This is a genomic window from Xanthobacter sp., assembly GCF_041911315.1.
Taxonomy (GTDB): Bacteria; Pseudomonadota; Alphaproteobacteria; order Rhizobiales; family Xanthobacteraceae; genus Xanthobacter; species Xanthobacter aminoxidans.
This window is the reverse complement of sequence record NZ_JAYRPE010000079.1, coordinates 1-48,640: the sequence shown is the minus strand read 5'-3', so window position 1 is coordinate 48,640 and position 48,640 is coordinate 1. Positions and strand designations below refer to the sequence as shown.

The window sequence follows — 48,640 nt, the reverse complement described above, 5'->3', positions numbered from 1 at the left end:
GCTGCGCCCGCTTCTGGCCCAGCCGCTGCGCGTGACGTGGGAGAGCGATGCGGATGGACGCCTGCGCGCGCTGTCCCCCCTGTTCGCGGCGGCGCTCGGCAGCCGCTCGGGCACCTTCATCGGCGCGAGCTTCGCGGAGCTGGAGCGTGACGGACACCTGACCGACGCCGATGCGCTCATCGACGCCATGGCTTCAGGTGAAAGCTTCACCGAGCGCACGGCGACGGTGCCGCCGGTGGGCGTCGAATCCCCGCTCGATCTCAGCCTCGGCGGCGCGCCGCTGTTCGATGCGGAGCGCCGGCTCAAGGGCGTGCGCGGCTTCGGCATCGTTTCGGCGGCGGAAGCGCCGCTTCCCCAGCCACCGAAAGCGCCGCAGGCGAGCGCACCGGCCCCTCAGCCCCCGGTCGCCTTCGGCCGCAACGTGGTACCGCTCCGGCAGGGCAGCCTGTCGCCGCAGGAAAGCTCCGCCTTCCGCGAGATCGCCCGGACCCTCGCCGCGGCCATCGAGGACTGGCCGAGAATTCCGCCGGACACCCATCCGCCCGACCAAATGGACGCCGCATACGCCGAGCCCGAGCCCCCGCCCGCCTCCGGCGACGAGGCGGAATTGCTGGACAAGCTCCCGGTGAGCCTGCTGGTGCAGCAGGAGGGCGAACTGGTGCACGCCAACCGGGCCTTTCTCGCCCTGACCGGCTGGAGCGGACTGGATGCCCTGGCGGAGGCCGGCGGGCTTGAGCGGGTCCTCTCCCGCGAATCCGGCGCCCTCCATGTGCTGACGCCCGACGGAGCCCGCCTGCCCGTGGAAGTGCGCCTCGTCGCCGCGCCGTTCCTCGGCCGGCCGGCGCTGATCCACGTCATCCGCGCCCTCGACACCACCGACGACGACCGCGAGGCCCGCGCGAGCGCCCGCCGCGCGGCGCTCGACATGGTGCCCTGGCCGGTCTTCCTGCTGGAGATGGACGGCACCATCCGCCTCGCCAACTTCGCGGCGGCCGAGCGGCTGGGCTTTCCCGCCCATGACCTTGCCGGCGAGCCCTTCACCATCGCCGTCGCCCCGACCGACCGCGCCGACGCCGTGGCCACCCTCGACCGCGTGCGGGACGACGGGGCCTCCGCGCAGGTCGCGCTCGCTCTGCGCAATCGCGAAGGCGAGATGCTGCCGGGGCTGGCGGCCGTGACCCGCGCCGGCGCCGAGGACCAGATCCTGTGCGTCGTCATCGGTCCGGTGCCGCAGCAGCCCGAGCCGGCGCCGATGGCGGTGCCCGTCGCCGTGCCCGAACCGGAACCGGCAGTGAACCTCTTGCCGCGCCTCGCCGGCCGACTGCGTGCCGGGCTCGAAGGCCCCATGGCGATCCTGCGCGAAGCGCCCGCCGAGGCCCTGAGCGATCCGCTGCGGGACGCGCTGAAGTCCCTCAACGCCACCCTCGACGACCTCAACGCCCTCTCCCAGCCGGCTCAAACGGCGGAAGCCGTCACCTGCGACGTGTCGGCGGCGGTGCGCGCCGCCGTGGCCGCGCTTCTTCCCGCTGCCCGGCGGCGACGGCTGGCGCTGCGCCTCGACGACGCCGGAGGGGTCACGGCCCTGGCCGCCGAAGCCCCGCTCGCGGAACTCGTGGCAATGCTGGTGGAAGAGGCCGTGGCGGCCACGCCGGCCGGCGGCGCGGTGGCCGTCTCGGTCTTCGCCGAGGACGAAGGTGATGGAGGACCGCGCGCCAAGGTGCAGCTGAGCGATGCCGGCGCGGGCCTTGACGCAACGGCGGCTGCGGCGGCCCTCGATCCGCTGTCCGGCCTTTCGCCGGACGACCGCTTCGCCGCGGACGGTCGCCCGCTGCGTCTGACCCGTATGGCGGAAGCTGCACGGGCACTGGGCGGGTCACTCGAGATCGATCCGGTCGGGATGTCTCAGGCCGGTGAAGACCTAGGCCGGCGTCGCGGCATGATCGCGCGGCTCACCTTGCCCGCCTGAGCCTGCGAAGGTGTTCAACCACCAATCGGGTGGTATCCGCACAATGGAACTACTCCATTGTGCTGGCAAAAGCCTGTCTGAACGGCCCTCGACCCACCATGTCGCATATGTACGGAGTTGACGGGTCCGGCCGTCCTCTGCGAAAAATGTAATAGAAACAAGTTTTTAGAAGCCTTCCAAGTTAGCTTCGGGCCGTGCCATGATCGTTTGTTCATGCAACGTCTTTTCAGACCGGCAGGTGCTTGATGCGCTTGCGGGAACCCCATTGCGCTCCCCCAGCGAAGTTTATCGCTGCCTCGGCTGCTCGCCCCAGTGCGGACGCTGCGCCCGGACCATCCGCACGCTGATGGATCAGGTGCAGGCGCACGATTGCGGTGCCTGCGCGGACGAATGTCCCGTTGCGGGACTTACCGGAATGGTCGCCGCCGAATAAGCTTCCTAGAAGGGTGCCCGAACGCCCGGCGAACAACCGGCGGTGTGGTCGGGTACCTTGCCACCACATTAGAATTAGTCTAACGCTTAATCCAAACTAACTGTCCTTACGGCATCAGGAGCTGAGAATGAAGGGCGATCCGAAGGTTATTGAATACCTCAATCGGGGCCTGCGCTCTGAGCTGACCGCCATCAATCAGTACTGGCTCCATTACCGGATGCTCGACAATTGGGGCTACAAGGCGCTGGCCAAGAAGTGGCGCGCCGAGTCCATCGAGGAGATGGTGCACGCGGACAAGTTCACCGACCGCATCCTGTTCCTCGACGGCTTCCCGAACATGCAGGTGCTCGATCCCCTGCGAATCGGCCAGGACGTGAAGGAAATCCTCGACTGCGATCTCGCCGCCGAGCTCGATGCCCGCGCCCTCTACCAGGAAGCGGCCGCCTACTGCCAGACGGTGAAGGACTATCCGAGCCGCGACCTCTTCGAGGAGCTGATGGCGGACGAAGAAGGCCACATCGACTTCCTTGAAACCCAGCTCGACCTCGTGTCCAAGCTCGGCCTCCAGCTCTACGCCCAGCACCACATCGGCGAGCTCGACGAGGACTGATCCTCCTCCGCTCGTCCGATATCAACGCAAAGCCCGGCTCTCACGCCGGGCTTTTTGCTTTGTGAGGCCCGATAGTCTGGAGAAAGTATAAACTGGCCCCACTGCGCGCAAAGCGTTTCGGAATTAGATGATTTCCAATGTTTCCGGGCTCACGGCCTTCTTCATTGACCCTTCGTAACGCGCCGGGCTAGCCAATTCTCCATCGTCTTGTCGTGCTCGCTCCGAGCCCGCGTGTGGGGATTTCAATGGGTCGCTTTCATCTCTTGCGCAGCCTTCTCGCCGCTGGCGCACTGCTTGTCGCGGCGCAGGGCGCCAGCGCGCAGCAGGTCGTCAACGTCTACACCACCCGCGAGCCCGGGCTGGCCGCTCCCCTGTTCGAGGCCTTCACCAAGGCCACGGGCATCGAGGTGAAGAGCGTCTTCATCAAGGACGGCCTCGCCGAGCGGGTGAAGGCGGAGGGCGCCAGCTCCCCCGCAGACGTGCTGATGACCGTGGACGTGGGCAACCTGCTCGACGTGGTGGATGCCGGCGTCACCCAGCCGGTGACCTCCCCTGCCCTCTCCGCCATTCCCGCGAACCTGCGCGATCCGGCCGGCAACTGGTATGCCCTCTCCCTGCGCGCCCGCCTCGTCTATGCGGCGAAGGATGAGGTGAAGCTCTCCGCCATCACCTATGAGGATCTTGCCGACCCCAAGTGGAAGGGCAAGATCTGCATCCGCTCCGGCCAGCACCCCTACAATGTGGGGCTGGTGGCGGCCTACATCGTCCATCACGGTGAGGAGAAGGCCGAGGCCTGGCTGCGCGGCCTGAAGGCCAACCTCGCCCGCAAGCCCGCCGGCGGCGACCGCGAGGGCGCCCGCGACATCCTCGGCGGCATCTGCGATCTGGCGGTGGGCAATTCCTACTATGTGGGCCTGATGCGCTCGGGCAAGGGCGGCGCCGACCAGAAGAAGTGGGGCGACGGCATCAACGTGCTGCTCCCCACCTTCCAGGGCGGCGGCACCCATGTGAACGTCTCCGGCGCCGCCGTGGCCAAGAACGCGCCCCACAAGGACGCCGCCGTGAAGCTGCTGGAATTCGCCATCTCCCCGGAAATGCAGGCCATCTATGCCAAGCAGAACCTGGAATATCCGGTGATCGCCGCGGCCGAGGTCGATCCCATCATCGGCGCGCTGGGGCCGCTCAAGGTCGATCCCATCCCGCTGGTGGACATCGCCAAGAACCGCAAGCGCGCCAGCGAACTCATCGACAAGGTCGGCTTCGACAACTGACGGCCGATGGCTGAGACCGCATTGACCGGCGAGCCGCGCGCGACGCGGCTCCGCCTTCCCCGCCATCTCTCCCCGCTCCTTCTGGCGTCGGGATTGGTGGCTCTTTTCGTTCTGCTGCCCCTCCTCGCCCTCGCCGGCATCGCCGCGCGCGGGTCGGGCGACATGTGGCCCCACCTCATCGCCACCGTGCTGCCCGATGCGCTGGCCGAGACCGGCCTGCTGGTGCTCGGTGTCGGCGTGGTGACGCTGGTGGTGGCCGTGCCGTGCGCCTGGCTGGTGGCCACCTGCACCTTCCCCGGCCGCTCGGTGCTGGAATGGGCGCTGCTGCTGCCGCTGGCCGTGCCGGGCTACATCGTCGCCTTCTCCTATCTCGACGTCCTGCACCCCCTCGGGCCGGTGCAGGAGGCGCTGCGCGCGATGCTCGGCATCGCCAGCCCGCGCGGCCTGCGCCTGCCGGATGTGCGCTCCACCGGCGGCTGCATCCTCGTGCTGTCGGCGGTGCTCTACCCTTACGTCTACCTCTCGGCGCGGGCGAGCTTCGTGCTGCAGTCGGCGGCCGCGCTGGAAGTGGCGCGCACGCTGGGCGCCAGCCGCTGGCGCGCCTTCCTGCGCATCGGCCTGCCGCTGGCCCGCCCGGCCATCGTGGCGGGCCTGACCTTGGTGCTGCTGGAGGTGCTGGGCGATATCGGCGCCTCCGAATTCCTCGGCGTGCGCACCCTTACGGTCTCCATCTATTCCACCTGGGTGAACCGCTCGAACCTGCCGGGCGCGGCGCAGATCGCCCTCGTCATGCTCGCCCTCGTGCTGGGGCTGATCCTGCTGGAGCGCTGGGCGCGGCGCGCCCGGCGGTTCGTCGCCACCGGCTCGGCCCGGCCGCAGGCGCCGCTGCGGCTGACCGGGCTTCAGGGCCTCGCCGCCACCGCCTTCTGCGCCCTGCCGGTCATGCTCGGCTTCCTGGTGCCGTTGCTGCACCTCTCCATCTCGGCGGCGCGGCGGATGGCGGAGACCGGCTTTCCCACCCGAATCCTCGGAGAAGCCGCCACCACCGCCGCCCTCGCCGCCGGTACGGTGACCCTCGCCCTCGGCCTCGGCCTCGTGGTGGCGCTGGGGCAGCGGCTGACGCGCGCGCCGCTCGCCTCCGGCTTCGCGCGGGTGGCGAGCCTCGGCTATGCGGTGCCCGGCACCGTGCTCGCCGTCGGCCTGCTCAGCCCCCTCGCCGGCTTCGACAACATGCTGGACGCCGCGATGAAGCAGGCCTTCGGCATCTCCACCGGCCTCCTGCTGTCAGGATCGGGGGCCGCGCTGGTGGCGGCACTCGCCATCCGCTTCCTCGCCATTCCGGTCGGTGGCATCGAGGCGGGATTCGCCAAGCTTTCCCCGCATCTCGACATGGCCGCCCGCAGCCTCGGCTCGTCGCAGCCGCGCACCGTGCGCCGGGTGCTGCTGCCGCTGCTGCGGCCGGCCCTCGCCACCGCCGCCCTGCTGGTGTTCGTGGATGCCATGAAAGAGCTGCCGGCCACCCTGCTGCTGCGTCCGCTCGGTTTCGAGACACTGGCCACCCACGTCTATGGGGAGGCGGCGCGCGGCACCTATGAGGATGGAGCGCTGGCGGCGCTGGTGATTCTCCTCGTCGGGCTGGGGCCGGTGATGCTGCTGGCCCGCATGTCCTCGTCCGCCCTTGCCGCTTCGGCGGACGGCACGCGCGGCAGCGCCTCGGCCCGCGACTGACCGGCGCGCCGGCCCACCCCGAAGCCCCCAGCCATCAAAGCGACACAGAGCCCGCTAAAGTGCGGCCACGATCCAACGTGGCCTCAGGCGTCGCGCGCATCGCCCCGCCTGCTCCCTCGGAGACCTCTGTATCTTCATGCTGCGTGTCGGCCAGAACACCCGCCGGGCCGGGCTCATCGCTGCATCCGTGCTGGGCGCGGGGGCCGCGCTGCTGCTCGTCGCCATGGCGGTGCTGCCTTTCCTGGTCCCGGCCGCCGAGCTGCGGCGGGTGGCGGCGCAGGCGCTTGCCGGTTCGACGGGCCAGAAGGTGGAGATTCTCGGCGAGCCGTCGATTCGCCTTTTCCCCTCGCCGCGCGTGGTGCTCGGCAAGGTCAGCTTCCCGCTCCCCGCCGGCCAGTCGCTCGATGCCGAGAACGTGGTCACACGGCTCGACCTTCTTCAGCTCGTCGCCGGACGGGTAGCCGTGAACGACGTGATCGTCGAGCATCCGACCCTCGTCCTCACCGGCGAAGGCATGGCGCCCGCCCTCGGGATCGCGCCGGTGCTCGCCGCCACCGACCGGCCGGAGCTGCGCATCATCGACGGCACCATCGCCTGGCGCTCCAGCAGCGGCCTGACCCGCGAACTGGTGAGCGGCATCACGGCGAGCCTCGACCGGGTGCTCGACCGCGCCGGCATCGCCGTCGCCGTCCAGTTCGACTGGCGCGAGCAGCCGGTGAACGCGACACTCTTTATCGACGACATCACCGCCTTCATGGCCGGCACACCGGCGCCCATGCGCGTGACCGTGGCGACGGACGGCGCCAAGGCCCGCTTCCACGGCCGCGCCGCCCTCGGCAAGGCGCCCACCATGGACGGCGCGGTGACGGCGGACGCCGATTCGCTGCGTGACCTGTTCGACTGGGCCGGCATGGAAGCGCCCACGCGCAGCGGCTTCGGGTCCTTCTCCCTCGCCTCCCGCCTGAAGCTTGAGAAGGGCGAGGTGGCCCTGACCGAGGCGAGTGTCGATCTCGACGGCAACCGCGGCGATGGCGGCCTTCTGGTGAAGGTCTCCGGCCCGCGCCCGCTCATCCAGGGCACGTTCGCCGCCGATCACATCACGTTCGCTCCCTACGGCGCCATGCGTCTGACGGGCGGCGAGCGGCAGGGCTGGGACCGGGGCGCGGTCGATCTCTCCGCCCTCGGCGCCTGCGACCTCGACCTCAGGCTTTCAGCGGCGCGGGTGGACGTGGGCGACACCGCGCTCTCCACCGTCGCCGCCAGTGCCGTTCTGACCGCCGGCCGGCTCGTGCTCGCCATCGGCGAAGCCCATGGCTGGGGCGGTGTGCTGCGCGCGTCCCTGACCCTCGCCCCCGCTCCGCCCGACGCGGCCGCCCCCCAGGCCCGCCGCTCGGCGGGCGCGGAGCTGCGGCTTGAGGCGGAAGCGAACGACGTGGAACTCGCCCGCGCCCTCGACGACATCGGCGGCTTTCGCCGCATCGACGGCACCGGGACACTCCAACTCGACGTGACGGGGGCCGGGCGCAGCATCCAGGACATCGCCGCGAACCTTCAGGGCAGCGCGGCTCTCAGCGCGGCCAACGGCTACCTCAACGGCTTCGACGTGGCGCAGCTGCTGCAGCGTATCGAGCGGCGGCCCCTCTCCGCGGCCAGCGACTGGCGGGGCGGACGCACCGCCTTCACCGAACTCAACGGCCGCATCGCCATCAGCGACGGTGTGGGCACGGTGGAGGAGCTGGTCATGCGCGGGCCGCGCGCGCAGATCGACATGACCGGTTCGCTCTCCATCGCCCAGCGCGCGCTGGATCTCGCCGGCCACGCCGCGCTGCCGGCGACCAAGGGCGCGAAGACCGGCGCCATCGACCTGCCATTCAGCGTCCGCGGCCCCTGGGACGAACCGAGCATCATGGCCGACCCGCTGAGCCTCATTGAGCGCTCCGGCGCGGCGCTGCCCCTGCTGGAGGCGGTGAAGGCCCGTTCCGCCGCCCCCGCCGCCGAGCGGGCGATGGATGGCGGCGCGGCGGCGGCCCCGCAGCAGCCTCCGGCGAACTGACAGCGCCCGCCCCAGACTGAACGTAAGTGGAAACGAAAAAGGCCGGCGCTGTGGCACCGGCCTTAAATCCTGTTTGCCTGCGGCAGAGAAATCAGCCCTTGAGGCTGGCCTGCATGGCGGCGCCGAGGCCCTTGAAGGACAGCGGCAGGATGACCGGGCGGCGCGAACCGTCCTCGAACACGATCTCACCCTTGCCGGAGCTGGCCTTGAGCGCCGTGAGCTGATCCTGCGTCAGCTCGGTGGAGGCGACGCAATGCTGGCCGCAGCGCTTGAAGGTCAGCACCACATCCGCGACGCCGGGAACCTTCAGGGAGACGTTTGAGGGCAGCCACACGCCGGGCGGGGTGAGGACGATGAGGCGCACCGGCCCACTCTTCTCGGCCCGCACCGCGACATGGGCGAGGATATGGGCGAGGTCGGGGGTCTGCAGGGTCTGCACCGCCTCGCAGCCGCGCTTGTCGTCCTTGCCCTTGCAGCGCACGGTCCAGTCGTCGTGCACCGAATGGGTCTCGGTGGGATCGGCAGGAGCAGCAGCAGGCGCAGCGGCCGGAGCCGGTGCGGCAGCCGTCTGGGCAGCGGCGGGAAGGGCGAAGGCCGAGGCAGCAAGGACAGCAGACAGGAGCGAGAGACGGAAGGAGGGGATGAGACCGGTAAGCGCCATCTTTTACGTCCTCTCAATCGCACCCGCGCCCCGCAGCGGTGCCTCGCCGGGACATACCGACACCGGCCCCGCGAGGCAACGCAAATCGCGGCGGGACACCCCCTGACACTGGGGAAGGCGGCGCCCAAAGCACCGTCCCGCAGGGACAGTCCGACGCGACAATGGTATGGAATTACAGGATGCCGCACGCCCCGGCGTCTGGGCGTTCACCCCCGCGCCCTGTCCTCGCGCCGTGCGGCCACCGCGGCCAGCACACGCTCTGGTGTCGCGGGAGCGTCGAGCTTCACGGGACCCGCGCCCGGCAGGCCGGCGATGGCGTCGCGGATGGCCAGCCACACCGAGATGGCGAGCATCAGCGGCGGCTCGCCCACCGCCTTGGAGCGCAGCACCGTCTCCTCCGTGTTCGGCTTGTCGAGCAGGTGGACGTTGAGCACCGGCGGCACGTCGCGCGAGCCGGGAATCTTGTAGGTGGAGGGACCGCGCGTGGCGAGGCGGCCGTTGGCGTCCCACTTCAGCTCCTCGCAGGTGAGCCAGCCCATGCCCTGCACGAAGGCGCCCTCGATCTGGCCGATGTCGATGGCCGGGTTCAGCGAGCGTCCGCAATCGCCCACGATTTCGGCCCTCAGCACCCGCACCGCGCCGGAGAGCGTATCCACCGCCACCTCGGCGGCGGCGGCGCCGTAGGTGTAATAATAGAAGGGCCGCCCTTCCGACTTCGCCATGTCGAAGTGGATCTTCGGCGTCTTGTAGAAGCCGGTGGCGGAGAGCGGCACGCGCTGCTGCCACGCCATGTGCGCCGCCTCGCCGAACGAGAGGCTGCGGTTGCCAACGCTCACGCGGCCCTCGGCGAACACCACCTTTTCCGCTGGCACATCGAAATGCGCCGCGACCACCCCGGCCATGCGGCCCCGGATCTCCTTCGCCGCGATCAGCGCCGCCATGCCGTTGAGGTCGGAGCCCGAGGAGGCTGCCGTGGGGGAGGTGTTGGGCACCTTCGCGGTGCTGGTGGCGGAGACGCGCACGTGGTCGAGCGGAATGCCGAAGGCGTCCGCCACCACCTGCGCCACCTTCACGAACAGCCCCTGCCCCATCTCGGTGCCGCCATGGTTCAGATGGACCGAGCCATCCGTATAGACATGCACCAGCGCGCCCGCCTGATTCAGCGTCGTCAGGTTGAAGGAGACGCCGAACTTGATGGGCATGGTGGCGAGGCCCTTGCGGATCACCGGGCTCCGCGCGTTGAAGGCGTCGATTTCGGCGCGCCATGGGCCAAGGTTCGCCTTGGCGTCGAGGTGGGCCATGGCCTCCTCGATCAGGCTGTCCTCCACCTCCTGCCCATAGGGCGTGATGTTGCGCGGGGCCGCGCCATAATGGTTGGCGGCCCGCACGGCCTCGATGGGTTTGCCGAGGTGGCGGGCGATCTCGTCCATCACCGCCTCGATGGCGAGCATCCCCTGTGGCGCGCCGAAGCCGCGGAAGGCGGTGTTGGAGACGGTGTTGGTCCTCACCAGCACGCCGCGGAAGCGCGTCGCCGGGATGAAATAGCAATTGTCCGCATGGCAGAGCGCGCGGGAGACCACGGCGGGCGAGAGGTCCGCCACATTGCCGCAATCGGCGGCGAATTCCATATCGAGCCCGGAGATGCGGGCTTCCGCATCGAAACCCGCCTCCCAGCGGACGCGGAAGGGATGGCGCTTGCCGGTGGCTTCCATGTCCACCTCGCGCGGCAGGCGCAGCTTCACCGGCTTGCCGGCGTGATGGGCGAGCAGGGCCGCGATGGCGGCGATGATGGTGGCCTGGCTCTCCTTGCCGCCGAACGCGCCGCCCATGCGCCGCACCTCCACCGTCACCGCCGCGAATGGCAGGCCCAGCACATGGGCGACGCCGTGCTGCGCCTCGGTCGGATGTTGCGTGGAGGAATAGACCAGCATGTCCCGGTCCTCGCCGGGGATAGCGATGGCGATCTGCCCTTCCAGATAGAAATGGTCCTGCCCGCCGCATCGCACCTCGCCGGAGAGGCGCAAGGGCGCACCGGCCAGCGCGGACGCCACGTCGCCCCGCCCGACCTGCTGGTCCGGCGCGACCCGGGCGCCGGCCGCATAGGCCGCATCGAGATCGAGCAGCGCGGGCAGCGCCTCATATTCCACCCGCACCAACGCCGCGGCAGCGCGGGCGGCATCGAGGGTCGTCGCGGCCACGGCGGCGACGGGGTGGCCCACATAGTCCGCCTCGCCCGCCGCCAGCAGCGGCTCGTTGGTGCAGATGGGGGCAATGTCGTTGACGCCGGGAATGTCGCCCGCCGCCACCGCCACCACGCCGGGCAGAGCGCGGGCAGCGGAGAGGTCGATGGAGACAATACGCGCGCGGGCATGGGGGCTCAGCACCAGAGCGGCGTGGAGCAGGCCGGGCGGCTCCGGCATGTCGTCGAGATAGATGGCGCGGCCGCTCACATGGGCGTTGGCGCTCTCGTGGCGGGCGGGGACATGGACGGCGCGGGTCATAGCGCCTCCAGCTCCAGCGGCACGCCGGGGCGCGTGGTGGCGAGGTGGAGGCGGCGCACCAGATTGGCGGCGGCGGTGAGGCGATAGGCGGCGCTGGCGCGGTGGTCGGAGAGGGGCGAGAAGTCGGCGGCGAGGGCCGCCTCGATGCCTTCGGGCAGCGCATCGGCCCATGGCGCGCCGGTGAGGAGCGTTTCCAGAGCGGAAGCACGCTTCGCTCGGTCAGCCATGCCGCCGAAGGCCGCCGCGAAAGACATCATCCGTCCACCGTCCACCCGCAGGCGAAAGGCGCCGAGCAAGGTGGAGATGTCCTGATCGAACCGGCGGGAGAGCTTCCAGGCAAAGAGCTGCTCGCCCTCCGCGAGGCGCGGCAGACGAAGCGCGGCGATCACCTCGTCCGGCGCGAGCGCGGTCTTCCGATAGCCGGTGAGGAAATCCGCGACGGTCATGCGCCGCATCCCGGAGGGTCCGGCCAACTCCACCTCAGCATCCAGCGCCAGCAGCACCGGCAGCGTGTCGCCCACCGGCGAGGCGGTGCCGAGGTTGCCGCCGAAAGTCCCCATGGTGCGGATCTGCCGCGAGCCGATGCGGCGGATGAGGGCGCCGAAGGCGGGAAACGCCGCCTCCACCGTCTCCAGCGCATCCGCATAGGTGACGGCGGCGCCGAGCACCAGCACTTCGCCCTCCCACCCGATCCGCTTCAGTTCGGCGACGCGGCGGGTGGAGAGGACGAGGGGGAAGCCCTGCCGCTTCTTTGCGGGGATGAGGCCGAGATCGGTGGCGCCGGCGATCAGCGTCGCGGCGGGATAGGCGGTACGCAGCGACACCAATTCCGAAAGGGTCTGCGGCACGAGATGCAGTTCGCCCTGTGCCGCGATGCGGGTGTTGGGGACCGACGGGACCGACACAGGCCCCGCCAACGGCGGCGCGGCGCAGAGCGCGCGGGCGGAATCGACGATGGGGCGATAGCCGGTGCAGCGGCAGAGATTGCCGGCCAGCGCCTCATGGATGTCGGCATCGCTCACCGGCGCATCAGCCGTGCGGCTCTCGCTCAGCGCATAAAGCGACATGACGATGCCCGGCGTGCAGAAGCCGCACTGGGTGCCGTCGCTCTCGGCCAGCACACTCTGCACGGGATGGAGGCCGGACGGGCCGGCGAGCCCCTCCACCGTCTTCACCTCGCTGCCGTCGATCTGGGAGAGCAGCAGGATGCAGGAATTGGCGACCTGCCACCGCATCGCCCCGTTGTCCTGCCGACCGAGGGCGATGGTGCAGGCGCCGCAATCGCCTTCCGCGCAGCCTTCCTTGGTGCCGGTGAGGCGGCGGCGGGTGCGCAGGAAGTCCAGCACCGTCATGGAGGGGGCGGCATCCGCCACCTCGACCCGCTCGCCGTTCAGGACGAAGGCGATGGCCACGCTTTCAGCCTCCCGCGCTCTGGGACGAGCGGAAGGCCCAGGCCACCATGCGCCGCTCGAACACGGCGAAGATCGCGTACATGAGGATGCCCTGGATGGCGAGGGAGATGAGCCCGGCGAACACCAGCGGCATCTGGAAGTTGGAGCCCGCCTGCACCATGAGATGGCCCACCCCCGCATTGGCGCCGATGGTCTCGGACACCACCGCGCCCACGAAGGCGAGCGTGATGCCCACCTTGAGCGCCCCGAAGAGATAGGGCCCGGTGCGGGGAATGCCAACCTTGCGCATGATGTCGAGCTTGGAGGCGCCGAGCGCCCGCAGCACGTCCTCCAGTTCCGGCTCGGTGGTGGCAAGGCCGGTGGCCACGTTCACCACGATGGGGAAGAAGGAGATGAGGAAGGCGGTGAGGATGGCCGGCACCTCGCCGATGCCGAACCACATGATGAGGATGGGCACCACCGCCACCTTGGGCACGGAATTGAACCCGATCATCACCGGATAGAGCCCGCGATAAATCGTGCGCGACCAGCCCACCACCACGCCGAGCGCGATGCCGAACACCACCGCGATGGCGAAGCCCGCCATGGTGGTCCAGAGCGTGACGAAGGAGTTCTTCAACAGCGGCCACCAGTATTTCACCATGGCGGCGAAAATCTCGGTGGGCGCCGGCAGGATGAAAGTATCGATCTTGAAAAGCCGGCAGGCGGCCTCCCAGATCACGAACAATGCGACGGTGAAATAGACAGGGGCGAGGTTCTCAACGGAGAGCTTTTTCATCATCTCACGCCGCCTGCCGCACTTCGGCGATCTTGTTGCGCAGCTCGTGGACCAGACCGGTGAACTCGGCCCGGTAGCAGACATCGAGGTCGCGCGGCCGGGGGAACGGCACCTGCCGCGTCTCCACGATGCGGCCGGGGCGCGCGCTCATCACGTGGATGGTATCGGCTAGGAAGGCCGCCTCGCGCAGATCATGGGTAACGAGGATGACGGTGAAACCGAACTCCTGCCAGAGGTCGCGCAGCACGCACCACAATTCCTCGCGGGTGAAGGCGTCCAGCGCGGCGAAGGGCTCGTCCAGCATCAGCAGCGCCGGCTGGTGGATGAGGGAGCGGCAGAGCGAGGCGCGCTGCTGCATGCCGCCGGACATCTCCCAGGGAAAGCGGTCGGCGAAGGCGCCGAGGCCCACCACATTGAGCAGCGCCATGGCCTTGTCCTGAAACGCGGCCTTGTCGCGGGAGAAGCGGCGGCGATAGGGCTCGACGATCTCCAGCGGCAGCATCACGTTCTGAAGCACGGTGCGCCACGGCAGGAGGTTGGCGTGCTGAAAGGCCATGCCCGCCACCTTCACGGGCCCCTTCACCTCTACTCCATCTATGGAGACGGTGCCGGAGGTGGGGCGGATGAGGCCGGTCACGAGCTTCATCAGCGTGGACTTGCCGCAGCCCGAAGGCCCCACCACCGCCGCGAACTCGCCCTTGCGCACATTCAGCGTGGTGCCGGCCAGCGCCGTCACCGGGCCGGTGCGGCCGGGATAGGTCAGGGTCACATTGTCGAGGACGATCACGGGGAGGCCTTTCGGTTCGGCGCGGCCACTCCCCGGACAAGCGACACCGCAAGTGGAGCGCCGATCCGGGGTCCAGGGGAAAAGTCGGCGAAGCCGGCGATCACCCCGGCGGCCTCAGGTCAGGTCGCCTTCGGCGATCCCTTGCGCTGGACCCCGGCTCGCATTCCGCTATCGCTGCATGCGTCCGGGGTACGAAATCGCGTCACATCTTCCGCTCACTCGCCGGCGGCAGATACTCGCTGGTGAAGATGTCCGCCGCCGTGGGCTTGGCCTTGAACTCGTAGGTGATGCCCACCTGATCGATGGACTTCGCCAGCCGCGCGGGGTCCACGTCGCCGGTGCCATTGGCCTTCACCCAGTCGGTGACGATGTTGTCCTTCAGCGCCATTTCGAGGCGGGCCAGTTCGATGGCCTCGTCGGCCGTCTCGTTGCGCTTCATCACGGACTTGATGGCGCTCTTGGGGTCCTTCGCCGTGTCGATGATGCCCTTGATGGTGGCCTTCACGAAGCCCTTCACCACCTCGGGATGGGCCTTGGCGAAGTCGGGGTTCACCATGATGGCGTTGCCGTAGAGCACCAGGCCGTGCTTGGACATGAGCATCACCGCGATGTCGTCCGCCGGCACGCCCTTCTGGCGCAGGTTGAAGAAGGAGGAGAAGGAGAAGCCAGTGATGGCGTCCACCTTGCCGTCGGCCAGCATGGGCTCGCGCACGGGGAAGCCGATGTTCTCGATCTTCACCTTCTCGGCGTCGATGCCGTTCTCCTTCACGAAGGCCTTCCACTGGGCGAAGGCGCCGTCCGGCGCGGGGGCGCCGAGGATCTTGCCCTCGAGATCCTTCGGCTTGGTGATGCCGGTCTTCTTCAGGCTGACGATGGCGAAGGGCGGCTCGTCATAGACCATCTGGACGGCGGTGACCTTCTTGTCCGGGTTCTGGTCCCGGAACTTCATCAGCGAGTTGATGTCGAAGAAGCCGATGGGATAGGTGCCCGCCGCCACGCGCGCGATGCCGGCCACCGAGCCGGGGCCGCTGTCGATGGTCACGTTGAGGCCCTCGGCCTTGTAGTAGCCCTTGTCCAGCGCCACGAAATAGGGGGCGGACGGCCCCTCGAACTTCCAGTCGAGCGCGAATTTCACGTCGGTCTCAGCCAGCGCGGGCGCCGCTGCCAGGGTGGCGAGAACGGCGGCGAACACGGAACGCATCAGGCCCATGAAAAAGCTCCTCGGTTTCGCTGCCGTGGACTGCAACCGCCATGCCAGCGGCCCCGCACGCCGTAGCGGCAGGCCACGGGCGCCCCGACCGTCGCGGATCGGCCACTGCCGCACGATGAGGCAGGCAGCCTCTGCCCTCAAGATCGGCAGATTGCTTAGGCCATAAGCAAACTGCGCTCTTCCCACCCTGCTGGACAGATCCCGCCGCCTGGGCCACTCCATCAATGACAGATGCCGACAAGCGGAGGGGCCATGGCACGGCGGGTGCTGCTCACCTGGGAACAGGGCGCGGGGTTCGGCCACACCATCCAGCTGGCGCGGCTCGGCCGGCGGCTCGCCGAAGCGGGCGCGGAGGTGGCGGCCGCGGTGCGCCACCTGCAGAATGCCGGGCCGCTGGCCGAAGCTGGCATCCGCCTGATGCAGGCGCCGCCGTGGCCCGCCCCTGCCCCGCGCGCTGGCGACCATATCCCGGCCTCGGCGACGCTGACCGACAGCCTCGCCCGCGTGGGCCTGCGCGATCCCGACAGCGTGCGCCCGGTGCTGCGCGCGTGGCGCGACCTGATGGATGTGGAGCGGCCGGACCTGGTGGTCTGCGACTATGCCCCCCTCGCCGGGCTTGCCGCGCGCGGGCGCTGCCCGGTGATGCAGGTGAGCACGGCCTATTGCCTGCCGCCGGCGGACCTCGAAGCCATGCCGGTGTTCCACGATTTCATGCCGTCCCAGCATCCGGATGGCGAAGTGGTCGCGGCGGTCAACACCGCGCTGGCGGATACGGGCCTTGCCCCCATCGACCGCATCGGTGCCCTCTTCACCGGCGATGACGCCTTCGTGCGCAGCTTCCAGCTGCTCGATCCCTACGCGGACCTGCGCAGCCGGCAGGCGGAAGGCCCGGTGATGACCGAGGCCATGCGCGAGGCGTCACCCGATGCCCGCACCGTCTTCGCCTATGTCCACACCGACGTGGCCTCGCGACCGGACATAGCCGCGGTGCTGATGGCGCTGGCCCCACGGCTGGAAATCTTCGTGCCGGGCGTCGACCGCTCCTGGCTCGCGCCGCTCTCGGCGGCCGGGGCCATCGTGCATGGGCGGCCGGTGTCCATGGCGGAGGCCATGACCCGAACCCGCCTGCTGATCCATCAGGGCAGCGCCGGGGTGGCGGCGGATGCGCTGGCGGCGGGCGTGCCGCAAGTCACCTTCTCGGTGCATGTGGAACACTGGCTGAACGGCGAGGCGCTTGCCGCCGCAGGGCTCAGCCGCAATTTCCCGCTGTTCCATCCCGATGCACGGGTTGCGCCGGGGCCGGTTCTGGCCGCGCTGGCAGACAGGGACATGGCCATGATCGCCGCGGCGGCCGGCCGGATGCACCGGGCGGAACTCGCCGCCGGCGATCCGCTGGACACGCTGACGGAGCGCTGCCGCGCGCTGCTCTAGGCTCGCTCAGTAGCCGATCGGCCCGCCGCCACCGCCGCCGATAGGTCCACCGCCGCCCCCTCCCCCGCCGCCACCGGGGAAGCCCGGAAAGCCCGGGATATTGGGGAAGGTCGGCAGGTTGGGGAAGCTCGGGAAGCCGCCCCCGCCGCCATAGCCGCCGGGGAAGCCGCCGCCGCCACCGTAGCCATAGGGCGGCGGGGTGACGGGAATGACGACGTTGCCCTGGTTCTGCTGGGAGGCCTGCTGGGCGATGGTGTCCGCCTCGCCCTGAAGCTCGGTGTTCACGGACCGGCAGGTCGCCGCCGCGAGGTCCATGGTGGTCTGCCCCTGCACCGGCACGCCGCACGGATGGCTGGACCCGCGGTCGAGACCGGTCGTGTCCGCGACCGGGCCGCGGCGCCCGCCGGTCTGGCCGGTCTGGCTGCGGGTCTGGGCGATGACCGCATCGATCTGGGCCTGCGACACGCGCACCGGACCGATCATGCCACCGCGCCCGACCGTGACCATGAAGCCGGGCCGGCGGATGACGATCGTCTCCCCGCCCGGCCCCACCACGGTGAGGGTGCCGAACTGGAGGATGGCCTGGGTCTCGCCGTCGCGGTGGATGATGGCCGCGACGCCGCCGCGGATGCCGATGGTCGCCACCGGCGTCTTCACCTCGGCCCCGCCGGTGTGGCTGGCATTGCCGCCGACGAAGCGCGCCGCGCCCTTGGTGAGGGTGAGCGCCATGGAGCCGGCCTTGGCGTTGGGGTCGTAGACGAACTCGTCGATGACGAGGTTCGAATTGGGGCCGATGTTCAGCGTGGTCTTGTCCACGAACAGGACCTGCACGCTGCCGGCGGAGCTGGTCTCGATGCGCTCGCGGTGGATGATGCTGGAGCCGAGTTCCAGCGTCCGCACGCCTGACCCGGCATTGCCGGTGGAGCGGGGATTGACCGCGGCGGCCGTGCCGACGCTGTTCTGTGCAAGCGCCGGGCCGGTGGCGGCCACGATGGCGAGGGAGGCGACCGAAGCCAGGAGACGGGCGGGGGTGCTGATGGGCATGATGCGTTGCTCCTCAGAACCGCACGTTCGGGCCGATGGAAACGCTGAAATTGTCGAACGCATAGTTCGGCAAGGTCGAGGTGGACCAGCTGTACTGGACCTGCGTCAGCAGCCCCCACTGCTCGTGGACCGGAAAGTCCAGCGCGAGGCCGACCCGGTACTGGTTGTCCTGTTCCGTGATGAACCGGGTGATGAACGGGTTGGGCGCATCATAATTGTAGCGCGTGTAGCCGACGCTCGGGATGACGATCCAGCGCTTCACGCCCCACAGGCCCTGGAACTCGAACGGCAGCGCGAGGTCCACCGCGAAGGTGTTGTAGGAGTACCAGGGCAGGTCGCCCGAGGCGTCGTTGTAGGAGAGCCGCGCGCGCCAGCGCCAGTCGTCGGTGATGCGGCCGAAGGCGTTGCCGCCCACCGTCCACATCTCGCCGCTCTGGAAGGAGGCGGTGGGATAATCCTGCGACGACTGGTAGTCGCGCTGGCGGATCTCCGCGAAGGGCTCCAGCCCGAACCAGGCACTGAACGGCAGATAGAGCGAGACGCCAGCGCCGTAGGTGCCGAGATAGCCGCTGCCGCCCAGCGCCACGCCGCCGGCGAGCACATAGGCGCGGATGGACGAGCCCGGCAGTGCGTCCGGCGCCAGCGCGAAGCGCGGACCGGTGTTGAATTCGGCAAAGCCCAGGTTCAGCTGCTGCAGCTGGAACTGCTGCGAATAATAGAGATTGAGGTTGGTTTCCCAGACATCGCCGCGCTGGTTGCCGAAGTCATAGACGTGGCGGATGGAGGCGAGCGCGAAGGCGTTGCCGTCCGCCTGCGCGGCCGCGCTCGGCGGCAGCAGAGCGCCCACGTCCTGCCCGATCACGAGGCGGCTGGAGGGGCCGTAATTGGCGTTGGACTGGTAGCGCACGCCTACCTGCCCGTAGACGCTCCACTGGTTGGTGGAGAGGCGGCGGTCGATCTCCACCAGATAGGCGGCGATGTTGTCCCGCTCCTGCCCGGTCAGTTCCGGCGACTGGGCGATGGGCTCGAAATAGGCGCGCGCGGATTCATAGGAGCCGAGCCGGTAATAGAGCCGCGCCAGCTCGAGGCGCACGCGCACCAGCTTGGGATTGTAGAAGAGGATGCGCTCGTAGACGCCGATGGCGGCCTCGTAGTCGCCCACCTCAACCGCGCGCCGGGCAAGGCGGAAGGCCAGCTCCACGTCCGCCGGACGCTTCATGGACTGGTCGAACAGGGTATTGAATTCAGGGTCGGAGTCCGCCAGCACGGTCTGCTGCGCTGCCAACGCGGGTCCCGCCAGCACGCTCAGCGCCACAGCCAGCACGATGCCGCGCACGGACGCCCTCGCCCCCAAGCTACCCCTGCTCGGGTCCGCAACCCGAGTATTGTACCGCTTCACCAGCATGCCTGACCATCCGGCTTGTGCTGGCAAGGCCCCGCCCCTTGCCCATGCAGCGATCCTTACCATTGCGGGTGCTGGAAGGGGATTCCGCGCGCCGGACAAGCCAAGGATTCATGCGCATTTCCGTGAGGTAAAAGCATTTTTGCCACAGGCGCCCGGGCGACGCGCCACGATCATACCGCCACGCAATCCTGTCCTCGCAATTCGCACGATAGCGCGCTGGGACCGCCCAAACTCCTCGCATTCTCAGATTGCACGAATGCAATGAATATCCACTTTCATTCCATCAATGCTTGCATAGATTGATCTCAACGGCGGCCACGGTGCCGCCCAGAGGATCAAGGAGCAGACCATGCGCAGCATCGGACTTCACCACGTCACCGCCATCGCCGGCCCGGCCCGTCGCAATCTGGACTTCTACACCCGCACCCTCGGGCTGCGGCTGGTGAAGAAGACCGTCAATTTCGACGATCCCGGCACCTATCACTTCTATTTCGGCGACGCCGCCGGCTCGCCCGGCTCCATCCTCACCTTCTTCCCCTGGGAAGCCGCCGGCACCGGCCGGGCGGGCGTGGGCGAGACGCAGGAGACCGCGTTCCGCATCCCGGAGGCGGCGGTGAGCTACTGGACCGAGCGCCTGATCACCGCCGGCCTTTCGCCCGACCTGCCGGAGAAGCGCTTCGGTGAGACGGTGATCGCCTTCAAGGACCCGGACGGGATGCGCATCGCCCTCGTCGGCGTCCCCGGCATCGAGGCCGAGCCCGCCTGGGCCGGCGGCGAGGTGCCGGAGGCGCACGCCATCCGCGGCATGCATTCCGTGACCCTCCTGCTGAAGGAGGCCGGCGCCACCGCGGACATCCTCACCGACGTGTTCGGCTTCGAGGAGGCCGGGCGCGATGGCACCCGCATCCGCTACCGGGCGCCGGGGGTTGCGGTCGGCGGCATCGTGGACATCCGCGAGGCCGGCGGCTTCCTCTCCGGCCGGCAGGGACGCGGCAGCGTCCACCACATCGCCTTCCGCGCCACTGACGACGCGGCGCAGGCCGAGATGGTGGAGAAGCTGACGGCCCGCCACGGCCGCCACGTCACCGAGCAGCGGGACCGGAACTACTTCCGCTCCGTCTACTTCCGCGAGCCCGGCGGCGTGCTGTTCGAGATCGCCACCGACGATCCCGGCTTCGCCGTGGACGAGGCGCCCGAGCATCTCGGCGAGGCGCTGAAACTGCCGGCCCAGTACGAGGCGCACCGCGCCGAGATCGAGCGGGTCCTGCCGCAGGTCGCGTGAGCGGACAGGCCCGACACCCCATCATCGCCCGGCCGCGCCAGCGGCCGGGCCGGAAAGGAACTGCCCCAATGACCACCGTTCCTGATGCGCTTGCCGCCCCCGCGCGGAGCGCCCTCTCCTTCACCCACCGCTTCGTGCCTGCCACCGATCCGGCTGCGGCGCCGCTGCTGCTGCTCCACGGCACCGGCGGGGACGAGAATGATCTCATCCCCCTCGGCCGGATGCTCTCGCCCGGCGCGGCGTTGCTGTCGCCCCGCGGCAAGATCAGCGAAGGCGGAATGCCGCGTTTCTTCCGCCGGCTGGCGGAAGGCGTGTTCGACGAGGAGGACGTGGTGCGGCGCGCCCACGAGCTGGCCGATTTCATCGGCGAGGCGCGCGCCGCCTATGGCCTTGCCGCCCCCGTAGCGGTGGGCTTCTCCAACGGCGCCAACATCGCCGCGGCCGTGCTGATGCTGCGTCCGGACGTGCTCTCCGGCGCGGCCCTGCTGCGGGCCATGGTGCCGCTGGCCAACCCGCCGGCGGGCACCCTTCCGGGAACGCCGGTGCTGATGCTCTCGGGCGCCGCCGACCCCATCGTGCCCGCGAACAACGCGGCCCGGCTGGCTGTCCAGCTCAATGAGCGGGGCGCCCGCGTGGAGCACCGCACGCTGCCGGGCGGCCATGGCCTCACGCCCACCGACATGACGGCCATGCGCGACTGGCTCACGCGGACCGGCGCGGCGGCGGCCTGAGGCTCAGCGCGCCGGTTCAGCGCGCCGGCTTGGCCGAAGCCGTGCCGCTGCCACCGCCCTGCTTCGCCGCCGCGATGATGGCGGGCGCCAAAGCATCGGCGAGGCAGGCGTAGCCGGCGTCATTCATGTGAAAGCTGTCCCACGACAGGGTGCCGCGGAACCCCTTCGGGTCTTCCGCGGCCCACTGCTTCATCATGGCGTAGCGGCGCAGCAGCGGCACGCCGCGCGCCGAGGCCGCCGCATTCACCGCCGCGACGAACGTCTCATAGCGGGCGAGATCGTTGATGCCGGGGAAATACTGCTGGTCGATGACCACCACCGCCGCGCCCGATGCCGCGATGGCGGCGAGGCCATCGGCGACCGTGGCGCGCAGCCGTGTCGGATCGCCACCGAAGATCACGTCGTTCGTCCCCACCTGCCACAGCACCAGTTGAGGCGCCGGCTGGGTCTGAACGAGCGACTTGAGGCGCGCCAGCGTGGACGGCCCGGTCTCTCCCGAGACGCCGGCATTCACCATGGCGACCCGCCCTTCGCCCAGTGCCGCTGTCAGGCGGCGGGCGAGCTGGCTCGGATAGTTGGTGTCGCCGCTCGATGCGCCCACGCCTGCCGTCGTGGAGGAGCCGATGGCGAGGATGCGCAGCGGCTGGCCCTCCCTGAGCGCCTTGACGCCGGCAGGCATGGACAGCGCCGGCGAGGGCCGCGCCGTGCAGCCCGCGGCCTGGGCGGCATTCGGCCCGCCGGCAACAAGGAAACCGCCCAGAACGGCGAGCAGCGGGACCGCAAGGAAACGAAGGCAGCGCATGGGGAAGGACCGATCCGGAAGAAACGGCGCCCGCCGAACGGACGCCGGGGCGGATTGAACCCAAGGCGCGCGCGACGTCAACAGTAAAGCTCCACGGGGCGCCTCACTCCGCCGCGCCTCACTCTGCCGGGCCTCACTCTGCCGCGCGCATGGGGGATGCCCCCTCTTGCGGCCGCCCATCCGCCTTCACCCGGGGATCGGTCCAGCGGCCCGCCTCGATCTCGGCGATCTGCCGCGAGACGTCGCGCACCACCTTCCGGGAGAAGGGGCCGAGATGCATGTAGAACAGCGCCAGCGAGAGCAATTGCTCCAGCCTGTCCAGCCGCTTGAGCCCGCGCAACGCCACCGGCCAGATGTGCACCGCCGCCCGCGGATGGCGCCAGGTGACGGTGGCGAGCACGCCGAACAGCCGTCCGAGATCGGCGACCATCTGCCTGACGTCGATGGGCGCCGGCGGGGCCGGCGGCTCGGTCGCGGCGGGCGGCTTGGTCGCGGCGACCGCCCCTTCCTGCCGCCCGACGAGTTCAGAAAGCCGGCGGATGCGGCCGAAGAAGGCGCGCGGGGCATAGACCCGGGCATAGACCTCGCGGTAGCGCCGCAGCACGTCGATGCGCGGCTCCAGCGTCGCGAAATTGAGGCCGGCGCCGGTCTGGTCCCCGTGGCGGAAGTCCTCTTCCTTGATCGGGAACATCCGCCCTTCCCGCTCAAGCCGGCGGGAGAGCTGGGTATCGGGAAGCGCGTAGAGCAGGCCCAGCGAAACCACCGGGATGGCCGCCTCCTCGATCAGTTCCGCCATGGCGTCCGCCGCGTCGGGGGACTCATTGTCGAAGCCGACGATGAAGCCCGCGATCACCACGATGCCGGCGGCATAGATCCGGTGGACGCTGGCGGCGATGTCGCGCTTGGTGTTCTGCTTCTTCTGCGTGGAGCGCAGGACCTCGGGATCGGGGCTCTCGATGCCCACGAACACCAGATAGAATCCGGCCTCAGCCATCTGATCCAGCAGCGCGCTATCGTCCGCGAGGTTGAGCGAGGCCTCGGTGGAGAAATGGAACGGGTGGCCGTGCGCCCGCTGCCATTCGATCAGGTGCGGCAGGAAGGCCTTCACCGCCTTCTTGTTGCCGATGAGATTGTCATCGACGAAATCCACATGGCCGCGATAGCCGAGCGCGTAAAGCGCATCCAGCTCCGCCAGCATCTGCGCCGCCGTCTTGGTGCGCGGCACCCGGCCGTACAGCTCGATGATGTCGCAGAACTCGCAGGTGAAGGGGCAACCGCGCGAGAACTGCACGCCCACGAACAGATAGTCCGGCAGGTGGAGCAGATCGAAGCGCGGCACCGGCGTTTGGGTCACGGCCGGCCGCTCTTCGGGCGTGGTGATAAGGCCGGAGCGGGCACCGCTCTCCCAGGCTTCGACGAAGGCGGAGAGCGTCGCCTCCGCCTCGCCGAGGACACGGAAGTCGGCGGCCGCATAGGCTTCGGGGCTCGAGGACACGTCCGGTCCGCCCACCACCACCACCTTGCCCGCCGCCTGCATGGCAGCGACGGCGGCCAGCGCCTCCTGGCGCTGGGGCAGCATGCCGCTGACGAACACCACGTCTGCCCACTCGAGATCAGCCGGGTCCAGCGCACGGGCGTTCAGGTCGCACAGGCGCGCCTCCCAGTGCGCCGGCAGAAGCGCGGCGACGGTGATGAGGCCCAGAGGCGGCGCCATGCAGCGCGCGCCCTTGAGCCGCGCCAGCTCCAGATTGCGCCAGAAGCTGTCCTGCGCAAACCGCGGATAAAGTAACAGTACCCGGACGCTCGACATCGCCGCCCCTATCGCCGCCCACATGATTCGCAGATGACCATAGGGCGGTTGCGGGACCGTGTCATCGCAACGGACCATGTGGCGTCAAGGGCAAGCTGGATCGCGGCCACGGCTCGCGCGGCCACGGACCCGTCAGGCGCGCGTTCCCCCCGTTTGATCGTCGGCCGAGATGGCCCCGCCGCGCACGAGTTGGGTCGGCGCCATATGGGCATCGAGATGGGAGATCATGCCGACCCCCATCTATCCTATATCTTTATTTCCTCAATAAATAACGGGAAGTGCGCCGCGATATCGTCGACGTCCATGATGTGATAAATGTTGAATCTGTAGGCTGGCCCAAGATCGACCTCCGGGGGCGTAAAGGGAAAGGCCAGATTACCAGCGGTCGACATGCGCCCCTCGAACCCCAGATGCAGCAGATATTGCTTGGTCGTCCGCATCACTTGCATGGCCCGATCCGGGTTTGGCGCGAGACACTCACCGAGTATGAAGACTTCATGGGGCGAAGGGGGCGCGCCATCGACGTCGAGCGGACGGACGCCGTCGATGCCGTAGAGGCGGAACGCGAGCTGGTAGTCCTCCGGCGCGTTCTCGCACACGAGGTCACGCACCACCTCCTTGATCCGGTCCACGACCCCCGCGATGTGGAGGATGAAGTTGGGATCCGCCGCCGCGCACAGCAGCACGGCCCGCGACCCGACGGACACGGCCCCCTCCAGCTTGATGGTCTGACGCGAAGCGGGGCGAAAGTCCGCGCCGGAGACGCGGGTGCGCCGCGCGTCCAGCGCCTCGAAGCGGGCGTTGGAGAGATCGACCGCCCCGGCCGGCTCGCGGATGGTGAAAGGGTCTGCCTGTTCATAGAGGCTGTGACCGGCCACGGAGGCCGGGGTGGCGGCGCGCTCGGGGTTCATGCTCTCAAGCTCGAACCCATCGCGATCTATCGTTGCCAGGATCGCATCGCGCCCGCCGGGACGGCAGCAAATGGACGCACATTCGACGATTTTCGCCATGTGGATCGCCAGCCCCACCGGAAGGCCGGCCATGATCGGCAAGGCGGAGAAAATTCCGGTATCGCATGCGCGGCCGGCAATGATCACGTCGGCGCCGGACTGCAAGGCGCGCTGAAAGGCCTCCACACCCATTTGCCCGACGATGTGAGCGGCGGCGTCCACATCCGCCTCTGTGAGGTCGGGCATGGTATCCACCGGCCTGATACGGCCTTCGCGCAACGCCGCCTTGACGGCGGAGCGGGAAATGTCGGCGGGCATGTACGCAAGCGTGAAGGACAGGCCGTCTTCCGCCGCGATCTCCCGCACCAGCTCCAGCGTGCCTTCCAGATGCGGCGCGGCGCCCGCCGATCCGGCAGAGCCGATCACCAACGGGACGCCAAGCTGCCGGGCGCCACCAAGGACCCGGCGCAGATCCTGCTTCGTACTGGTCCGGGATGTGGCCATCTTCCCGCTGCCGAGATAGGCGGGGCCGATGTCGATCGACCCCATGTCGCAGCCGATCATGTCCGGCCGGCGCGCAAGGCCGGCCTCGAATGCCGCCGCGGGAATGCCATAGCCGAGCTGCCCTGAGGCCCCGAGGATGCGGATGCTGCGCCGACGGCCGGACGCGATGTCGTCAAGAAGGGTGCCGATGCCGTTCATAAGTCGATTCCAAGCAGCGGCGCGTGCTGTTGGGCGCCGTAGACGTCACGGTCGCCGGGATCCCCCGACATCACCTTTCGGGGGATCGATATCTTGATGGCCAGCGCCGGACGGTAGATATGGACGGCGACCCGCTCCAGCGCTTCGCCATAGCGCCGCGCGACCTCCGCACGCAGCGTTTCAGCCGCGGCGGCCACGTGGTTGAAGCGGTCCTCGTCGGGAAAGACGAGGTCGAAGGTCAGGACCAGCGGCCCGGCATTCTTGCTCCGCAGAACGGAGACCATTTGATCAAGCCGCATGCGCCTGTCTCCGGCTGGTCGATCAGTTCACGCCGACGGCGTGACGGCCGGCGATCCGGCCGAAGACGGCCCCCCGCAGCACCGAGGTTGCCCCGGTATACCGGCCGTAATAGATGCCCATGGTCTCTCCGGCCGCGTAGAGATTGGCGATGGGCTGGCCGTCGTGGTCGACCACCTGGGCATTGGCGTTGCAGCGCAGTCCGCCGAAGGTGAAGCAATTGGCCGAACTGATCGGCCACGCCCGGAACGGCCCCTGAGCGAGGGGCAGCGCCCAGTTCGACTTTGGCGGCGAAATGCCCTCGGTCGCGAGACCGTCACACTCGAGCGGCTTGAACGTGCCCGGCCGCGTCGCGGCGTTGAAGGCCGCCACCGTCGCTGCCAGTTTCTGCGGTGGGATGTCGAGCTGAAGCGCGAGGCCTTCCAGCGTGTCCGCCGTGAACGGCTTCTTGTCGCTCCGCACCGTGCGCTGCCAATTCGGCACATCGTCCAGCCGCGCGTCGCAGATCACATAGGCGGTTCCGCCCGGCAGCCGCCCGATCAGGCGTGCGATGTTTTCATAGATCGTATCCACGGTGCCCGACGCCTCGTCGACGAAGCGCTGGCCGTCGCGATCAACAAGGATGCCATAGGGAAACACAAAGACGATGGGCTCGGACTGCCCCGATCGCGGATCAATGGGCTCGGCGTGGTACTCGGTGTAGTCGCCGCAGGGTGCCGCTCCGGCTTCGAGGGCCATCTTGATGCCCTCGCCGCGATTGTAATAGCCGCCCCGGGCAACGGGGCGGATGTAGCGCGCCTGCGCCCCGTAATAGCGCGCCTGCATCTCCGAATTGCCCTCGAACCCGCCGCAGGCGAGCACCACCTTGCCGAGGAAGCGGCGCATGCCGTCCCCCGTCTGCGCCATGATCCCGGCGACCGACCCATCCTCGGCCCGCACGAGGCCGCGCGCGCTGGTCTCGTAGTGGAAGTCGACGCCGAGCTTCTCGGCGGTGGCGGCAAGCGCCTCCACCAAGGCGAGGCCCCCGCCCACCGGGCAGATGCGGGTGGTGGAGGAGGTGATGAGATACGTCGCCATGTCGGAGAATTTGATCCCGGCGCCGCGAAGCCAGGAAAGCGTCGGGCCGGCCTCCCGCGCGAGCGTCGAGATCACCTCAGGATCGGTGAAGGAGAGCGCCTTCACGATGGGGGACCAATCCGCATAGGGACGGCCGGTCTCGGCGATCAGCGACGGATCGAGGTTCCACCCCGCGTTCTGCATGAAGTGCTCTTCGAAGTCGTCGGAGACCTCGTTTTCGTTCTTCATGCGCATGAAGGCTTCGGTCCAGCGCGTGTTGCCGCCCCGCTCCTCGATGCAGGAGCGCTCAAGGACGGCCACGCGGCGCCCGGTCTCCGCGGCGGAGACAGCGGCGGACAAGCCCGCAATGCCGCAGCCGACAACAACGACGTCGTAAGCGTGCTCGATCATAGCTTGACCGCGAACGGATCGCGCTCCTCGTTGGAAAAATCGATCATCACGTTGCGAATGCTCGTGAATTCATCGAGCGCCACTTCGCCGCGCTCGCGCCCGAAGCCGCTCTCCTTGAAGCCGCCGAAGGGCGCCTGGACCGCGACCGCGCGATACGTATTGACCCAGACCGTGCCGGCCCGGATCGACCGGGAGACGCGCATGGCGCGCTGGAGGCTTTCCGTCCACACGCCGGCCGCGAGGCCGTAGCGGGTGTCGTTGCCGATCTCGATTGCCTCTTCCTCGGTATCGAACGGCAGGATCGACAGGACGGGGCCGAACACCTCCTCCTGGGCGATGGTCATGTCGTTCCGGACATCCTTGAAGATGGTGGGCTGCACGAAGAAGCCCTTCCCGAGCCCCGGCCCCTCGGCTGCGCCACCGCCGGCGGCGAGGGTCGCACCGTCCCGCTTGGCGGCGTCGATCATGCCGAGGATGCGGGCGAACTGGGGCTCGTTGGCCGCGGTGCCCATCTCGGTCGCGGGATCGCAGGGGTCGCCGAGCCGGATGCGGCTTGCGCGCTCCACCAGCGTCTCCACCACCTGGTTGTAGACGCCGCGCTGAACCAGCAGGCGCGATCCGGCGATGCAGGTCTGGCCGGTGGCGGCGAAGATGCCGGCCAGCGCACCGATGATCGCCTTCTTGAGGTCGGCATCGTCGAAAATGATGTTGGGCGACTTGCCGCCCAGCTCCAGGGTGGCCGGCACCAGGGCCCGGCCCGCCACGGCCGCGATCTCGCGCCCCACGCCGGGGCTGCCCGTGAAGCTCACGCGGTCGATCCGCCCCGAGGCCAGCAGCGCCTTGCCGACCCGCGCATCCCCGGTGACGACATTGACGACGCCGGGCGGAAAGCCTGCGGCCTCCACCAGCTTGGCGAACTCCAGCGTGGTCGCCGACGCGTGCTCGGAGGGCTTGATCACCACGCAATTGCCGGCGGCCAGAGCGGGGGCGAGCTTGTTGGACAGGAGCCCCATGGGGGAGTTCCAGGCGGTGATCAGCACGCACACGCCGATGGGATCGCGCACCGTGTAGTCGAGCGTGTCGCGCTGATCGAGCGGGATGGTCTTGCCCCAGAGCTTGTCCGCATAGCCCGCGAAGAAGCGATACTGCCGCGCCGCGAACAGCATCTGGCTCTGCGTCTCGCGGATAACCTTGCCGTTGTCCGTGCTCTCCAGCCGGCCCATGCGCGGCGCGTCCGCGGCCAAGAGGTCGGCGAGCTTGTTCATCAGCCGCGCGCGCTCGGCGCCGGAGGTCTTGGACCAGTGGGTCTCGAAGGCCGTGCGGGCGGCCGCGATGGCGGCCGCGACCTGCTGGTCGCTGGCCTGCGCCAGCGAGGCCCATTCCTCGCGCGTGTAGGGGTTGATGGCGGGAAAGCGTTCCTGTCCCGGTTCCTCGACCCATTGGCCGTTGATGAAGAGCTTGTAGTGCGTCATGCGAAACTCCGGCGATGTCCTGGATGCGTTTCGGGGCCGGTCAGACGTGACCCGCTGCGAACATCTGTCGTGCCACCTGCGAGTCGGGCAGGAAGGGACGGGCAGCAGTGATCTGGTTGATAGGCGCACCGGCGAGCCAGGCGCGTAAGTTCTCAATCGTCTGCCCGTAGAAGATCTCGTAGTTCGCCTCGGTCACGAACCCGATGTGCGGCGTGGCGACCACGTTCGTGAGGGTTCTGAACGGGTGATCTTTCGGCAGCGGCTCGATCTCGAACACGTCGAGACCCGCACCGCCGATCCGTCGCTCCACGAGAGCGCGGACAAGCGCCTCCTCGTTGACGATCTGGGGACGTGCCGTGTTGATGATGACGGCATCCCTCTTCATCGCCGCAAGCTCCGCGTCGCCGACAAGGCCGAGCGTCGCATCCGTCAACGGCATGTGGATCGTGATCACGTCGGACAGACGGAACAGATCGGACTTTGACACGCACTTCACCCCATGGGGCGCGGTGCGCTCGGGTGTCAGGTTGGGGCTCCAGGCTACGACCTTCATTCCCAGGATCTGGCCGATGCGGGAGACGGGAATGCCCATGTTGCCCAGGCCGACGATGCCAAGGGTGAGCCCCGCGAGGTTGCGCCCGAGACCGATCTGCCAGCCGCCCGCGCGCAGCGAGGCCGTCTCCTGGGGCATGTGGCGCGTCAGCGAGAAGATCAGCGCCCAGGTCACCTCCACGGTGGTCTGGTGCAGGGCATCCGTCGCGCACACGAAGATGCCCCGCGCGTCGGCGGCGGCAAGGTCGATGGAGCGGGCATTGCGCATGCCTGTGGCCAGGATCACCTTCAGATCGGGCAAGGCGTTGATGACCTCCGCCGGAAACGCCGTCCGCTCGCGGATGCGCATGACCGCATGGAAGCCACGCAGGCGCCGGACCAGATCCTCGGACGTCGCCACGTGATCCGAGAACGCAACCGTCTCCACGCCGGCAATGGCGCCATGGGGCCAGAATCGCGCCGCCACGCCCTGGTAGTCATCGAGGATTGCCACCCGGAAAGGATTGGGGACGCTGCTCTTGGGATGAGGGCTCTTCTCGTTCATCGATACCCCTTGTCAGATCTCAGCTCGCGGGCCTTCGCTCCAGCGTGAGCGCGATTCAAACCCGGCCTCCGGCTGCCATGCCGATGTGCCAGGGCACCCAGACCCGGCCGTCGAACAATCGCCGCGCGGTCCGGTAGAAACTGCCGCTGCGCACCTGCCAGCCGTCCGGTGTCGGCACCACGTCGGCATCGACCGTCAGCACACCGGCGGGCATCGCCAGCCGCATGGGTCCGGCGGACCGTTCCGGCCGGCGGCATTCGGCGACGACCGATCCCTCCATCTGCGCCGCCGCCGCCGCGCAGAGCGAAATGGTGAGCGGCAGCGCCCGGTGCGGCTGGCCGTTGGAGATGGCTCGGATGACGAGATCGCCTTCGTCGCCGGCCTTCGCGGATGCGACGAAACAGATGAAGGGGATGACGGGTATCCGCCGCGCGGCTTCCACATCCGGCGCGATGCCCATTGCGACCGATGCCGTACAGCGGATGGCATCGAGCCGGGCAAGAATGTCGGCGCGTGCGTCCAGCTCCTGGGGCGCCTCGTGGCCCGTGAGGCCCACGTCTTCAGCCCGCACGAAGACGGCCGCATTGGCCGCGTCCACCATGGAGACCTCGATGCGTCCCAGGCCCGGCACATCCAGCACGTCGCGCACGGCTCCGGTGGGGAGCAGCCTACCGGTCGACGCCCCGCCCGGATCGATGAAATCCAGCCGGATGGGAGCGCCCGTCCCGCTCACACCGGGAATGGCCAGGTCGCCGTCGAACCGCGCACACCCGTCCTCGACGGGAAAGGTCGCATGGATGAGCTTGCTGGTGTTGGTGTTGAAGATGCGAACCCGCGCCTCGCCGCCTTCCTGCGGGGCGAGCATCATCTCGTCCAGAGCGAATGGCCCGACGGCCGAAGTCATGTTCCCGCAATTGCCGCTGTAATCGACGCGCGACGCGCCGATCGCGACCTGCGCGAACGTGTAGTCGACATCCGCGTCCGGCCGCTGGGAGGGCCCGACCACGCAGACCTTGGAAAGGGAGGAGAGACCTCCCCCCATTCCGTCCAACTGCCGTCCGTAGGGATCCGGACTCCCCATGGCCGCCGCGAACACTTCGTCCCACGTCGCCCGATCAGGAGGCAGATCGCGCGCGTGGAACATGAGCGCCTTGCTCGTGCCGCCACGCATGAAAACTGCCGGAATGGAACGCTGCGCGGCCAAAGCCCTACTCCCCGATCCACACCCCTGCCCGCCGCCCGCGCATCCTTACGTCCGGACGACATCGAACCTCACGACCTGCGCGCCGCCATCACACCTTGAGGAGACGGCACTTCGGATCCTTCTGCGCGGGAAACGCCGCCTCTTTCGAAACGGTGTCCACGAACTTCAGGAGATCCCAGGGATCCTTCGATTCAGCCGGGGTCTTGCCGACGAACCGGTAGATCTGGCGCACCACCATGCCGTCCCCGCGGATGAAGCCATCCTTCGTGGACATGTCGTTGATGGGCATCTTCCGCATGGCGGCGAGCACGTCCGCGGTCTGATCCGTATTGGCGGCCTGCAGGCCTTTGAAATAGTGGATCAACGCGTTGTAGGTGCCGGCATGCCCGACATCCGGCGGGCGGCCCGTCAGCTTGCGGAAGCGATCGGAAAAGGCGCGGGTCTCCGGATTGAGGTCCCAGTAGAAGGGCGCGGCGACCGGCATGCCCTGGATACCCTGCGGCCCCACCGCCTTCAGGTCGGAGTGGAAGGCGAACGGGGCGACCGGACGCATCGTCTTCACAATTCCGAAGTCGACGCACTGGCGCAGAAGGTTCACGAAGTCCTGCCCGAAAGTCACCACCCCGAGAACTTCCGCCTTGGAAGCCTGGGCGGTGAGCAGATGGGACGCGAAATCGGCCTCGCCCACCGGCGGGCGTGAGGTTCCCAGCACGGCGCCGCCCGCAGCCTTGATCAAAGGGGAGGCCTCGTCCTCCATGATGCGGCCGCCCGCATAGTCGGAGACGATGAAGTACCAGGTCTTTCCGCTGGTCTTCATTGCCATCTCGACCGTAAGCCGGACGATGGTGCGCGCCGTCCAGTTCCAGACAATGGCGTTGGGCGAGCAGTCCTGCTCGATCAAGACATCCGTCGAGGCATTCTGGACGATGTTGATCTTGTTCTTGTCGGCGGCAAGCTTCTGCACACCGAGCGCGACCGCGCTGTTGGTCAGGCCGGTGATGAGGCCGACCCCTTCGATGTCGTACCATTTGCGTGCGATGGAAAGGGCGAGGTCCGGCTTGTTCTGGTGATCGCCGCTGACGATCTCGATGGGGCGTCCAAGCACCTTGCCACCGAAATCCTCGACCGCCATCCGGGCCGCGATCGTCGTGCCATTCCCACCGAGGTCGGAAAAAACCCCCGACATGTCTTCGAGCACGCCGACCTTTATAGGCTGCATCTGTGCGTGCGCCCGCCCCAGGCCAGCACCAGTCAGTGCCAGCGCACCGCCAAACAAGACTGTTCGCCGCGAGACCATCGACACCTCCCTGTAGGCGCGGCGTGTTGTTCTGACATTTGGTGGCTGGAGCCCTCAATGGGAGACTCGCGGACGCCGACCGCCCCCTGGGACGGATCCGGCGCAGCCACGCAAACGCTGCCGCTACCATTATTGCTGTCGCCGCATCCATGTGCGGATGGCCAAGTCAGTCCCATGCCGCCCTCAAACTGTCAACAGTTTTCCGAAATTGCCGACAGACGGGACTGCATCATGCTGTTTTTGAGCGCTTCTCCATGGCGGATTGTCTGCAAGGTACGAAGCGCGCCAACGCCCCCGCGCGGCAAGGCGCCCCTCAATAGGAACGTTGCTGTCGCCGCGTCTCGCGGGGCGACGCGGCAGAGGCCTGGATCGAGGAGAGGGCATTCAAGCGCGCATTGCGAATGTGCCGCCGCATGCAGCCTTCGGCGGCATCCGGGCTCCGGCTGAGGAGCGCGGCCAGAATTTCCCGATGCTCGCCGAATGCCTCCTTGGCCCGGCCGGGCTGAGCGCTCGCCCGCAGCCGGTGCAGGCGGAGCTGATAGTAGAGACCATCCAGAAGAAGGCGCTCCAGCTGCTCACAACGGGCACCCTTGATGATGGCGAAATGGAAGTCATCGTCGCCGACACCCTGGTGATAGGCTTGCCCGGACGAAATATCCTGCTGCCGGCCATGCTCCTCCAGAAGATCGCCCAGTGCCGCAAGCTCGGATGTGGTCATATGTTCCGCAGCAAGCCTTGCCGCCATACCCTCCAGGGCCTCTCGGACGATGAAAAGCTGCGACACTTCTTCCGGACGGAAGTCGATGACACGGATGCCGATGCGTGGCGTGCGCATCACGAGGCGCCCCTCAAGGCGGCCGAGCGCCTCGCGGAGGGGCCCCCGGCTGATGCCGAGCTGGCGGGCAAGCTCCGATTCGGACAAGCGCTGCCCCGGCAGGTATCGACCTGACGTGATGACCTGCACCAGCTTCACGAAGGCCTCTTCCGCCAGCGAGGTCAAGGCGATGGGCTCAATGGCGCCGGGCCCCGACTGAGGGTCGGAATGAAGCGGGATCGGCCGGGTGGCCATGGTTGCACCTCACGCGTTGAAGGGCACTCCTGCTGACAGGACTGCCGATTATTTTTACTGAAAACACCATATCATCCCGGCAGACATTGAAGAAGCGCGCGCAGTCGGTCCAAACCCAAAACTGTTGACAGTCGTCAGTATCCGGGTCTAGCTGAAGGCCAATGCCCCTGCCGCGGCGAGAGGAAACGGATGCGATCCGCGCTCGTTCTAAAAGACCTGGTTGCCCGCAGGGCGGCCATCACCGTGCCCGGCACGGCGAATGCCATGTTCGCACGGGTGATCGAGAACCTCGGCTTCGACGCCATCTATGTCAGCGGTGCCGGCATCGCCAACATGGCGCTGGGTGCGCCGGACATCGGCCTGACGACCCTGACGGAGGTCGCGGAGGCAACGGCCGCCATCGCGGACGCCGTCTCCCTGCCGATCATCGTGGATGCCGACACCGGCTTCGGCAACGCGGTCAACATGGTGCGGACCATCCGCATGCTGGAGCGCGCCGGGGCGGCAGGTATCCAGATCGAAGATCAGGTCTTTCCCAAAAAGTGCGGGCACTTCTCGGGCAAGGAAGTGATCCCGACCGGCGAAATGGTCCAGAAGATCAAGGCGGCCGTCGACGCGAGGGTTGATGGCGACATCCAGATCATCGCCCGCACCGACGCCGCCGCGGTGGAAGGCTTCGACCGCGCGATGGAGCGGGCCCATGCCTTCATCGAAGCCGGCGCCGACATGACCTTCGTGGAAGCGCCCGTTACCGTCGAAGAGCTGGCCCGCATCCCGCGCGAACTTCCCGTGCCGCAGATCGCCAACATCGTCTTTGGCGGCCGCACGCCCGATCCGGGCCGCGAGCAGCTCGGGCAGATGGGCTTCTCGCTGGTGCTCTACGCAAACGCCGCTTTGCAGGCGGCGCTGAAGGCCTCCTACGAGGTTCTGGAGGCGCTGAAGCGGGAGGGGTCGCTCGCCAGCGTCAGCCACCGGCTCGCCACGTTCGATGAACGTCAGAAGGCCGTCGCCAAGGATCATTGGGACGAACTGGAGAGCCGCTACAGCGCCGTTCCCTGAGGCGGGGAACCCGCCGGTCCATTTGCGACGACGCGTGCAGAGGCCTCGATCAACAAGAGGCCCAACCACATCTGGGAGGACGAAAATGATCTCGGCCACGAGGCGCGTATTCCTGAGTGCCGCCGGCATTGCGCTGCTGGCCTTCGCATCCCCCGCATGCGCGCAGAACCCGAAGCTGCGTGTCGGCGGCACACCGAACTACGGCCCGGTCCTGCCGATCATGGCGGCGGAGAAGCTTGGGCTTTTCAAGAAGGCGGGCGTGGACGTCGAATTCTCCGGCTACCAGGGTGGCAGCGCCTCCATGGAGGCGCTCGCGGCCGGTGAAGCCGACATCGTCAACTTCATTCCCCCGGGGCTGGCGCTGGCCAGGGCACGGGGCGTGAAGGCGAGGATCATCAGCGCGGGCACCATCACGCCACGCGGATGGTGGGTCATGTCGCGCGAAGATTCCGCCATCAAGACGATCAAGGATCTCGTGGGCAAGAAGGTCGGCACCAGCTCGCCCGGCGCCGCCACCGATTTCTTTGCCCTGTGGGTGGAGAGCCAGTCGGGCGGCACCTTCACGCGCGTTCCCGTCGGCGGCTCGGGCCTCATTCCGAACCTCACCGCCAAGAATGTGGATGCCGTGGTTGCCTTCCCGCCGGTGTCCTACCGCATCGCCAGCTCGGGGCTCGGACGCGTGGTCGTCGACCTGGGCACGGCCATGAAGCCCAATGTCCCCGACGTGTGGGTCGCCTCCGACGAGGCGATCGCGAAAAAGCCCGAGGCCGTCAAGAAATTCCTCGCCGCCTTCTATGGTGCCGTCCGCTACATGCAGGAAAACCGGGCGTGGACGGTCAAGTTCATCGATGAGGCCACGAAGTTCGGCGAAGCTGTTGCCGGCGAGGAGTTCGACAATACGGTCAAGGGGCTCTCCGCCGACGGCGCGTTCAAGGAGGAGTGGGTTCAGGAATCCCTCAATCTTGCGACGCTCGCCGGGATGAAGGAGCTGCCACCGGCAGCCTCGCTCTACACCACCGAGTTCGTGCCGGTCACGCCGCTTTCGCCCTGACCGGCCATGACCGCATCACCCCACAGCTGGCGCATCCGCGCCGTGCAGTTCGGGGCCGTGGCGATCGTCGCGGCCCTGTGGGAATTCGCACCGCGGGCCGGCCTTGCCGATCCGACGCTGTTGCCGCCGTTCTCCGAGGTCCTGAAGCAGCTCATCGTGCTGCTCTCCGAGGGCAGCGTCGTGAAGGATCTCGCCATCACCGCGAGCGAGGTCGCACTCGCCTTCGCCATCGTCGCGCCGCTCGGGGTGGGCTGCGGCCTGCTGCTCGCCGAAAACGACTATATTGGACGGGTTTTCAAACCCTTCTTCTACTTCCTGGCGAGCGTGCCGAAATCGGTATTCCTGCCTGCCTTCATCCTGCTGTTCGGCATCGGCTTCGGGCAGAAGGTGGCATTCGGCGTCTTCCAGGCCATCTTCGTCCTCGTCATCAGCACCGTCGCGGCCGTGGCGAGCGTCGAGCCAGAGCTTGTGAAGCTCGCCCGCGCCTACGGTGCCTCGCGGGCACGGATTTATGCCGAGATCTACTGGCCCTCCATGCTTCCCTTCATCGTCGAAGGCATGCGGCTCGGCGTCATCTTCTCCATCACCGGTGTGGTCTTCGCCGAGATGGCGGTGGCGCGCGCCGGCATGGGTGCGCGGATCGCGACCTGGGGGCAGACCTTCCAGATGCCGGACCTCTATGCGGGCGTCCTTCTGGTTTCCCTGCTCAGCATCACCGTCAACGAGGCCCTGCGCGCCTACGAGAGAAAGGTCGGAAAATGGCGAGGCTGACGGCCGGCAAGCTCGATGCGGCGGACGACGAACGCGGCGCGGCCGGTGCCGGCCAGGCGGGACCCGCGCCGGTGGATGTGGCCGTGGAGCATATCTCCCACATCTACGGCGCCGGGGCCGTGAAGGCACTGGACGACGTGAACTTCACCGTCGAGCGGGGCCGGTTTGTTGGCCTCGTGGGGCCGAGCGGCTGCGGAAAATCTTCGTTGCTGCTGATGCTTGCGGGCCTGATGCAGCCGAGCGAAGGGCGCATCGTGGTCGAGGGGACCGAGCTGTCCAGGCCCGATCCCGAGCGGGTCGGCGTGGTGTTTCAGGAAGCGAGCCTCCTGCCATGGAAGACGGCGCGCGAGAACGTGGAGTTTCCGCTGAAGGTGCGCGGCATCGGCAAGACTGAGCGGCGCGCGCGCGCCGACGCCTTCCTCGATCTCGTCGGCCTGTCGGAGTTCAAGGATCGCCTGCCCAACCAGCTTTCGGGCGGCATGCGCCATCGCGTTTCCATCGCCCGCGGCTTCTGCCAGGACCCGCACATCCTGCTCATGGACGAGCCCTTCGCCGCCCTCGACGAGCAGACCCGGATGACCATGGGCAACGAGCTGCTGAACATCTGGGAGAAGCGTCGCAAGACCGTGATCTTCGTCACCCACAGCCTGACCGAGGCGGTCTATCTGTGCGACGAGGTCGTGGTGATGAGCCATAGGCCCGGACGGATCCTCGAACGCATCGAGATCGATCTGCCGCGTCCGCGCACCTACGAGATGATGGCGACGGAAAAGTTCGGGCGCCTGAGGGATCACATCTGGCGCCTCATCCGGAAGGACTGACATGACCTCCGACGCATCCGGGGCCGCGCGCCCGTTCATCAGCGTCCGTCAGCTCCAGGTCCTGCTCCTCGCCGGCCTGATCGCCGCGTGGGAAATCCTGCCCCGGGCGGGGCTGGTGCCGCCGGTCATTCTCGCGCCCTTCTCGGCCACCCTTGGGGTCGGCTTCACCTCGTTCGGCATCTTCGCACCGGCCCTGCTGACGACGCTGGGCGAGATCGCGGTGGGCCTCGTCATCGCCTATGTGGGCGGGGGCAGCATCGGGCTCATTCTCGGCAGTGTGCGGGGGCTTCGGCTCACGCTGCTTCCGCTGCTGTCCTCGGCCTATGCCATTCCCTTCGTGGTGATCTATCCGATCCTCATCGCCTGGATCGGCATCGGACCCCAGTCCAAGATCTGGTTCGGCGGCATGTATGGCCTGTTTCCCATGGCACTGGCGACAGCGGCGGGCGTGCAGCTCGTGGATGAGCGCCTCCTGCTCGCGGCGCGCAGCATGGGCGCGAACAGGCGCCAGCAGATCCTCGAGGTGATGATCCCCGCCACCCTGCCGGCGCTGGTCGCGGGCCTGCGGCTCGGCGGCGCGCTGGTGATCATCGGGGTGGTGGTGGCGGAAATGCTCGCCTCCACCGGCGGCATCGGATTCCTCATCACCCAGTACCGCACCATGTTCCAGACACCGCAGGTCTATTTCGGGGTGCTCATCGTCCTCGTTCTCGCCGGCGGTCTCGACTGGCTGATCGGACGGCTGGAACGCTGGGCGACACCGGCCCACCGGACCCGCGAGGCCCTCTGAAGCGCCGCGCAGCAGGGCGCGCCGTCCCCACAAACCGAGGAGGTCGCATTGCCCCATCCCGCAGCGCTTCTGCGCGCCCGCCTCACCCGGCCGGAGATCCTGATCGTGCCCGGCGGGGGCTCCCCCCTGGAGCTGAAGCTCATTGAGGGGGCCGGCTTCGAGGCCGCCTACGTCAGCGGGTACGCCGCGGCCGCGGCGCGCCATGGCGTCCCCGACATCGGACTCATCGCCTATGCCGAGCAGGCCGAGCTGGTGCGGGCCACGCGGCAGGTGACCGATCTCCCGCTCATCGTCGATTGCGACACGGGCTATGGCGATGTCGCCAATGTCGCGCGCACGGTGCGCGGCATGGAGGCGCTCGGCGTGGCCGCCGTCCAGATCGAAGACCAGGCGTGGCCGAAGAAGTGCGGCCACATGGACGGAAAAATCGTCGAGCCCGAAGATGTCGCCCTGCGCAAGCTCGACGCCGCCTTGGCCGCCCGCCAGGCCGATACGGTGGTGATCGCCCGGACAGATGCCCGCGGCCCCCGCGGCATGGAGGCCGCGCTTTCCCGCTGCCGCAAGTTTCGCGCGGTCGGTGCCGATGTGCTGTTCGTCGACGGGCCGGAATCCGCCGAAGAGTTGCGCATCATCGGCCGCGAGCTTGATGGCCCCCTGATGGTGAACATGTCCGAAAGCGGCAAGACGCCCCTCTTCTCAGCCGTAGAGCTTGAGGCCATGGGCTTCTCCATCGTGATCTTCCCGAGCTCGACGGTCCGCATCATGGTCCGCCAGGTCTCGACTTTCCTCGCCGACCTGAAGGCGACCGGCGATTCCCGCTCCTGGATGGACCGCATGGCGAGCCTGTCCGAAACCAACGCGGCGCTCGGCCTGTCGGAGATCAGGGCGTTCGAGGCGAACATCCTGGAGAGGCAAAAATCATGAGCGAATTCCCGTATCCCTGGCCCCCGGGAGGTCCCTCCCCGGCAGATGAACTGGTGCGAGGGGCCATCGACCTGCACCATCACGGCTATCCGGAAATCGCCTTCGATCACCGGACCCGGCATGAGGATTGGGACGAGCTCGCCATCGCACGCGCCGCTGGCATGGCCGGTATCGTGCTGAAGTCGCACATGTGGCCGACCGTCGGGCGCGCGTATCACCTGCGCCGGATGGTACCGGGCATCGATGTCCACGCCTCGATCACGCTGAATCCGATCGCAGGCGGCTTCAGCCCGCTTGCCGTCGAGGCCGCCGCGCGGCAGGGCGCCCGCGTCATGTTCTTTCCCACATGGGGCGCCGCCCATGACCGGGAGCGGAGCGGCATGTCGCGGCATCTCGGCCACATTCTCCCCCGTGCTGCGGGCCTCACGCGCGAGGCCGGCCTGAGGGCCATCGACGAAGCCGGGCGGGTTCTCCCCGAGGTGTGCGAGTGCCTCGCCGTTGCGGCCGAGCACAAGATGCTGGTCTGCACCGCGCACATATCGCCGAAGGAGAGCATTGCCGTGGCCCAGAAGGCCAAGGACTTCGGCATCGAGTCCGTGGTCTTTTCCCACCCGGACAGCAACTCGGTCGCGGCGTCACGCGAGGAAATCCGGGACATGGTTGCGCTCGATGCCGTCTGCGAGTTCTGCACCCTCGGCATGCTGCCTCAATTCCAGCGCATCTCTCCCAGGCTGGCCATGGAGATCATCTCGGAAATCAGCGCCGACCGGGCGATCATAACCTCCGATTATTTCTTCGAATGGTCTCCCCCAGCCTCCGAAACCCTCCGCATGCTCGCCGGAACCTTCCTCGATCTAGGCATGCCATTCGCTGACGTCCGCAAGATGATGAAAGACACCCCCGCACGGCTGCTCGGCATCGACTTGCCGCCGTGTCCGAGCCAGTAGGACATTGGGTTCAGACCCCGGCCGTCGGATTGAGCTTAATCCCAAACGGCAGGCAGGCCATCACGGCGTCGCGCGACGGCCTACGCGCCCAAGACGATGAGCATCTCCTTGCCTCCGAAGCGGGACTTCACCTATGTGTCGACTTGGCCGGCTTCGTCTACGTAGCCTTCGTGATCGACGCCTATGCCCGCCGCATCGTCGGCTGGCGGGTGAGCAGGACAGCCCATGCCAGCTTCGTGCTGGATACGCTGGAGCAGGCCCTACATGAGCGCCACCCTGTTCATCGCGGCGGCCTCGTGCACCATAGTGATCGCGGCTCGCAATACGTGAGCATCCGCCACAGCGAGCGCCTGGCGGAAGCCGGCATCGAGCCCTCCGTCGGCAGCGTGGGTGACAGCTACGACAACGCAATCGCCGAGACGATCAATGGCCTCCACAAGGCCGAGGTCAGGCGCGGCGCATCGATACCGGCGATCTGGCGAGCGACCTTGCCGCCTTCCTGAAGGCGCGCGGCGTTTAGCTCGCATTCTGCAAGCGGAATTGTCACCGGAGCGGAAAGAGGTATTGCCGCTATTTCGGCAACCCTGAATATGGGCGATCGGACGGGTTGAGTCGTGCTGGCGGATCGCACGTGGTCGGACTGGGGATAACAGACGAGATGGCGCGGCAGGTGCTCAAGGACAAATTTACCGCTCTTCTCGGGGAGCTTGGCGGGTCCGCCGGCAATGGGCGCCTGCTCGAAGCCCTCGCATGGGAGAGGGCGACCTATGACGCCGTCAAGGCGGAGCTGATTGACGAGGGTGTAATTCTTCCCGGCCGAGGACGGGGCGGCTCGGTCCGGCTCGCCAACGCAGAGGACATGGAAGCCGAGGAGGCGACGGCCGAGGAGCCGCCTGCCCCGCCCACCCAGTCGAAGACGTCCCGCGGTCCATCCAACGGCAACGGCAAAGGCGGCGACCTGGGCATCGAGGCGGAGCTGTTCAAGACCGCCGACAAGCTGCGCGGCAACATGGAGCCGTCGGACTACAAGCACGTCGCCCTCGGCCTCATTTTCCTGAAGCACATCTCGGACAGCTTCGAGGCGAAGCGAACCGAGTTGCTCGCGACCTATCCCGAGGGCGCCGAGGATCGGGACGAATACACCGCCGACAATGTCTTCTGGGTGCCGCCCACCGCGCGGTGGTCGCATCTTCAGGCCAATGCGAAGCTGCCGGGCATCGGCAAGCTCATCGACGAGGCGATGCTCGCCATCGAGAAGGACAACGAGAACCTCAAGGGTGTGCTGCCGAAGGATTATGCCCGCCCCGCGCTCAATGCGGTGATGCTGGGGGAGTTGATCGATCTTGTCTCCAATATCGCGCTGGGGCAGGAGAAGGGCGCGGCGCGCGATCTGCTCGGCCGGGTTTATGAATATTTCCTCGGCCAGTTCGCCGGCTCCGAGGGCAAGCGCGGCGGCGAATTCTACACCCCGCGCTCGGTGGTGCGGGTGATGGTGGAGATGCTGGAGCCGTTCAAGGGGCGTGTCTACGATCCCTGCTGCGGTTCGGGCGGCATGTTCGTCCAGTCGGAGCGCTTCGTGGAGGAGCACGGCGGGCGCATCGGCGATATTGCCGTCTACGGGCAGGAGAGCAATTACACCACGTGGCGCCTGTGCAAGATGAACCTTGCTGTGCGCGGCATCGACGCCGACATCAAATGGAACAACGAAGGCAGCTTCCACAAGGACGAGCTGCGCGACCTGAAGGCCGACTTCATCCTCGCCAATCCGCCCTTCAACATCTCCGATTGGGGCGGCGAGCGGCTACGGGAAGATGTGCGCTGGCGCTATGGCGTGCCGCCCGCCGGCAATGCCAATTTCGCCTGGGTGCAGCATATCGTGCACCACCTCGCCCCGGCGGGCGTGGCGGGGGTGGTGCTGGCCAACGGCTCCATGTCCTCCACCCAGAATGGCGAGGGTGAGATTCGCCGAGCGCTGATTGAGGGGGTGAAGGACGCGCCGGGGGTCGTGGATTGCATGGTGGCACTGCCGGGGCAGCTCTTCTATTCCACCCAGATTCCCGCCTGCCTGTGGTTCCTGGCGCGAGACCGCTCCAACGGCATCGCCCGCAACGCCAAGCTGCGCGACCGGCGCGGCGAGGTGCTGTTCATCGATGCCCGCAAGCTCGGCCACATGGTGGACCGCACCCGCAAGGAACTCTCCGACACCGACATCGACAGGATCGCCCGCACCTACCACGCCTGGCGCGGCGAGGCTGACGCGGGGACTTATGCGGACGTGCCCGGCTTCTGCAAGGCGGCGACGCTGGAGGAGATCGGCAGCCACGGCTTCGTGCTGACGCCGGGGCGCTATGTGGGGGCAGAGGAGGCGGAGGAGGACGCGGTGCCGTTTGCGGAGCGGTTTGAGGCTTTGAGGGCGAAGTTGGAGGACCAACTGGCAGATAGCCAGCGCAAGTCAGATCAGATTGTCTTACAGCTTGCGAGGATTTTTCAGTGAATCGCAATGCAATTCAATTTCACGACCTGGTCAGGCAATGCTGTCTTGACGTTGGAGATGGCTACCGCGCCAAGAACGACGAATTAGGAGAAGGTGGCCCCGTTTTCTTACGAAGCGCATATTTGCAGAATAGCGGGTTTGTTTTTGATAAGCCGGTGAGATTTCGCTCAGCCGATGTCACGAAATTTGGCCCGAAAATCAGCAGAATTGATGATGTTGTTATCACCACAAAGGGGAACTCAACAGGTCGCGTAGGGAGAATTCGCCGCGAGCAAGTTGGTGCCGTCTATTCTCCGCATTTGTCGTACTGGCGAAGTCGAAATGCAGAGCGACTGAATCAGATATTCCTATATTATTGGTCGCTCGGCAGCGAGTTCCAGTCACAGTTGTCAGGCATGGCGCACAGCACTGATATGGCTCCGTATCTCAGCCTGCGCGATCAACTCCGCCTGACGATCAGCCTTCCCCCTATTGAACAGCAAAATGCCATCGCTTCCATTCTGGGCGCCCTCGACGACAAGATCGAACTCAACCGGCGGATGAACGAGACGCTGGAGGCGATGGCGCGGGCGATTTTCAAGGATTGGTTCGTCGATTTCGGCCCCACCCGCGCCAAGATGGAAGGCCGCGCGCCCTACCTCGCCCCGGACATCTGGTCGCTGTTTCCTGAACGGCTGGATGAGGAGGGGAAGCCGGAGGGGTGGCAACATCGTCGCTTATTGGATCTTTGTGAACTCAAGCGCGGTTATGACTTGCCGATTGCCCAGAGAGAGCAGGGATCAGTCCCGATCATTTCTTCTTCCGGTTTTTCGGGTACACACAACCAATCGATGGCAACGGCGCCGGGCGTCGTAACAGGTCGATATGGCACGATCGGCCATGCTTTTTTCATCGAAGAGGATTTTTGGCCGCTAAACACAGCGCTCTATGTCCGTGATTTCAAAGGATCGGCGCCGCGATTTGTTTTTTATATTCTTAATTCTATAGATTTTATGATTTATTCTGATAAAGGAGCCGTTCCGGGGATCAATCGGAATCACTTACATGAACACGTTGTGATCAAGCCTTCGTCCGATGTTGAAAAGCAATTTGCATCCATGCTTGAGCCCTTCTGGCAAAGACAACGTCTGAACAAGCTTGAAAACGCGTCACTCGCCGCCACCCGCGACCTTCTCCTCCCCAAGCTCATGTCCGGCGAGATCCGTGTGAAGGACGCCGAGAAAGTCATCGAGGAGGTGGCATGAACGCCGGCTCAGTTATAGCTCGCAGCGGCGTGACAGTGCGTGTCTCGACGCTCCGTGGCTTCAGCCAATCCCTCCGCGCCACGGCTCCTTACGAGAAGAGGGCGCAACAATCATGATCGAACGTTCGACGCTCAAGAGCGTCGCTGAACGAGCTCTCGACCTTCTGGCTGAAGAGCATCCCTTGGGACATCAAGCTTCCAAGGCAAGACGCTATGTGCTGCGAACGCGATCCGGCACGATGGAATTGATGGTTGAAAGGAACCCCGAGGCACCGACAAATATATGGATGCTTCAGGATCGGGCTGCTGGCCTGATCGGAAAAAGTCTAACTCCCTCGTTTTCTCCTGCTGGTAAATTGTACAAAGTCCATGGGTCCGACGGAAAAATGAACTACGGCCGCCACAGCGCTCTTGAGAAGATGCCCGAACTTGGGCGGGCCGATCTCGTCTACTTTGCGCCGAAGGATTTCACCGAGCTTGGGGTCATTCTCGATTATCTGGCTGGATTGTGATGGCCTACCTCTCCGAAGCCGCCCTTGAACAGCTCATGCTCGATCAGCTCGGCGCGCTCGGCTATGCCTGCGCCAGCGAGGCGGAGATCGGGCCGGACGGGACGGCGCCGGAGCGGGAGAGCAATTCCGACGTCATCCTCCTGAAGCGCCTTACCGCCGCCATCGACCGGCTCAACCCCACGATCCCCGCCGAGGCGCGGGGCGATGCGCTGCGCAAGGTGCTGGCCACCGAGATGCCCTCCCTGGTCGAGGAGAACCGCCGCCTCAGCCGGCTGATGGTGGAGGGCGTGCCGGTGGAATATTACGCCGAGGACGGCACCATTCGCGGCGACACGGTGCGGCTGATCGATTTCGATGCTGTGGACGCCAACGACTGGCTCGCCACCCGCCAGTTTCCTATCGTCGCGGGCGGCTTCAGCCGACGGCCGGACGTGGTGGCGTTCGTAAACGGCCTGCCCCTCGGCGTCATCGAGCTGAAGGCGCCGGGTAGCGAGAGTGCCACCCTCGCCGGCGCCTATACCCAGCTCCAGACCTACAAGACGCAGATCCCCGCCCTGTTCCACACCAACGCGGTGCTCGTCACCTCAGACGGACTTTCCGCCCGCATCGGCTCGCTCACCGCCGACCAGGAGCGCTTCATGCCCTGGCGCACCACGGACGGCGCCGCCATCGCCCCTAAGGGCCAGCCGGAACTTTCCGTGCTGATCGAAGGCGTGTTCGAGCGCCGCCGCCTGCTCGATCTGGTGCGCGACTTCACCGTGTTCGGCGAGACCGGCGCGGGCCTCGCCAAGATCATCGCCGGCTATCACCAGTTCCACGCCGTCAAGCGCGCCGTCGCCTCCACCCTGCGCGCCCTGGCGCTGAACACGGGAAGCGAGCCCGACGGCTTCCACGAGGAGCCGGCGAAGTACGGCCTTCCCGATGCTCAGGACCACGCGGCGGGCGACAAGCGCATCGGCGTCATCTGGCACACGCAGGGCTCCGGCAAGAGCCTGCTCATGGCCTTCTATGCCGGCCAATTGGTGCGCCATCCCGGCATGGAGAACCCGACCATCGTCGTCGTCACCGACCGCAACGATCTCGACGAGCAGCTTTTCAACACCTTCGCCATGTGCCGCGATCTGATCCGCCAGACGCCGGTTCGGGTGGATAGCCGCGAGGAATTGCAAACCGAGCTGCAACGCGCCTCCGGCGGCGTGATCTTCACCACAATCCAGAAGTTCGCGCCCGGCATCGGCGAGGCGAGCTACCCCACCCTTACCTCCCGCCGCAACGTGGTGGTCATCGCCGACGAGGCCCACCGCAGCCAGTACGGCTTCGGCGCGCGGGTGGAAAAATCCGGCGCCATGGCCTACGGCTTCGCCAAGCACCTGCGCGACGCGCTGCCCAACGCCTCCTTCATCGGCTTCACCGGAACGCCCATCGAGAAGGACGACGTGAACACGCCGATGGTGTTCGGCGACTATATCGACATCTACGACATCTCCCGCGCGGTGGAGGACGGCGCCACGGTGCCGATCTATTACGAAAGCCGCCTCGCCCGCATCACGCTGCCGGAGGACGAGAAGCCTCGCATCGATGCCGAGATTGAGGAGCTGACTGAGGATCAGGCCGTCACCGAGCAGGAGGCCATCAAGCGCAAGTGGGCGACCATCGAAGCTCTGGTCGGCTCACGCAAGCGGCTGAAGATGATCGCCGAGGATCTGGTGCAGCATTTGGAAAGCCGCCTCGCCGCCCTAGACGGCAAGGCCATGGCGGTGTGCATGAGCCGGCGCATCTGCGTCGCGCTCTATGACGAGATCATCGCGCTTCGTCCTGCCTGGCACAGCGACGACGACGCGGCCGGCGCCATAAAGGTGGTGATGACCGGCTCGGCCTCCGATCCTCCGGACTGGCAGCAGCACATCGGCGGCAAGGCACGGCGTGAAAAGCTCGCCACCCGGGCGAAGGATGCAAACGATCCGCTCAAACTGGTGATCGTGCGCGACATGTGGCTGACTGGCTTCGATGCGCCGTCCATGCACACCATGTATGTGGACAAGCCAATGAAGGGCCACGGCCTGATGCAGGCCATCGCCCGCGTGAACCGCGTGTTCCGCGACAAGCCCGCGGGCCTCGTGGTGGACTATATTGGCATCGCACAGAACCTGAAAGCCGCACTCGGCCAGTATTCCGGCGCCGATCAGCGGCAAACGGGGATTAACGAGGCTGAAGCCGTCGCCGCCCTGCTTGAGGCACATGAGGCCGTCGCGGCCATGTATCACGGCTTCGACTATCAGCGCGGCATCACAGGCACGCCTTACGAGCGTCTCGCCATGCTGGCCGAAGCCATGGAATGGATCTTGGCGCGCCAGCAGGAGGCTGCCGCCCGCGTCACCAGCGACGAGGACAAGAGGCGCGAGCATCGCCGCTATCAGGATGCGGTGCTCGTCCTGTCCAAAGCCTTCGCCTTAGCTGCCGCCAGCGACGACGCGCGCGGGATCAGGGACGAGGTGGGCTTCTTCCAGGCGGTGCGCGCCGCACTCGTCAAGATGACCGCGGTGGGTGGCAACGGCAGCGTTGGACGTGACTTCGCCATTCAGCAGATCCTCGACCGCGCGGTGATCTCGACCGAGATCGTTGACATCCTCGGCGCCGCAGGGCTCCAGACGCCCGACATCTCGATCCTGTCCGACGAGTTTCTTGCCGAAGTTCAGCAGCTGGAGAAAAAGAACCTCGCTCTAGAGGCCCTGCGCAAGCTGCTGAATGATGAAATCCACTCGCGTACCCGCACGAATGTCGTCGAGACCAAGAGATTTTCGGAGCGCCTTGAGGCGGCAATCGCACGATACCATACGAATGCGATCAGCACTGTTGAGGTACTTCAGGAACTCATCGGCCTTGCAAGGGATGTGCGGGCAGCCCGCGTGCGCGGCGAGGAAGAAGGCCTGTCGCCTGACGAAATCGCCTTTTATGACGCGCTCGCCGAGAATGAGAGTGCGGTCCAGGTGATGGGCAACAATTCGCTGAAGGTGATCGCCCATGAATTGCTCGTCGGCCTCAAGGGTAGCGCCTCGGTGGATTGGTCGCACCGGGAGAGCGCGCGAGCCAAAATGCGGGTGCTGGTGAAGCGGGTTTTGCGGAAGCACGGATATCCGCCCGATCTTCAGGATGCGGCGGTCCAGACGGTTCTGCGACAAGCCGAGTTACTCTCAGCGAGTTGGGCGTAGCTTCACCCCTTCCCCTTCCACGCCTCCAGCTTGTCCGCCCACCACTGCATCATCCGCACCCGCTCCTCCCAATGCTCCCCGCGGGCATAGGCGCGGCGGATGGCGTCGGCGTCCTCGTGGGCGAGCTGGCGTTCGATGGCGTCGGAGTTCCACTGGCTGCTTTCATTCAGCAGCGTTGACGCGGTGGCGCGGAAGCCGTGGGCCGTGACTTCGTCGGTGGTGTAGCCCATGCGGCGCAGGGCGGCATTCAGGGTGTTTTCCGAGATCGAGCGCACAGTGGATCGGACAGAGGGGAAAACGAGGCGCCCGGTTCCCGTATGCAAGTGCAGTTCGCGCAGGCGCGCCACTGCCTGTGTCGACAAGGGGATGCGGTGGGGACGGCGCATCTTCATCCGCGCGGCGGGAATGGTCCAGACGGCCTTGTCCAGATTGAATTCCGCCCATTCGGCCGCGCGAAGCTCGCCGGGACGGGGGAAGAGCAGCGGGAGCAAGGCCAGCGCCGTGCGCGTCGTCACCTGCCCATCGAATGAATCGAGGGCGCGCCGCCATGCGCGATTCGCGCCGGGCCTTGGCAGGATCGATGCCGTCCGCGAGCTGGGCCTTGGCTTCGTCTCGCTTCTCGCGCGCCTTGGCGAGCGTGACGATCGGGTAGGCGCCCAAGACGATGAGCTTCTCCTTGCCTCAGAAGCGGCACTTCAGCCGCCAGAGGCGCGAGCCGTTCTGACTGACGAGGAGGTGCAGCCCACCGCTGTCCGACGCCTTGAACGGCTTCTCTGAGGGCTTGAGATTGCGAATGGCAAGGTCGGTAAGTGCCATCGGTGGGGGTATTGCCGCTGGGGGTATGGAGCCGATACCCTCAAAGCTACCCCCAGATTCGCCGGATGCAACCGCACCTTGCCGGATGGGCAAGACGGGCTAAATTATTGATTTTTCAGGATTGAGGATTGCTTCGGACGCTATTGGAGCGCGAAATGGTGCCCAGGGGCGGGGCGCTGTGGGCTCGGAAAATCAATCTCCTGTAGCTGAGTGGGAAAGCTAGTTATTTCACCCAACGGCAACAGCTCGCAGTGGGCTTTTTCTCACCAAATGCCCCGCCCTCGCCATTCAAGGAAAAGTGAATCCTTCAATTAGTGCCGAACTATAGCTTTAGCTCCGCATCGCTGACGTCAATGGGGGTGTGCTCGGCGGGCTGGAAAGGGGCTGGTGTCGGCTGACGTGACCCCCTTTTCTCATCCAGCCATAACGAGAGTCCTAGGTTGATTTGAGCCTTGGTGGTGGTGGGTGGCAAGAGGCGTCCGCGCGGAGCCTCCAGGCTGCGCAGCGCGGTCGCCGGACTCTCCGGATAAGGCG

The 48,640-nt window shown here is 67.2% G+C and carries 38 protein-coding genes and 2 pseudogenes; 21 read left to right on the top strand and 19 right to left on the bottom strand.

Features of this window, described 5'->3' with window-relative positions:
* The 6 genes from ACE3QW_RS22890 to ACE3QW_RS22865 all read left to right on the top strand — a co-directional run.
* Nucleotides 1-1,966: PAS domain-containing protein (locus tag ACE3QW_RS22890; RefSeq protein WP_374254246.1), on the top strand; the 1,966-nt coding region annotated here is incomplete at its 5' end.
* 199 nt (nucleotides 1,967-2,165) lie between these two features.
* Nucleotides 2,166-2,399, top strand: a complete 234-nt coding sequence (locus tag ACE3QW_RS22885; protein ID WP_081762651.1) for a bacterioferritin-associated ferredoxin — start codon at nucleotides 2,166-2,168, stop codon at nucleotides 2,397-2,399.
* Between the two features lie 127 nt (nucleotides 2,400-2,526).
* Nucleotides 2,527-3,009 carry a bacterioferritin gene (gene bfr, locus ACE3QW_RS22880; protein ID WP_024279492.1) on the top strand — a complete coding sequence of 161 codons (483 nt, stop codon included), beginning with the start codon at nucleotides 2,527-2,529 and terminating at the stop codon, nucleotides 3,007-3,009.
* Nucleotides 3,010-3,254: 245 nt separating this feature from the next.
* Nucleotides 3,255-4,280: an extracellular solute-binding protein gene (locus tag ACE3QW_RS22875; protein ID WP_374254244.1), complete on the top strand. Its 1,026-nt coding sequence runs from the start codon at nucleotides 3,255-3,257 to the stop codon at nucleotides 4,278-4,280.
* A 96-nt stretch (nucleotides 4,281-4,376) separates the two neighbouring features.
* Nucleotides 4,377-6,008, top strand: coding sequence for an ABC transporter permease (locus tag ACE3QW_RS22870; protein WP_374254243.1), 1,632 nt, complete (start codon nucleotides 4,377-4,379; stop codon nucleotides 6,006-6,008).
* Nucleotides 6,009-6,144: 136 nt separating this feature from the next.
* A complete protein-coding gene (locus ACE3QW_RS22865) occupies nucleotides 6,145-8,061 on the top strand; it encodes an AsmA-like C-terminal region-containing protein (protein ID WP_374254241.1) in 1,917 nt (638 codons plus the stop codon).
* 91 nt (nucleotides 8,062-8,152) lie between these two features.
* Here the strand turns inward: ACE3QW_RS22865 and ACE3QW_RS22860 are convergent, their stop codons facing one another.
* The 6 genes from ACE3QW_RS22860 to ACE3QW_RS22835 form a co-directional block, all read right to left on the bottom strand.
* On the bottom strand, nucleotides 8,153-8,722 hold the full coding sequence (locus ACE3QW_RS22860; RefSeq protein ID WP_250168431.1) for an invasion associated locus B family protein: 570 nt from the start codon (nucleotides 8,720-8,722) through the stop codon (nucleotides 8,153-8,155).
* 206 nt (nucleotides 8,723-8,928) lie between these two features.
* Entirely contained in the window at nucleotides 8,929-11,223 is a 2,295-nt protein-coding gene (gene xdhB, locus ACE3QW_RS22855) for a xanthine dehydrogenase molybdopterin binding subunit (RefSeq protein WP_374254239.1), read from the bottom strand.
* Entirely contained in the window at nucleotides 11,220-12,635 is a 1,416-nt protein-coding gene (gene xdhA, locus ACE3QW_RS22850; protein WP_374254237.1) for a xanthine dehydrogenase small subunit, read from the bottom strand. The genes xdhB and xdhA overlap by 4 nt, the downstream gene beginning before the upstream one ends.
* 4 nt (nucleotides 12,636-12,639) lie before the next feature.
* Nucleotides 12,640-13,416, bottom strand: a complete 777-nt coding sequence (locus ACE3QW_RS22845) for an ABC transporter permease (protein ID WP_371745079.1) — start codon at nucleotides 13,414-13,416, stop codon at nucleotides 12,640-12,642.
* A 1-nt stretch (nucleotide 13,417) separates the two neighbouring features.
* Entirely contained in the window at nucleotides 13,418-14,200 is a 783-nt protein-coding gene (locus ACE3QW_RS22840) for an ABC transporter ATP-binding protein (protein ID WP_374254235.1), read from the bottom strand.
* A gap of 202 nt (nucleotides 14,201-14,402) precedes the next feature.
* On the bottom strand, nucleotides 14,403-15,410 hold the full coding sequence (locus ACE3QW_RS22835; RefSeq protein ID WP_374254233.1) for an ABC transporter substrate-binding protein: 1,008 nt from the start codon (nucleotides 15,408-15,410) through the stop codon (nucleotides 14,403-14,405).
* Nucleotides 15,411-15,662: 252 nt separating this feature from the next.
* On the opposite strand from ACE3QW_RS22835, the gene ACE3QW_RS22830 reads away from it, so the two are divergent.
* Nucleotides 15,663-16,841 (top strand): hypothetical protein, encoded by a 1,179-nt coding sequence (locus tag ACE3QW_RS22830; protein ID WP_029558098.1) that lies wholly within the window; start codon nucleotides 15,663-15,665, stop codon nucleotides 16,839-16,841.
* Nucleotides 16,842-16,847: 6 nt separating this feature from the next.
* Here ACE3QW_RS22830 and ACE3QW_RS22825 read toward each other — a convergent pair whose 3' ends face one another.
* Together ACE3QW_RS22825 and ACE3QW_RS22820 are read right to left on the bottom strand one after the other, a co-directional pair.
* A complete protein-coding gene (locus ACE3QW_RS22825; RefSeq protein WP_374254230.1) occupies nucleotides 16,848-17,885 on the bottom strand; it encodes a FecR domain-containing protein in 1,038 nt (345 codons plus the stop codon).
* A gap of 13 nt (nucleotides 17,886-17,898) precedes the next feature.
* Nucleotides 17,899-19,221, bottom strand: coding sequence for a tetratricopeptide repeat protein (locus ACE3QW_RS22820; RefSeq protein ID WP_374254228.1), 1,323 nt, complete (start codon nucleotides 19,219-19,221; stop codon nucleotides 17,899-17,901).
* A gap of 418 nt (nucleotides 19,222-19,639) precedes the next feature.
* On the opposite strand from ACE3QW_RS22820, the gene ACE3QW_RS22815 reads away from it, so the two are divergent.
* Nucleotides 19,640-20,572 (top strand): ring-cleaving dioxygenase, encoded by a 933-nt coding sequence (locus ACE3QW_RS22815; protein WP_374254227.1) that lies wholly within the window; start codon nucleotides 19,640-19,642, stop codon nucleotides 20,570-20,572.
* A 68-nt stretch (nucleotides 20,573-20,640) separates the two neighbouring features.
* Nucleotides 20,641-21,303, top strand: a complete 663-nt coding sequence (locus ACE3QW_RS22810; protein ID WP_374254225.1) for an alpha/beta hydrolase — start codon at nucleotides 20,641-20,643, stop codon at nucleotides 21,301-21,303.
* A gap of 16 nt (nucleotides 21,304-21,319) precedes the next feature.
* Here ACE3QW_RS22810 and ACE3QW_RS22805 read toward each other — a convergent pair whose 3' ends face one another.
* From ACE3QW_RS22805 to ACE3QW_RS22760, 10 genes are all read right to left on the bottom strand, one after another.
* Nucleotides 21,320-22,105: an SGNH/GDSL hydrolase family protein gene (locus tag ACE3QW_RS22805; RefSeq protein ID WP_374254223.1), complete on the bottom strand. Its 786-nt coding sequence runs from the start codon at nucleotides 22,103-22,105 to the stop codon at nucleotides 21,320-21,322.
* 133 nt (nucleotides 22,106-22,238) lie between these two features.
* Complete coding sequence (locus tag ACE3QW_RS22800; RefSeq protein ID WP_374254221.1) at nucleotides 22,239-23,915, bottom strand: radical SAM protein; 1,677 nt, start codon at nucleotides 23,913-23,915, stop codon at nucleotides 22,239-22,241.
* Nucleotides 23,916-24,160: 245 nt separating this feature from the next.
* A complete protein-coding gene (locus ACE3QW_RS22795; protein WP_374254219.1) occupies nucleotides 24,161-25,567 on the bottom strand; it encodes an acyclic terpene utilization AtuA family protein in 1,407 nt (468 codons plus the stop codon).
* Nucleotides 25,564-25,866, bottom strand: a complete 303-nt coding sequence (locus ACE3QW_RS22790) for a DUF4387 domain-containing protein (protein WP_029558089.1) — start codon at nucleotides 25,864-25,866, stop codon at nucleotides 25,564-25,566. The genes ACE3QW_RS22795 and ACE3QW_RS22790 overlap by 4 nt, the downstream gene beginning before the upstream one ends.
* A 22-nt stretch (nucleotides 25,867-25,888) precedes the next feature.
* Nucleotides 25,889-27,331 (bottom strand): FAD-dependent oxidoreductase, encoded by a 1,443-nt coding sequence (locus ACE3QW_RS22785; protein WP_374254217.1) that lies wholly within the window; start codon nucleotides 27,329-27,331, stop codon nucleotides 25,889-25,891.
* Complete coding sequence (locus ACE3QW_RS22780; RefSeq protein ID WP_374254215.1) at nucleotides 27,328-28,803, bottom strand: aldehyde dehydrogenase; 1,476 nt, start codon at nucleotides 28,801-28,803, stop codon at nucleotides 27,328-27,330. Before ACE3QW_RS22780 ends, ACE3QW_RS22785 begins: the two co-directional genes overlap by 4 nt.
* A 40-nt stretch (nucleotides 28,804-28,843) precedes the next feature.
* Nucleotides 28,844-29,899, bottom strand: a complete 1,056-nt coding sequence (locus ACE3QW_RS22775; protein ID WP_374254213.1) for a D-2-hydroxyacid dehydrogenase family protein — start codon at nucleotides 29,897-29,899, stop codon at nucleotides 28,844-28,846.
* A 55-nt stretch (nucleotides 29,900-29,954) separates the two neighbouring features.
* Nucleotides 29,955-31,103 carry a 2-methylaconitate cis-trans isomerase PrpF family protein gene (locus ACE3QW_RS22770; RefSeq protein ID WP_374254211.1) on the bottom strand — a complete coding sequence of 383 codons (1,149 nt, stop codon included), beginning with the start codon at nucleotides 31,101-31,103 and terminating at the stop codon, nucleotides 29,955-29,957.
* A gap of 88 nt (nucleotides 31,104-31,191) precedes the next feature.
* Nucleotides 31,192-32,400 carry an ABC transporter substrate-binding protein gene (locus tag ACE3QW_RS22765; RefSeq protein ID WP_029558084.1) on the bottom strand — a complete coding sequence of 403 codons (1,209 nt, stop codon included), beginning with the start codon at nucleotides 32,398-32,400 and terminating at the stop codon, nucleotides 31,192-31,194.
* Nucleotides 32,401-32,713: 313 nt separating this feature from the next.
* The gene (locus ACE3QW_RS22760) at nucleotides 32,714-33,469 is read right to left on the bottom strand and encodes a GntR family transcriptional regulator (protein ID WP_374254209.1); all 756 of its coding nucleotides are present in this window, start codon (nucleotides 33,467-33,469) and stop codon (nucleotides 32,714-32,716) included.
* Between the two features lie 189 nt (nucleotides 33,470-33,658).
* Here ACE3QW_RS22760 and ACE3QW_RS22755 point away from each other — a divergent pair, with 189 nt between their 5' ends.
* The 12 genes and pseudogenes from ACE3QW_RS22755 to ACE3QW_RS22700 all read left to right on the top strand — a co-directional run bounded on the left by ACE3QW_RS22755 (nucleotide 33,659) and on the right by ACE3QW_RS22700 (nucleotide 47,290).
* Nucleotides 33,659-34,528, top strand: a complete 870-nt coding sequence (locus ACE3QW_RS22755) for an oxaloacetate decarboxylase (RefSeq protein WP_374254207.1) — start codon at nucleotides 33,659-33,661, stop codon at nucleotides 34,526-34,528.
* A gap of 85 nt (nucleotides 34,529-34,613) precedes the next feature.
* Entirely contained in the window at nucleotides 34,614-35,579 is a 966-nt protein-coding gene (locus ACE3QW_RS22750) for an ABC transporter substrate-binding protein (protein ID WP_374254205.1), read from the top strand.
* A 6-nt stretch (nucleotides 35,580-35,585) separates the two neighbouring features.
* A complete protein-coding gene (locus ACE3QW_RS22745) occupies nucleotides 35,586-36,350 on the top strand; it encodes an ABC transporter permease (RefSeq protein ID WP_051679178.1) in 765 nt (254 codons plus the stop codon).
* Nucleotides 36,338-37,171 (top strand): ABC transporter ATP-binding protein, encoded by an 834-nt coding sequence (locus ACE3QW_RS22740; RefSeq protein WP_081837682.1) that lies wholly within the window; start codon nucleotides 36,338-36,340, stop codon nucleotides 37,169-37,171. The genes ACE3QW_RS22745 and ACE3QW_RS22740 overlap by 13 nt, the downstream gene beginning before the upstream one ends.
* A gap of 1 nt (nucleotide 37,172) precedes the next feature.
* Complete coding sequence (locus ACE3QW_RS22735; RefSeq protein ID WP_374254203.1) at nucleotides 37,173-37,961, top strand: ABC transporter permease; 789 nt, start codon at nucleotides 37,173-37,175, stop codon at nucleotides 37,959-37,961.
* Between the two features lie 48 nt (nucleotides 37,962-38,009).
* Nucleotides 38,010-38,885, top strand: coding sequence for an oxaloacetate decarboxylase (locus ACE3QW_RS22730; RefSeq protein ID WP_374254201.1), 876 nt, complete (start codon nucleotides 38,010-38,012; stop codon nucleotides 38,883-38,885).
* Nucleotides 38,882-39,832 (top strand): DUF6282 family protein, encoded by a 951-nt coding sequence (locus ACE3QW_RS22725; RefSeq protein WP_374254199.1) that lies wholly within the window; start codon nucleotides 38,882-38,884, stop codon nucleotides 39,830-39,832. The genes ACE3QW_RS22730 and ACE3QW_RS22725 overlap by 4 nt, the downstream gene beginning before the upstream one ends.
* Before the next feature lie 123 nt (nucleotides 39,833-39,955).
* Nucleotides 39,956-40,290, top strand: a pseudogene (locus ACE3QW_RS22720) (DDE-type integrase/transposase/recombinase); the annotation flags it as partial.
* 173 nt (nucleotides 40,291-40,463) lie between these two features.
* Nucleotides 40,464-42,326, top strand: a complete 1,863-nt coding sequence (locus ACE3QW_RS22715) for a type I restriction-modification system subunit M (RefSeq protein WP_374254197.1) — start codon at nucleotides 40,464-40,466, stop codon at nucleotides 42,324-42,326.
* Nucleotides 42,323-43,570, top strand: coding sequence for a restriction endonuclease subunit S (locus tag ACE3QW_RS22710; RefSeq protein WP_374254195.1), 1,248 nt, complete (start codon nucleotides 42,323-42,325; stop codon nucleotides 43,568-43,570). Before ACE3QW_RS22715 ends, ACE3QW_RS22710 begins: the two co-directional genes overlap by 4 nt.
* A gap of 112 nt (nucleotides 43,571-43,682) precedes the next feature.
* Nucleotides 43,683-44,081: a hypothetical protein gene (locus ACE3QW_RS22705; protein ID WP_374254193.1), complete on the top strand. Its 399-nt coding sequence runs from the start codon at nucleotides 43,683-43,685 to the stop codon at nucleotides 44,079-44,081.
* Nucleotides 44,081-47,290: a type I restriction endonuclease subunit R gene (locus ACE3QW_RS22700; RefSeq protein WP_374254192.1), complete on the top strand. Its 3,210-nt coding sequence runs from the start codon at nucleotides 44,081-44,083 to the stop codon at nucleotides 47,288-47,290. Before ACE3QW_RS22705 ends, ACE3QW_RS22700 begins: the two co-directional genes overlap by 1 nt.
* Nucleotides 47,291-47,292: 2 nt before the next feature.
* Here the strand turns inward: ACE3QW_RS22700 and ACE3QW_RS22695 are convergent.
* A pseudogene (locus tag ACE3QW_RS22695) lies at nucleotides 47,293-48,106 on the bottom strand (tyrosine-type recombinase/integrase).
* Between the last annotated feature and the right edge of the window lie 534 nt (nucleotides 48,107-48,640).

Coding starts and splice junctions, on each gene's coding strand:
- ACE3QW_RS22885 (WP_081762651.1), top strand. CDS start 2,166: ATGATCGTTTGTTCATGCAACGTCTTTTCAGACCGGCAGGTGCTTGAT.
- bfr (WP_024279492.1), top strand. CDS start 2,527: ATGAAGGGCGATCCGAAGGTTATTGAATACCTCAATCGGGGCCTGCGC.
- ACE3QW_RS22875 (WP_374254244.1), top strand. CDS start 3,255: ATGGGTCGCTTTCATCTCTTGCGCAGCCTTCTCGCCGCTGGCGCACTG.
- ACE3QW_RS22865 (WP_374254241.1), top strand. CDS start 6,145: ATGCTGCGTGTCGGCCAGAACACCCGCCGGGCCGGGCTCATCGCTGCA.
- ACE3QW_RS22860 (WP_250168431.1), bottom strand. CDS start 8,722: ATGGCGCTTACCGGTCTCATCCCCTCCTTCCGTCTCTCGCTCCTGTCT.
- xdhB (WP_374254239.1), bottom strand. CDS start 11,223: ATGACCCGCGCCGTCCATGTCCCCGCCCGCCACGAGAGCGCCAACGCC.
- ACE3QW_RS22845 (WP_371745079.1), bottom strand. CDS start 13,416: ATGATGAAAAAGCTCTCCGTTGAGAACCTCGCCCCTGTCTATTTCACC.
- ACE3QW_RS22835 (WP_374254233.1), bottom strand. CDS start 15,410: ATGGGCCTGATGCGTTCCGTGTTCGCCGCCGTTCTCGCCACCCTGGCA.
- ACE3QW_RS22830 (WP_029558098.1), top strand. CDS start 15,663: ATGGCACGGCGGGTGCTGCTCACCTGGGAACAGGGCGCGGGGTTCGGC.
- ACE3QW_RS22825 (WP_374254230.1), bottom strand. CDS start 17,885: ATGCCCATCAGCACCCCCGCCCGTCTCCTGGCTTCGGTCGCCTCCCTC.
- ACE3QW_RS22815 (WP_374254227.1), top strand. CDS start 19,640: ATGCGCAGCATCGGACTTCACCACGTCACCGCCATCGCCGGCCCGGCC.
- ACE3QW_RS22810 (WP_374254225.1), top strand. CDS start 20,641: ATGACCACCGTTCCTGATGCGCTTGCCGCCCCCGCGCGGAGCGCCCTC.
- ACE3QW_RS22805 (WP_374254223.1), bottom strand. CDS start 22,105: ATGCGCTGCCTTCGTTTCCTTGCGGTCCCGCTGCTCGCCGTTCTGGGC.
- ACE3QW_RS22800 (WP_374254221.1), bottom strand. CDS start 23,915: ATGTCGAGCGTCCGGGTACTGTTACTTTATCCGCGGTTTGCGCAGGAC.
- ACE3QW_RS22795 (WP_374254219.1), bottom strand. CDS start 25,567: ATGAACGGCATCGGCACCCTTCTTGACGACATCGCGTCCGGCCGTCGG.
- ACE3QW_RS22790 (WP_029558089.1), bottom strand. CDS start 25,866: ATGCGGCTTGATCAAATGGTCTCCGTTCTGCGGAGCAAGAATGCCGGG.
- ACE3QW_RS22785 (WP_374254217.1), bottom strand. CDS start 27,331: ATGATCGAGCACGCTTACGACGTCGTTGTTGTCGGCTGCGGCATTGCG.
- ACE3QW_RS22780 (WP_374254215.1), bottom strand. CDS start 28,803: ATGACGCACTACAAGCTCTTCATCAACGGCCAATGGGTCGAGGAACCG.
- ACE3QW_RS22775 (WP_374254213.1), bottom strand. CDS start 29,899: ATGAACGAGAAGAGCCCTCATCCCAAGAGCAGCGTCCCCAATCCTTTC.
- ACE3QW_RS22765 (WP_029558084.1), bottom strand. CDS start 32,400: ATGGTCTCGCGGCGAACAGTCTTGTTTGGCGGTGCGCTGGCACTGACT.
- ACE3QW_RS22760 (WP_374254209.1), bottom strand. CDS start 33,469: ATGGCCACCCGGCCGATCCCGCTTCATTCCGACCCTCAGTCGGGGCCC.
- ACE3QW_RS22755 (WP_374254207.1), top strand. CDS start 33,659: ATGCGATCCGCGCTCGTTCTAAAAGACCTGGTTGCCCGCAGGGCGGCC.
- ACE3QW_RS22750 (WP_374254205.1), top strand. CDS start 34,614: ATGATCTCGGCCACGAGGCGCGTATTCCTGAGTGCCGCCGGCATTGCG.
- ACE3QW_RS22745 (WP_051679178.1), top strand. CDS start 35,586: ATGACCGCATCACCCCACAGCTGGCGCATCCGCGCCGTGCAGTTCGGG.
- ACE3QW_RS22740 (WP_081837682.1), top strand. CDS start 36,338: ATGGCGAGGCTGACGGCCGGCAAGCTCGATGCGGCGGACGACGAACGC.
- ACE3QW_RS22735 (WP_374254203.1), top strand. CDS start 37,173: ATGACCTCCGACGCATCCGGGGCCGCGCGCCCGTTCATCAGCGTCCGT.
- ACE3QW_RS22725 (WP_374254199.1), top strand. CDS start 38,882: ATGAGCGAATTCCCGTATCCCTGGCCCCCGGGAGGTCCCTCCCCGGCA.
- ACE3QW_RS22705 (WP_374254193.1), top strand. CDS start 43,683: ATGATCGAACGTTCGACGCTCAAGAGCGTCGCTGAACGAGCTCTCGAC.
- ACE3QW_RS22700 (WP_374254192.1), top strand. CDS start 44,081: ATGGCCTACCTCTCCGAAGCCGCCCTTGAACAGCTCATGCTCGATCAG.